The organism is Cryobacterium sp. TMT1-3, assembly GCF_004402315.1.
In the GTDB taxonomy this organism is placed as follows: Bacteria; Actinomycetota; Actinomycetes; order Actinomycetales; family Microbacteriaceae; genus Cryobacterium; species Cryobacterium luteum.
Window position 1 is genome coordinate 53,209 of record NZ_SOFW01000014.1, and the last position, 57,671, is coordinate 110,879.

49 protein-coding genes and 3 tRNA genes (2 of these 52 only partly in view) are annotated in these 57,671 nt (G+C 65.5%); 15 read left to right on the top strand and 37 right to left on the bottom strand.

Annotation, left to right across the window (positions count from 1 at the left end):
• Positions 1-219 carry the 3' end of a DNA repair protein RadA gene (gene radA, locus E3O25_RS04840; protein WP_134360591.1) on the top strand. Its footprint begins 1,146 nt before the window's first position, so 219 of the gene's 1,365 nt are visible here — the last part of the coding sequence; its start codon lies off the left edge, out of view; its stop codon occupies positions 217-219.
• Between the two features lie 107 nt (positions 220-326).
• Here radA and E3O25_RS04845 read toward each other — a convergent pair whose 3' ends face one another.
• The 21 genes from E3O25_RS04845 to tilS form a co-directional block, all read right to left on the bottom strand.
• Complete coding sequence (locus tag E3O25_RS04845) at positions 327-734, bottom strand: dehydrogenase (RefSeq protein ID WP_241988498.1); 408 nt, start codon at positions 732-734, stop codon at positions 327-329.
• A gap of 227 nt (positions 735-961) precedes the next feature.
• Positions 962-1,609: a hypothetical protein gene (locus E3O25_RS04850; RefSeq protein ID WP_092106980.1), complete on the bottom strand. Its 648-nt coding sequence runs from the start codon at positions 1,607-1,609 to the stop codon at positions 962-964.
• Between the two features lie 132 nt (positions 1,610-1,741).
• A complete protein-coding gene (locus tag E3O25_RS04855) occupies positions 1,742-6,472 on the bottom strand; it encodes an ExeM/NucH family extracellular endonuclease (protein WP_134360593.1) in 4,731 nt (1,576 codons plus the stop codon).
• Positions 6,473-6,669: 197 nt separating this feature from the next.
• On the bottom strand, positions 6,670-7,212 hold the full coding sequence (locus E3O25_RS04860; protein WP_241983919.1) for an amino-acid N-acetyltransferase: 543 nt from the start codon (positions 7,210-7,212) through the stop codon (positions 6,670-6,672).
• Positions 7,213-7,541: 329 nt separating this feature from the next.
• Entirely contained in the window at positions 7,542-10,067 is a 2,526-nt protein-coding gene (locus E3O25_RS04865; RefSeq protein ID WP_092106976.1) for an ATP-dependent Clp protease ATP-binding subunit, read from the bottom strand.
• A gap of 192 nt (positions 10,068-10,259) precedes the next feature.
• A complete protein-coding gene (gene cls / locus E3O25_RS04870) occupies positions 10,260-11,723 on the bottom strand; it encodes a cardiolipin synthase (RefSeq protein ID WP_092106974.1) in 1,464 nt (487 codons plus the stop codon).
• Positions 11,724-11,729: 6 nt separating this feature from the next.
• A complete protein-coding gene (locus E3O25_RS04875) occupies positions 11,730-11,909 on the bottom strand; it encodes a hypothetical protein (protein ID WP_092106972.1) in 180 nt (59 codons plus the stop codon).
• Positions 11,910-11,943: 34 nt separating this feature from the next.
• Positions 11,944-12,090: a hypothetical protein gene (locus tag E3O25_RS16895; RefSeq protein ID WP_166787735.1), complete on the bottom strand. Its 147-nt coding sequence runs from the start codon at positions 12,088-12,090 to the stop codon at positions 11,944-11,946.
• Positions 12,090-13,559, bottom strand: a complete 1,470-nt coding sequence (gene lysS, locus E3O25_RS04880) for a lysine--tRNA ligase (protein WP_370448726.1) — start codon at positions 13,557-13,559, stop codon at positions 12,090-12,092. The genes E3O25_RS16895 and lysS overlap by 1 nt, the downstream gene beginning before the upstream one ends.
• A gap of 109 nt (positions 13,560-13,668) precedes the next feature.
• Positions 13,669-14,541 carry a pantoate--beta-alanine ligase gene (gene panC, locus E3O25_RS04885; protein WP_092106968.1) on the bottom strand — a complete coding sequence of 291 codons (873 nt, stop codon included), beginning with the start codon at positions 14,539-14,541 and terminating at the stop codon, positions 13,669-13,671.
• Positions 14,538-15,299: a Rossmann-like and DUF2520 domain-containing protein gene (locus tag E3O25_RS04890; RefSeq protein ID WP_092107572.1), complete on the bottom strand. Its 762-nt coding sequence runs from the start codon at positions 15,297-15,299 to the stop codon at positions 14,538-14,540. Before E3O25_RS04890 ends, panC begins: the two co-directional genes overlap by 4 nt.
• Positions 15,296-16,942, bottom strand: coding sequence for a PH domain-containing protein (locus E3O25_RS04895; protein ID WP_134360594.1), 1,647 nt, complete (start codon positions 16,940-16,942; stop codon positions 15,296-15,298). The genes E3O25_RS04890 and E3O25_RS04895 overlap by 4 nt, the downstream gene beginning before the upstream one ends.
• Complete coding sequence (locus tag E3O25_RS04900) at positions 16,939-17,511, bottom strand: PH domain-containing protein (protein WP_370448724.1); 573 nt, start codon at positions 17,509-17,511, stop codon at positions 16,939-16,941. Before E3O25_RS04900 ends, E3O25_RS04895 begins: the two co-directional genes overlap by 4 nt.
• Positions 17,504-17,986: a DUF3180 domain-containing protein gene (locus E3O25_RS04905; protein WP_166787734.1), complete on the bottom strand. Its 483-nt coding sequence runs from the start codon at positions 17,984-17,986 to the stop codon at positions 17,504-17,506. Before E3O25_RS04905 ends, E3O25_RS04900 begins: the two co-directional genes overlap by 8 nt.
• Entirely contained in the window at positions 17,983-18,528 is a 546-nt protein-coding gene (gene folK / locus E3O25_RS04910) for a 2-amino-4-hydroxy-6-hydroxymethyldihydropteridine diphosphokinase (protein ID WP_134360595.1), read from the bottom strand. The genes E3O25_RS04905 and folK overlap by 4 nt, the downstream gene beginning before the upstream one ends.
• A complete protein-coding gene (gene folB, locus E3O25_RS04915; protein ID WP_092106958.1) occupies positions 18,525-18,887 on the bottom strand; it encodes a dihydroneopterin aldolase in 363 nt (120 codons plus the stop codon). Before folB ends, folK begins: the two co-directional genes overlap by 4 nt.
• Positions 18,880-19,737: a dihydropteroate synthase gene (gene folP, locus E3O25_RS04920; RefSeq protein ID WP_092106956.1), complete on the bottom strand. Its 858-nt coding sequence runs from the start codon at positions 19,735-19,737 to the stop codon at positions 18,880-18,882. The genes folB and folP overlap by 8 nt, the downstream gene beginning before the upstream one ends.
• Entirely contained in the window at positions 19,734-20,303 is a 570-nt protein-coding gene (gene folE, locus E3O25_RS04925) for a GTP cyclohydrolase I FolE (RefSeq protein ID WP_092106954.1), read from the bottom strand. The genes folP and folE overlap by 4 nt, the downstream gene beginning before the upstream one ends.
• 6 nt (positions 20,304-20,309) lie before the next feature.
• On the bottom strand, positions 20,310-22,319 hold the full coding sequence (gene ftsH, locus E3O25_RS04930) for an ATP-dependent zinc metalloprotease FtsH (RefSeq protein WP_092106952.1): 2,010 nt from the start codon (positions 22,317-22,319) through the stop codon (positions 20,310-20,312).
• Between the two features lie 82 nt (positions 22,320-22,401).
• Entirely contained in the window at positions 22,402-22,974 is a 573-nt protein-coding gene (gene hpt, locus E3O25_RS04935) for a hypoxanthine phosphoribosyltransferase (RefSeq protein ID WP_092106950.1), read from the bottom strand.
• Positions 22,975-22,996: 22 nt separating this feature from the next.
• The gene (gene tilS, locus E3O25_RS04940; RefSeq protein ID WP_092106948.1) at positions 22,997-23,977 is read right to left on the bottom strand and encodes a tRNA lysidine(34) synthetase TilS; all 981 of its coding nucleotides are present in this window, start codon (positions 23,975-23,977) and stop codon (positions 22,997-22,999) included.
• A 45-nt stretch (positions 23,978-24,022) separates the two neighbouring features.
• Here tilS and ppa point away from each other — a divergent pair, with 45 nt between their 5' ends.
• Positions 24,023-24,514 (top strand): inorganic diphosphatase, encoded by a 492-nt coding sequence (gene ppa, locus E3O25_RS04945; RefSeq protein WP_092106945.1) that lies wholly within the window; start codon positions 24,023-24,025, stop codon positions 24,512-24,514.
• Positions 24,515-24,709: 195 nt separating this feature from the next.
• Here the strand turns inward: ppa and E3O25_RS04950 are convergent, their stop codons facing one another.
• A complete protein-coding gene (locus tag E3O25_RS04950) occupies positions 24,710-26,146 on the bottom strand; it encodes an NlpC/P60 family protein (protein WP_241988499.1) in 1,437 nt (478 codons plus the stop codon).
• Entirely contained in the window at positions 26,139-27,485 is a 1,347-nt protein-coding gene (locus tag E3O25_RS04955; RefSeq protein ID WP_092106943.1) for a M23 family metallopeptidase, read from the bottom strand. The genes E3O25_RS04950 and E3O25_RS04955 overlap by 8 nt, the downstream gene beginning before the upstream one ends.
• A gap of 266 nt (positions 27,486-27,751) precedes the next feature.
• Between E3O25_RS04955 and E3O25_RS04960 the strand changes: the two genes are divergently transcribed.
• From E3O25_RS04960 to E3O25_RS04980, 5 genes are all read left to right on the top strand, one after another.
• Positions 27,752-27,824 (top strand) — tRNA-Glu (locus E3O25_RS04960).
• An 87-nt stretch (positions 27,825-27,911) separates the two neighbouring features.
• Positions 27,912-27,985 (top strand) — tRNA-Asp (locus E3O25_RS04965).
• A gap of 68 nt (positions 27,986-28,053) precedes the next feature.
• Positions 28,054-28,129: transfer RNA gene (locus tag E3O25_RS04970), tRNA-Phe, on the top strand.
• Positions 28,130-28,419: 290 nt separating this feature from the next.
• Positions 28,420-28,716 (top strand): WXG100 family type VII secretion target, encoded by a 297-nt coding sequence (locus tag E3O25_RS04975; RefSeq protein ID WP_134360596.1) that lies wholly within the window; start codon positions 28,420-28,422, stop codon positions 28,714-28,716.
• A 120-nt stretch (positions 28,717-28,836) separates the two neighbouring features.
• On the top strand, positions 28,837-29,328 hold the full coding sequence (locus tag E3O25_RS04980) for a hypothetical protein (RefSeq protein ID WP_134360597.1): 492 nt from the start codon (positions 28,837-28,839) through the stop codon (positions 29,326-29,328).
• Positions 29,329-29,383: 55 nt separating this feature from the next.
• Here the strand turns inward: E3O25_RS04980 and E3O25_RS04985 are convergent, their stop codons facing one another.
• From E3O25_RS04985 to E3O25_RS05000, 4 genes are all read right to left on the bottom strand, one after another.
• Positions 29,384-29,890, bottom strand: a complete 507-nt coding sequence (locus E3O25_RS04985; protein WP_134360598.1) for a hypothetical protein — start codon at positions 29,888-29,890, stop codon at positions 29,384-29,386.
• Positions 29,891-29,900: 10 nt separating this feature from the next.
• Complete coding sequence (locus E3O25_RS04990) at positions 29,901-31,574, bottom strand: hypothetical protein (RefSeq protein ID WP_134360599.1); 1,674 nt, start codon at positions 31,572-31,574, stop codon at positions 29,901-29,903.
• The gene (locus E3O25_RS04995) at positions 31,571-32,506 is read right to left on the bottom strand and encodes a hypothetical protein (RefSeq protein WP_134360600.1); all 936 of its coding nucleotides are present in this window, start codon (positions 32,504-32,506) and stop codon (positions 31,571-31,573) included. The genes E3O25_RS04990 and E3O25_RS04995 overlap by 4 nt, the downstream gene beginning before the upstream one ends.
• A 102-nt stretch (positions 32,507-32,608) precedes the next feature.
• On the bottom strand, positions 32,609-33,658 hold the full coding sequence (locus E3O25_RS05000; protein WP_134360601.1) for a dipeptidase: 1,050 nt from the start codon (positions 33,656-33,658) through the stop codon (positions 32,609-32,611).
• 475 nt (positions 33,659-34,133) lie between these two features.
• Here E3O25_RS05000 and E3O25_RS05005 point away from each other — a divergent pair, with 475 nt between their 5' ends.
• The 5 genes from E3O25_RS05005 to E3O25_RS05025 all read left to right on the top strand — a co-directional run bounded on the left by E3O25_RS05005 (position 34,134) and on the right by E3O25_RS05025 (position 40,293).
• The gene (locus E3O25_RS05005; RefSeq protein ID WP_241988500.1) at positions 34,134-35,681 is read left to right on the top strand and encodes a sugar transferase; all 1,548 of its coding nucleotides are present in this window, start codon (positions 34,134-34,136) and stop codon (positions 35,679-35,681) included.
• Between the two features lies 1 nt (position 35,682).
• Complete coding sequence (locus E3O25_RS05010) at positions 35,683-36,936, top strand: DUF1972 domain-containing protein (protein WP_198410953.1); 1,254 nt, start codon at positions 35,683-35,685, stop codon at positions 36,934-36,936.
• The gene (locus E3O25_RS05015) at positions 36,933-37,706 is read left to right on the top strand and encodes a CDP-alcohol phosphatidyltransferase family protein (RefSeq protein WP_092106929.1); all 774 of its coding nucleotides are present in this window, start codon (positions 36,933-36,935) and stop codon (positions 37,704-37,706) included. Before E3O25_RS05010 ends, E3O25_RS05015 begins: the two co-directional genes overlap by 4 nt.
• 128 nt (positions 37,707-37,834) lie before the next feature.
• Positions 37,835-39,301 (top strand): polysaccharide biosynthesis tyrosine autokinase, encoded by a 1,467-nt coding sequence (locus tag E3O25_RS05020; RefSeq protein ID WP_092106927.1) that lies wholly within the window; start codon positions 37,835-37,837, stop codon positions 39,299-39,301.
• Positions 39,301-40,293 (top strand): glycosyl transferase, encoded by a 993-nt coding sequence (locus tag E3O25_RS05025; RefSeq protein WP_134360602.1) that lies wholly within the window; start codon positions 39,301-39,303, stop codon positions 40,291-40,293. The genes E3O25_RS05020 and E3O25_RS05025 overlap by 1 nt, the downstream gene beginning before the upstream one ends.
• A gap of 39 nt (positions 40,294-40,332) precedes the next feature.
• On the opposite strand, the gene E3O25_RS05030 is transcribed toward E3O25_RS05025, so the two are convergent.
• The 4 genes from E3O25_RS05030 to E3O25_RS05045 form a co-directional block, all read right to left on the bottom strand.
• Positions 40,333-41,412, bottom strand: a complete 1,080-nt coding sequence (locus E3O25_RS05030; protein WP_241988501.1) for a glycosyltransferase — start codon at positions 41,410-41,412, stop codon at positions 40,333-40,335.
• Positions 41,405-42,373, bottom strand: coding sequence for a glycosyltransferase family 2 protein (locus E3O25_RS05035; protein ID WP_134360604.1), 969 nt, complete (start codon positions 42,371-42,373; stop codon positions 41,405-41,407). Before E3O25_RS05035 ends, E3O25_RS05030 begins: the two co-directional genes overlap by 8 nt.
• A gap of 77 nt (positions 42,374-42,450) precedes the next feature.
• Positions 42,451-46,038 carry a PKD domain-containing protein gene (locus tag E3O25_RS05040; protein ID WP_134360605.1) on the bottom strand — a complete coding sequence of 1,196 codons (3,588 nt, stop codon included), beginning with the start codon at positions 46,036-46,038 and terminating at the stop codon, positions 42,451-42,453.
• A gap of 135 nt (positions 46,039-46,173) precedes the next feature.
• Positions 46,174-46,902: a hypothetical protein gene (locus tag E3O25_RS05045; protein ID WP_092106917.1), complete on the bottom strand. Its 729-nt coding sequence runs from the start codon at positions 46,900-46,902 to the stop codon at positions 46,174-46,176.
• A 226-nt stretch (positions 46,903-47,128) separates the two neighbouring features.
• Here E3O25_RS05045 and E3O25_RS05050 point away from each other — a divergent pair, with 226 nt between their 5' ends.
• A complete protein-coding gene (locus E3O25_RS05050; RefSeq protein ID WP_092106915.1) occupies positions 47,129-48,202 on the top strand; it encodes a glycosyltransferase in 1,074 nt (357 codons plus the stop codon).
• A 97-nt stretch (positions 48,203-48,299) separates the two neighbouring features.
• Here the strand turns inward: E3O25_RS05050 and E3O25_RS05055 are convergent, their stop codons facing one another.
• On the bottom strand, positions 48,300-50,105 hold the full coding sequence (locus tag E3O25_RS05055; protein WP_134360606.1) for a hypothetical protein: 1,806 nt from the start codon (positions 50,103-50,105) through the stop codon (positions 48,300-48,302).
• A gap of 280 nt (positions 50,106-50,385) precedes the next feature.
• Here E3O25_RS05055 and E3O25_RS05060 point away from each other — a divergent pair, with 280 nt between their 5' ends.
• Positions 50,386-50,901 carry an adenylyltransferase/cytidyltransferase family protein gene (locus E3O25_RS05060; RefSeq protein WP_134360607.1) on the top strand — a complete coding sequence of 172 codons (516 nt, stop codon included), beginning with the start codon at positions 50,386-50,388 and terminating at the stop codon, positions 50,899-50,901.
• Positions 50,902-50,983: 82 nt separating this feature from the next.
• Here E3O25_RS05060 and E3O25_RS05065 read toward each other — a convergent pair whose 3' ends face one another.
• From E3O25_RS05065 to E3O25_RS05085, 5 genes are all read right to left on the bottom strand, one after another.
• Positions 50,984-52,222: a right-handed parallel beta-helix repeat-containing protein gene (locus E3O25_RS05065; RefSeq protein WP_134360608.1), complete on the bottom strand. Its 1,239-nt coding sequence runs from the start codon at positions 52,220-52,222 to the stop codon at positions 50,984-50,986.
• A gap of 230 nt (positions 52,223-52,452) precedes the next feature.
• The gene (locus tag E3O25_RS05070; protein ID WP_134360609.1) at positions 52,453-53,514 is read right to left on the bottom strand and encodes a hypothetical protein; all 1,062 of its coding nucleotides are present in this window, start codon (positions 53,512-53,514) and stop codon (positions 52,453-52,455) included.
• A gap of 102 nt (positions 53,515-53,616) precedes the next feature.
• Positions 53,617-54,669, bottom strand: coding sequence for an acyltransferase family protein (locus E3O25_RS05075; protein WP_134360610.1), 1,053 nt, complete (start codon positions 54,667-54,669; stop codon positions 53,617-53,619).
• Positions 54,666-55,736 (bottom strand): acyltransferase family protein, encoded by a 1,071-nt coding sequence (locus tag E3O25_RS05080; protein WP_092106903.1) that lies wholly within the window; start codon positions 55,734-55,736, stop codon positions 54,666-54,668. Before E3O25_RS05080 ends, E3O25_RS05075 begins: the two co-directional genes overlap by 4 nt.
• Positions 55,733-57,073 carry an O-antigen ligase family protein gene (locus tag E3O25_RS05085; RefSeq protein WP_134360611.1) on the bottom strand — a complete coding sequence of 447 codons (1,341 nt, stop codon included), beginning with the start codon at positions 57,071-57,073 and terminating at the stop codon, positions 55,733-55,735. The genes E3O25_RS05080 and E3O25_RS05085 overlap by 4 nt, the downstream gene beginning before the upstream one ends.
• Before the next feature lie 230 nt (positions 57,074-57,303).
• Here E3O25_RS05085 and E3O25_RS05090 point away from each other — a divergent pair, with 230 nt between their 5' ends.
• Positions 57,304-57,671 carry the 5' end (the start) of a hypothetical protein gene (locus E3O25_RS05090; RefSeq protein WP_092106899.1) on the top strand. The gene runs 568 nt beyond the window's last position, so the window shows 368 of its 936 coding nt (coding positions 1-368); the start codon lies at positions 57,304-57,306; its stop codon lies off the right edge, out of view.

Consider the following 57,671-nt stretch of genomic DNA (forward strand, 5'->3'; position numbering starts at 1 on the left):
CTCGCCGTAGCCCACAACGTTGTAGCGTTCGGCGAGATCAGCCTGGCCGGCGAGGTGCGAGGAGCGCTCATGTCGAAGCAACGCGTGAACGAAGCCGTGCGGCTGGGGTTCACCACCCAGATCGACGCCGCCTGCGGGTCCATCCACGCGGCAGTCGCACTGGCCCTCGGCACCAGCCGCTCTCCGCGCGACACCGAACTCGATCGGGCTTTCAAATAAGACACCGCCACTGAACTACGACAGCGCCACTGAGGGTCGGTCAGCCGCAACAGGTGCGACGCGCACGACAGAGTCGCGCGCTCACCATGCGGGATAGGCGCGGGCCGTTATTCAGCGTCGCCCTGGCCGAGTTCCGGGCTCAATGCCTTCAGCAGGTCGGCCGGAGCGGCTTGCATCACATTCGGTCCGGCGATGTCGAAAAAGACCATCTCCAGCGTCGAGGCGTGCACCGTGAGAAATTCCCGCAGCCACTGGCCGTCGCAGACCATGACCTGCGGGTTAATGTCGTCGGGCACCACACGCACATAGTTCTCCGCCGCAGAGAAGAGCAGCAGCATCCGCTTGTCGGAGCCTTCACGGCCGAACACGCGCACCTGCGCCGCCTCGCCGTTCACGACGAGCTGCGGCACGATCATGTAGTCGTTGCGCAGCGCATAGGCGACGGCGACCACGTCCTGCGCCGCCAGGGCGGAGGCCAGAGCCTCGGAACGGGTGTTGGCAGTCGTATCAGTCACCCCTACATTCAATCAGGCCATGCGGCTTGAGACCCAGCCGGCAGCGCATGCCACGAGCGAACGGATGCCGCGGCACGGCTCGCCCGGCGGGTGTGACCCGCCACCCCGGTGGCTGATTCAGGAGATTCGCCGCCTGGCGCAGCATCTGCCAGACTCGTCCGCCGGATCGACGCCGGCGGCGACCAGATTTCCTGAATCAGCCCCCGATCCGCGCGACAGCCAGGCCCCTAGTTCAGAATCATCAGGGCAGGGTCGGCCGCTTCGATGCCGTCCACCGTCACGTGAAGGTAATACGACGCTCCGCCGGCCGGAACCGCAGTGCGTGATTCGGCTTCACAGGTGTCAACGGCTGAGCGAGTGCGATCCCACGTGATCGGTGTCGCGAGCGGCATCACGACCCCGGGTTTGAGGGTCACCTGGGCGTCAATGGGGTTGGTCTGGCAGTCAGTCGAGGTCCAATAGACGTCCGACCCGCTCATCACGGTGAACACCTGCCGGGCGTTACCCGCGTTGATCACACAGTCGGTCGTTCCGATGTTGGTCAGGCTCAGCGACAGCTGCGGCAGCGCGTCGGCCGCGTAACTCGTGGCGTCGGTGATGGCCGCAACCTGCACCGCGGACGGATCGCAGGCGGCACCGTCGACGGCGGTGGCCGTCTCGGGAATCGTGGTGGCGGCATCCGTCGGTGCGGCGGACTCGGCGGAGTCGGCGGCCGGAGTCTTCGGGGCGTTTGCGTCGCCCTTACTGGCTCCCGGTTGCACGATGATGAGAAAGAGGATGACGAGCACGGCAAGCAGGCCGAGCCCCACTACGAAACGCCGGCGCCGGTACACCTTGCTGGACTGGCGGCCGACCGGTTGCTTGATCGTCGACATGCCCCAAGGTTATTGAAGTTCGGTGCCCGAAGCCGGTAATGGTGTGCGTGTCGGCAGCAATTGCTGTCGAAAATGGCGGGGGCCCGCCCGCGGCCGGGAAGCTGCGAGCGGGCCGGTGAGCTGAACTGCAGCCTAGCCGCGCCCTGGCTTCGGCGCCTTCTTGGCCTTGTCGACCTTGACGTCCGTCCAGCCGATCACATCACCGTCGACGTTCTGCACGGACACGCTGTACTTGCCGTGTGTGAGATTGTCCGGGAGCGTGACCGTCACGGTGCCCTCGGCGCTCACGAGCAACCAGCCGCCGAGGTTGGCAGCCTTCTTCTTGGAGTAAGCCCACACCGACACGTACTCCCCGGCGCGCTTTACCCCGACCTCGACCACCGCGGCGTCACCGGCCCGATATGAGTTTTCGTCCGTGTCGATCGCATTACGAAGCTTCTGGGTGAGCTCTTTCGAAGGGGCTGCCGTGGGCGCATTGCCCGGCTCGGCGCTCACGGCTACCGTGACGGCGACGCGCACGACCGTGCCCGATTCAACCGCGGTCATCTCGAGAATGCTGTTCTCCGCCGCGTCGGCTGGCACCGTCACGGTGACGGCAGCCGTACCCGTCGAATCAACGGATGCCGTCCCCACGTCGGTCCCCGACCAGCGGAGCGCGAGTTGCGTGTTTTTTGGCGCGCCGAGTGAGGTGAGGTTGAGGCTGCCGACCGTGAGGGTGACGGTGTCACCCGGATCGACTGCGGCTGTAGGAGCCCCGGTGATCGAGGCCTGGTTGGCTGCGAACGACGGCGTCAGCGGGCTGTTCGCCTCGATGTAGGAGATCCAGGCGTCGCGGTCGACGAGACCGGAGTCGCGGGTGTCCGTTCCATTCTTGAACTCACGAAAGTTGTCACCTCCGGTGAGCAGAAAGTTGAACGAACCGATGCGGTAGGCCTGGGCCGGGTCGATCGGGGCGCCGTCGATCCAGATGCCGGTCACGCGGTCCCCCGCAGCACGACTCGCATCGAACGTGTAATTCACGTTGTCGCTGAGGCCGAGCTGCAGGAACGGACGGCTCGGAATGGTGCCGTCGGCGTTGGTCTGCCACTGCTGTTCGAGCACCGTCTTGAACTGCGCGCCGGTCAGGCTCGTCGTCCACAGGTTGTTCAGGAACGGGAGCACCGCGTTCGCTTCGGCGTAGGTCACGACGCCGTCGGGAGCGTGCGACAGGTCGGCGCGCATCCCTCCCGGGTTGACGATGCCGATCTCGGCACCGCCGATGGTGGGGTCGGCCAGGGAGGCGCGCAGGGAGTTCGCGACGAGGGCGCCCATGGTCGAGGGAGCCATGCGATCTTCAGCGCACGGGGCGACTCCGCCGAGGCAGGCCCGGGTGATGTCAGCGATGACCGACCCCACCGGCACGTTGCCCTGGATCGCGGCCTCGGCCAGCGCAGCGTTGGTGATGGCCTGAACCTCGGCGACTCGCGGGTAGGCGGCCACAAGGTCGGCATCGGCTGCGGTGGAGCGGGCCACGTTGCGGTTGGTCACCGTGGTGGTGTCACCGGAGGCCACGTCGTAGCTCAGCACGACCTGGCCGACGTTCTCCCCGTAGTTGCCGGTCTGCAGCACGGGTCGGGTCACACCGTCGGCCGCGCCGGGAACCTGTGCATTCCATGCGTACTGCTTGTGCGTGTGCCCGGTGAAGATAGCGTCGACTGCGGCCGCGGTGTCATTCACGATGTTCGCGAAAGCTCCGCCGGCAGCAAGTTCCTGCTCGAGGGTTGCTCCATCGGGGATTCCCGCGCCGGCACCCTCGTGGTATTCGGCGATGAGCACATCCGCTTCGCCGTTGGTCGGGTCACCGTCGCTGAGCTGGGCGGCCACGCGGTTGACGGCCGCGACCGGGTCGCCGAAGCTCAGGGTCGCGATTCCGTTGGGCGAGACGAGCGCGGGGGTCTCTTCGGTGACCGCGCCGATCACCCCCACGGTGATTCCCGCCACGTCGAGCAGGGCGTATTCCTGCATCGCCGGGGTCTCGGTGCCGGCCTGATAGACATTCGCTCCCAGGTAGTCAAAATCGGCCGCGTCGGCCACCCGGCTCTCGAGGTCGCTGAAGCCCTGGTCGAATTCATGGTTGCCCACACCCGATGCTGCCAGGTCGAGGGCGTTGAGCACCTCAATGGTGGGTTGGTCATTCTGCGACGCTGAAGCGAACAATGAGGCGCCGATATTGTCGCCGTCCGAGAGGAACAGCGAATTCGCGTCACCGTACTCGGCTCGAAGTTGCTCAACGGTGGCGGCGAACTTGACGGTGTTCGCGTCGATGCGCCCGTGGAAATCGTTGATGTTGAGCAGGTTGAGTTCGATCGCGGTCGGCGCCGCGAGGTTCAGACCCAGCACGACCGGGTCGTGGTCAGAGGAACGGTAGGCGTCGGCGACGTAGAAGTCGGTCACATTGTTGTTGTACCGGCTGTACTCGAGGGCCACCGATTCCACCGAGTTGATGTTCCACACGTCGACGGCGTTCACCGTGGCATCCGCTTCGGGCGAAGCGAAGACGTGGTCGAGAGAGCCGACCGTGCCGCCGAAAGCGTAGGTGTACTCGCCACTCTTGCTGCCCTGGTTGATGTAGCCGGCCTCGAGCAACACCTGGATCGGATCCTCGAGGTCGTAAGCGTTGAAATCACCGGTGAGAAAGACCCGGTCGATTCCGGAGTCGGCCTTGACCTGATCGGCGAAGGCCACGAGAGCTGTGGCCTGCTCGACGCGGGTGGGGTTGGAGGCGCCCTGTCCGTCTCCCTGGTCGGCGTCGTCCCCGGTGCCGGAGCCTTTGGACTTAAAGTGGTTCACGATGACCAGAAAGCTGCTGGCGTCGTCGCCGACGAGTTGGAACGCCTGCGCGAGCGGCTCGCGCGCGCGACCGTTGAACGCGACTGATTCGGTGAGAATCACCGATTCGCCCACTGTTTCCACGGCGGTCGGCTTGTAGATGAACGCGGTGCGAATGACATCTTCACTGGCCGGAAGCGCCGCTGGAGAGGCCACGAAGGCCCACACGTCACTGCCCGCCGCTGCGTTGAGCGCGGCAGTCAGGTTGGCGAGGGCGTCATCGCGGTCTTTGCCGAATGCGGCGGAATTTTCAATCTCTTCGAGCGACACGACGTCGGCATCGAGGGCGTTGATCGCCGAGACGATCTTGGCCTGCTGGCGTTCGAAACTGAGCTGGGTGGCGGCGCCGCGGGCGTCGCATCCGCTGCTCACCGTGGTCGGTACCCCGGCGCGGTCAGAGTAATAGCGGCAGCCATCAAGCGAGTCACCGGTGGTGGAGAAGTAGTTCAGAACGTTGAAACTTGCCAAACGGATGTTTCCACCCACGTTCTCCGGTGCGCTCGTGCGGGTGTCGGCGAACGTCGCCGGCTGCACCGTCGCTGCGTTGCTCGCGACCAGTGCCGTGGTCGGCTGGAACTTCCAGGCGTCGTTGCGAAAGTCGAAGACGACAGGTGACGAGAACGACACCGCGGCACCGATCCGCACCGGTGCGGTAGTCGACAGGTACGGTACCGGGCTGCCCTGGTTGGCGGCGGCGAGGTAGTTGGTCGTGGCCCCGTCATCGAGGGTGACCGCGCGGCCGGCGTTGTCGGCGAGAGCAGTCTGGTATTCGGCGGAGCCGGGCAGGGCGGTGACGCTCGGGTTCACCAACGGCGTCGTTCCGGCGGCAAGGCCGATCTCGGCGTACTGGTTGGTCGTGTAATTGTTGGTGACGGTGAAGTCGCCCTGCGGAGCCAGCAGCATACCCTCGAGGGTTTCGCGCTGGTCTCTGCTGGTCGGCAGCGCCACCGCGACCGGAGTCGGGGCGACCACGTCGGCGGCGGAGAGCTGAGTGACGTCGGCGGCGGTTCCGAAGGCGACCTCGGTCATGCCGAAGAATTCCACGACGGTGCCGACGACCTGCACGTGGTCACCGATCTGCACGTCGGCGGTCGCCGTGCTCGAGTAGGCGAAGACACCGTGGGAGGCGGTGTGGCTGGCGAAGTCCAGATCGCCGCCGGTTGCGGCGGTCTGCAGGTAGAACCCCTCGAAACCGCCGGTCGGGTAGGCGGCCGTGACGATACCGGAGGTCTTGACGACGGTTCCGGCGAGGGGGCTGATGTCGCTCGTGCCCTGGATCGCGTTGATCGCGGTCAGGTCATCGGGCACCGGGGTCGGGTCGGGGTCGGGCTCAGGTTCAATCGGGGCGCCGGTATCCCCTGCTGTGTTCGTGGGCGTCGGGGCGGCGGTGCTGAAGTCGGCCGCGTTCACATCGGTGTCGAGCGAGCCGGTGCGATTGATCGAGCTGGTGACGGATGCCGGGGCGGCGGCTGTTCCCTCAAAGGTGTTCGAACTCCCGTAGCCGATGAGGTCGAGAATCTCGGCTCGCCCGGTAAGCGAGCCGGTGGCGGGAGCGGTGAGCGCCGTGGACTGGTTGGCGAAGAAGATCGTTCCGGAACCGGCGGCGAAGGAGGTGCCGAACGAGGCATCCGGTGTCGGCAGCGCAGCGCCGTTTGCCGCATTCGAACTGCCCTGCACGAGGTAGTACCCGCCAGGAGCGATCGTGCCGGTCAGGGCGACGACCCCGGTCGGGTTGGCGGTGCCCCCCGAGGAGCGGTACTGAATGGAGGTGCCGTCGAGCGTCACCTCAGCGTCGGTCGGGTTGTGGAGCTCGACGAACTTGTTCAGGTAGGTCGCGCCGGAGCTTCCACCATGGAGGTAGGCCTCGTTGATGACGACTCCGGTGCCGGCGATGTTGGCGCTGGCCGGTACGGCAATCAGCGGAGCGGCCGCAAGGCTCACCCCGAGAAGTGTGGCGAAAACAAGCTGGGAGCGGCGGCGAACAGCGGATGACATGGATCTCCTCATTCATAGAACGATGCGTGTCTCATTACCCCGGGGAGTCGTGCTGTCGAAAATTCCCCCGGCCCACCTGTGGCAGGTGCAATAGTTCGCAGCTTAGCGACGGCCCATGTCCGGGGGGTAAACTCCGTCTATTTTGCTCATATGAGCACGCCTCGAAGCAGTGATTCGGCCGATCCGCTCCAAATCGGTCAGCTCAGGCGCTTCACCATGCGGGTGTTGCCGAGTGTGTTCGGCTTGACGCGGGCCAGGTCGAGGAATTCGGCGACACCCTCATCGGGTGACCGCACGAGCTCCGCGTAGATGGCCGGATCGACGGTTTCGGTCCCCATATCACTGAACCCGTTCCGCGTGAAGAACCCCACCTCGAAGGTGAGGCAGAACAGTCGACTGAGGCCGAGGTCGCGGGCATCCGCTTCGAGGCGTTGCATCATGGTGTAGCCGACGCCGCGGCCGAGCCACTCGGCGTCGACGGCGAGAGTGCGAACCTCGCCGAGGTCTTCCCACATGACGTGCAGGGCGCCGCAGCCGATCAGCGTGCCGGATGCGTCAACGGCCACCCGAAATTCCTGCACCGCCTCGTAGAACACCACGCGGTCTTTGCCGAGCAGAATGCGCTGCTGCACGAGCGGCTCGACGAGCGCTTGAATGCCGGGCACGTCGCTCGTGCGCGCGCGGCGCACCGAATATTCCAGTTCGGGTTGTTCCGGTGCGGTCTGCTGCAGTTCAGTCACGCCAATCGGCCCCTTTCGCGCATAATTCAGGATCAAACCACCAGTCTAGGGATCGGTCCGCGTGATTCCGCAGCCGCAGACCCCCGCCCGCCCCGTTCCTCCTGAATTCGCCCCACATTTTCGACCCAGCCAGAGCGGATGCCGGCTCTCCCGACCTCTCCCCCCGCCTATAACTCCTGCAATTCGGGTCACCCCGATCGAACACCCCCCCGGAACGACGCGCAACTTGCCTGGACTCGTCAGAATCTGCAGGAGTCATGCGCACCCAACGCCGCCTTTGGGCACAGAAAAGGGCCCGGCAGACGAATCTGCCGGGCCCTGGAGAACTGCTAGTCGCTCGTGATCGCCAGGTCGGGAGTTGCCGGTCCGGTTCCGATAGCAGCAGCCGTGTTCACTCCGACGCCGACCGGGTCAACTCGGGTCGTGGTGGTGAAGACGTAGGCACCGTCGATGTAATCCACGTGCACGTGGTCACCGGCGTTCAGCTCGCCCTGCAGGATCTTCTCCGACAGGCGGTCTTCCACCTCGCGCTGGATGGCGCGGCGCAGCGGGCGAGCACCGAGCGTCGGGTCGAATCCGACCTCGATCAGGTGTTCCTTCGCCGGAAGGGTGACCTCGACGGTCATGTCCCGGTCGAGCAGGCGCACACCGAGACGCTTGATGAAGAGGTCGACGATCTGCAGCAACTCGGGCTTGGTCAGCTGCGGGAACACGATGATCTCGTCCACGCGGTTGAGGAACTCGGGCTTGAAGTGCTTCTTCAGCTCGTCCTTCACCTTGCCGGCCATGCGCTCGTACCCGGTGGTGCTGTCGCCTTCCAGCTGGAAGCCGACCGGTCCACCCGAGATGTCCTTGGTGCCGAGGTTGGTGGTCATGATGATGACGGTGTTCTTGAAGTCGACGACGCGACCCTGACCATCCGTCAACCGGCCCTCTTCCAGAATCTGGAGCAGGGAGTTGAAGATATCGGGGTGGGCCTTCTCGATCTCATCGAACAGCACCACGGAGAACGGCTTGCGCCGTACCTTCTCGGTGAGCTGGCCGCCCTCTTCGAAGCCGACGAATCCGGGAGGCGCACCGAACAGGCGCGATACGGTGTGCTTCTCGCCGTACTCACTCATGTCAAGCGAGATCATTGCAGCTTCGTCGTCGAACAGGAACTCGGCGAGCGCCTTGGCCAGCTCCGTCTTGCCGACGCCGGTGGGACCGGCGAAGACGAACGAACCGGAGGGACGCTTCGGGTCCTTCAGGCCGGCACGGGTGCGACGGATGGTCTTGGCGAGTGCCGAGATGGCCTCTTCCTGGCCGATGACGCGCTGGTGCAGTGCCTTCTCCATGAAGACGAGCCGCGAGGACTCTTCCTCGGTGAGCTTGAACACCGGGATGCCGGTGGCCTGGGCGAGGACTTCAGCAATCAGGCCCTCGTCGACGACCGCGGTGGTCTTGACGTCGCCCGACTTCCACTTCTTCTCGAGGCGCAGGCGCTCGCCGAGGAGGTTCTTCTCCTCGTCACGCAGGCCGGCGGCTTTCTCGAAGTCCTGTTCTTCGATGGCGAGTTCCTTGGCGGCACGCACCACGGCGATTTTCTCGTCGAATTCGCGCAGCTCGGGCGGGCTCGAGAGGATCGACAGGCGCAGGCGGGCGCCGGCCTCATCGATCAGGTCGATGGCCTTATCGGGCAGGAACCGGTCGGAGACGTACCGGTCGGCGAGGTTCGCCGCGGCCACGAGGGCACCGTCGGTGATCGACACCTTGTGGTGCGCTTCGTAACGGTCGCGCAGACCCTTGAGGATGTTGATGGTGTGCGGCAGCGACGGCTCGTTCACCTGGATCGGCTGGAAGCGGCGCTCGAGCGCGGCATCCTTCTCGAAGTGCTTGCGGTACTCGTCGAGGGTGGTCGCACCGATGGTCTGCAGCTCACCGCGGGCGAGCAGCGGCTTCAGAATGGATGCGGCGTCGATCGCGCCCTCGGCGGCTCCGGCACCCACCAGGGTGTGGATCTCGTCGATAAAGACGATGATGTCGCCGCGGGTGCGGATCTCCTTGGTGACCTTCTTCAGGCGCTCTTCGAAGTCACCGCGGTAGCGGCTACCGGCGATGAGCGAGCCGAGGTCGAGCGAGTAGAGCTGCTTGTCTTTCAGCGTCTCGGGCACATCGCCCTTGACGATGGCCTGGGCCAGGCCCTCCACGACGGCGGTCTTGCCGACGCCGGGCTCACCGATCAGCACCGGGTTGTTCTTGGTGCGACGCGAGAGGATCTGCATGACCCGCTCGATTTCTTTCTCGCGCCCGATCACCGGATCGAGTTTATTGTCGCGGGCCATCTGGGTGAGGTTACGACCGAACTGGTCGAGCACCTGGCTGCCAGCCGTGTTGGCTGCCTGCTCGTTGGCGCCGACCGCCACCTGCTCCTTGCCCTGGTAACCGGAGAGGAGCTGGATGACCTGCTGGCGCACACGGTTGAGGTCGGCGCCGAGCTTCACGAGAACCTGGGCGGCGACGCCCTCGCCCTCGCGGATGAGGCCGAGCAGAATGTGTTCGGTACCGATGTAGTTATGGCCGAGCTGCAGCGCTTCGCGCAGGCTCAACTCGAGGACCTTCTTTGCACGCGGCGTGAAGGGAATGTGGCCGGTGGGCTGCTGCTGCCCCTGGCCGATGATGTCCTGAACCTGCTCGCGCACGGCGTCGAGCGAGATGCCGAGGCTCTCCAGAGCCTTCGCGGCGACGCCTTCACCCTCGTGAATCAGTCCGAGCAGAATGTGCTCGGTCCCGATGTAGTTGTGGTTGAGCATCTTGGCCTCTTCCTGGGCCAAAACGACGACGCGACGAGCTCGGTCGGTAAATCTCTCAAACATATGATCGCTCCCTTGGCGCCAGGGCAGTTGGTGCCGTTACATCGAGAGTAACCAGCCTGAACGCCTCGCGGGTGTTTGTTCGCCGTAGGCGTGACGCAGGCTGCGTGCAGCCTGCGTCATGCCTTTGTTTTAGCAGGAGCAGCGTGACGGATGCTGCGCGCGGCCCGGCCGCGCCGCATCCGTTTCGCGCACCTACTGCACCGCGGAGGTGAGCCGGGCGAGGTTGTCGAGGATGGTGGAGCGCAGCGGCTGCTTGCGCCATTCCTCCAGGGTCAGTTCGCGACTATTGAGCCGGTTCTCGTCTTCCATGGCCCGCAGGTTGCGCACGAACGACCGGCCGTGCACCATGAGCGACACCTCCATGTTGAGGCTGAACGAACGCTGGTCCATATTGCTCGAGCCGACGACAGCCACCTCGTCGTCGATCGTGAAGTGCTTCGCGTGCAGAATGTAGGGCGCTTTGTACATGTAGATGTGTACGCCGGCCGTTAGGAGTTCCTCATAATACGAGCGCTGCGCGTGGTAGACCACGGCCTGATCGCCGATTTCGGACACGAACAGTTCCACGTGCAGCCCCCGCTGCACAGCGGTCGTGATGGCGTACATGATCGATTCGTCCGGCACGAAGTAGGGGCTCGTGATGATGATGCGATCCTGCGCGTAATAGAGCAGTGCGAGGAACAGCCGCAGGTTGTTTTCCCCCTTGAACCCCGGCCCGCTCGGCACCACCTGGCAGTCGAGGGCATCCGTCACTGGCCGCGGATGAACCGGCTCGATGTCGCGGGTGAGTAGTTCATTGGTTTCGCTGTACCAGTCGGTGATGAAGATCGCGTTGAGGCCCGACACAATCGGGCCTTCCAGCCGGGTCATGAAATCTTTCCACTGCAGGCCGCGACGAATGTTGCTCTTCATGTTGTAGGAGCGGTCGATGATGTTCTGTGACCCCATGAAGCCGACCATGCCGTCGACGATGAGCAGCTTGCGATGATTGCGCAGGTCGGGTCGTTGCCATTTGCCCTTGAACGGCTGCACCGGCAGCATCAGCTGCCACGCGATGCCGGCATCCGTGAGCCGTTTCTTGGTCTGGTGAAAGCCGGGCTTGCGCATGGACTGAATGTGGTCCATCAGCACCCGTACGCTGACACCGCGTCTGTGCGCATTCTCGAGGGCGTCAAAGAAGGGGGCGGTGGTGTGATCGAGCGAGAGGATGTAGAACTCGACGTGCACGTATTTCTGAGCCTGGTCGATGTCGGCGATCATGGTGTCGAACGCCACCTGGTATTCGCCGATCAGGCTCGCCGTGTTGTCGCCGACCAGCGGCATGGCACCCAGGTTGCGATTGAGTTCAACGACGGATTCGAGCCAGCCCGGCCACGGGTGGTCGCGTCGCACCAGTTCCATGCCCTCGGTGCTGTCGAGGATAAACTTGTTGATTTCATCCTGCATCAGGCGACGCTTCTTCGGCAGCGTACGGAAGCCGATCAACAGAAACAGCAGCACGCCGAGGTAGGGAATGAAGAAAATGGTCAGCAGCCAGGCCATGCCCGACATGGGCCGCCGATTGCGGGGCACCACGATGATGGCAATGACGCGAACCGAGAAGTCGACGATCAGGGCCAGCAGAACGGTGATGGTCAGGCCGTCGATGCCGAACATTGGTACTTAGGTGACCGGTTTGTCGAGACCGAGCCGGGCGCGTTCTTCGGCTTCGATTTGGGCGTACACCTTGCGTTCGGTGCGGTCAGCGCGCAGGATCGAGCGCATCATCAGCCAGAACATGAGGCCGAGCGCAATGGTGGGCACAATCGAAAAGAGCGCGTTACCCCAGAAGTTCTCAATCACGGACCCAGCCTACGCGTAAAGACTGGGAGCGCCGCTACTTGCTCAGCAGGCCGATCAGGCCGCTGCCCAGGTAGTACAGCCCGACGCCGCCGACGATCACCCAGAGGGCGATGCGGTTCATCGACGGCGGCTTACGGCCCCCCTGGTCGGGCCGCAGCTCGTCATCGGGCAGATAACTCATCACTTCACCAGAGGAAAAAGGATCGTTTCGCGAATACCAAGTCCGGTCAGCGCCATCAGCATGCGGTCGATGCCCATGCCCATGCCGCCAGTCGGCGGCATGCCGTATTCGAGGGCGCGCAGAAATTCTTCGTCAAGACGCATGGCCTCCGGGTCTCCCCCGGCGGCCAGGCTCGCCTGCTCGATGAAGCGTTCACGCTGCACGACCGGGTCGACGAGTTCGGAGTAGCCGGTGGCCAGTTCGAAGCCGCGCACGTAGAGATCCCACTTCTCGACCACGCCGGCCACCGAGCGGTGCCCGCGCACCAACGGGCTCGTATCGATGGGAAAGTCCATCACAAAAGTCGGTCGCACGAGCGAACCCTTCACGAAGTGCTCCCACAGCTCTTCGACGTACTTGCCGTGAATGGGGTGGTCGATCTCGATCCCCTCGCGGGCTGCGAGGGCGACCAGGTCGGCCAGTGGCGTCTCCGGGGTGATCACGATGCCGGCGGCCGCCGAGAGGCTGTCGTACATGCCGATGCGGTCCCAGTCGCCGCCGAGGTCGAACAGGGTGCCGTCGGCCCAGGTCACCACGTGCGATCCGGCGATCGCGAACGCGGCATCCTGAATCAGCTTCTGGGTGAGGTCGGCAATGGAGTTGTAGTCGCCATACGCCTCGTAGGCTTCGAGCATCGCGAACTCGGGCGAGTGGGTGGAGTCGGCGCCCTCGTTGCGAAAGTTGCGATTGATCTCATAGACCCGATCGATGCCGCCCACCACGGCCCGCTTCAGGAACAGCTCGGGTGCGATCCGCAGAAAAAGTTCCGTGTCGAAGGCGTTGCTGTGGGTCTGAAACGGTCGAGCGGATGCCCCGCCGTGCATCGTTTGCAGCATCGGCGTCTCAATTTCGATGAACTCGAGGTCTGTGAACGTTTTGCGCAGGCTCGCGACGGCCCTGGAACGGGACAGCACGTTGGTGCGGGCCTGCTCGCGGCTGATCAGGTCGAGGTAGCGGCTGCGTACCCGGGTCTCCTCGCTGAGCTCGGAGTGCAGGTTGGGCAGCGGCAGCAGCGCCTTCGCGGCGACCTGCCAGTCGGTGACCATGATCGACAGCTCGCCGCGACGGCTGGAGATGACCTCGCCGGTGACGAACAGGTGGTCGCCGAGGTCGACGAGGTCCTTCCAGGCGGCGAGGGACTCGTCGCCGACGGCGGCGAGCGAGACCATGGCCTGGATGCGGGTGCCGTCACCCGACTGCAGGCTCGCGAAGCACAGCTTGCCGGTGTTGCGCAGGTGCACGATGCGTCCGGCCAGTCCCACGGTGACGCCGGTGACGGCATCCGCTTGAAGGTCGCCAAATTCGGCGCGCACCGCCGGAATGGTGTGCGTGACGGGCACTGACACCGGGTAGGCGCCGCCGGCCGGGCTCGCGGCGGTCGCATTCAGGCGGTCACGCTTGCCGAGGCGTACGGCCTTCTGCTCGTTCATCTCCGCGTCGGAGAAGCCCTCGGCGTCATCGGTCGAGGTGGGCGGGGTGTTCTGGCTCATCTGGTTCTCCGTTGGTGCTGTCAGTTCACAATAAAGCGGATGCCACGCCTCACCCGAGACGGATCGACACGTTGTCGATCAGTCGGGTGGTGCCGACCCGCGCGGCCACGAGCATGCGCGCCGGCCCGCGATAGTCGTAGGGCACCGAGAGGAAAGTCTCCGGGTGCACGATCACGAGATAGTCCAGTTTAACCAGCGGCTGGGCGGCAATGCGCGCACGCGCTGCGGTGAGCGCTGCACCAGGGCCGGCCTGCGCCTCCGCTACGGCAGCGTTGAGCCCGGCGAACAGCGCCTGCGCTGCCGTGTGCTGCACGTCGTCGAGGTACCGGTTGCGGCTGGACAGGGCCAGTCCGCTGGGTTCGCGCACGGTATCGACAACCTCGATGGTGGTGCGCACATTGAGATCGGCGACCATGCGTTGCACCAGAAAAGCCTGCTGGCCGTCTTTTTGGCCGAACACCGCGGCATCCGGCGTCACGATGCCCAGCAGTTTCGCCACGACGGTGAGCATGCCGTCGAAGTGGCCGGGCCGCGCGGCTCCCTCATAGAGTGAGCCGACCGTTCCGGCGGTCACCCGGGTATCGTTCGTGCCGCCCGGATACATCTCGCGGGCGCTCGGCGCGAACACGAACGCCACGTTCTCGGCCTCGAGCGCGGCCAGGTCGGCCTTGAGGGTGCGCGGGTAGCTGTCGAGGTCTTCGCCGGCGCCGAATTGCAGGGGGTTGACGAAGATCGACACCACCACGATGTCGCCGAGGGTGTGCGCCCGTCGCACGAGCTCGAGGTGGCCGGCGTGCAGCGCCCCCATGGTCGGCACCAACACGATGCGCGTGTCACCGCCGGTCAGTGCCGCGCGGTCGCGCGCCTGGCCGAGACGGTCATGCAGCTCGGCGATGGAGCCGATCATTTCTGGCGTAGTCATTCGCGCGACCTGTCGTCGTCAAACGGATGCTGCCGCTGCTCGATTTCATCGAAGCCCGCCAGGTCGAGTCGTTCGGGGCTCGTGCGCCCGAGGGCGTTCTCCATCGCGGAGCGCAGCAGCGGACCAAGAATAGCCCCTGGATGTTCGAGACCGATTCCGGCGAGCAGCCGCGTGGCCTGCTCGACGATCGACGTGGAGAAGGCGGTGGCGATCTGGATCGCTTCGGCGTAGCTGGCACGGTCGGCCTCGGCGATGATGAGCGGTTCGCCGCCCATCTCCACGGCGAGCGCCTGCCCGATCGGCAACACCGGGCCGGGTGCGGTCACCGCGAAGTAGCTGTCGGCGAGACGGGCCAGGTCGAGGCTGGTTCCGGTGAAGGACATCGCCGGGTGAATGGCGAGCGGAATGGCGCCGGCCGCCTGCGCCGGCGCGAGCACGGCGGTGCCGAAGCGGGCCGAGGTGTGCAGCACGATCTGGCCGGGCTGCCAGGTGTTCGTCGCGGCGAGGCCCTGCACGAGGCGCGCCAGGTGGGCGTCCGGCACCGCGATGATGACCAGTTCGCTTCGTTCGACGACCTCGGGCACGGTGAGGATGGGCACGAGCGGCAGGATCGCTTCGGCGCGGTCGCGGCTGGCCTGCGAGATCGCGGAGATGCCGACGATCGCGTGGCCAGCGCCCGCGAGGGCCGCTCCAAGAATGGGGCCGACGTGACCGGCGCCGATGATGCCGACGCCGAGGCGTCCGGGCTTGTCGTTCATTCCGCTGCTTCCCGGGCTGGCGAGGGTTTGCCCGCGCGGCTCCACTGGTGGGTAGTGTCGGCGAGCGCCGACCGTACGGCTCCCGTGGACATCCACTCGAAGAGAACCAGTGCTTCATCGACGTCGATGACGGGCAGTGAGGCACTGACCGGCCCGGCAACCGTGTGCAGGTCTGCCGACGCGAGGCGTAGGCGCCTTCGCACGGGTCCCTGGCTGATGCGCACGCCCTGCATTCGCGCGAGGGGCACGAGAATGAGGTCGCGGGAAAGCACGCCGCGGCGAATCACGGCGACCTGATCCGAGACTGCCCAGCCGGTGCGCCACCACGAGAATGGGCGCAGCCAGGCGGCACGGGCGGGGGCATTACTGTAGAAATCGGCGAGCGCGGCGTCACGTTTGTGACCGCCGAGCAGTCCGTTCTCGACCAGGGCGCGTTGAGTGTCGGTGTCGAAGCCGGGCAGCGCCAGTTGGAGTACCTTCTCGACGTCGGCAAGGGTGCCGACCGGCAGGATGTTGGCGCTGGTCGCGGGGGCGCTGCTGCGGCCGGCGGCCTGGCCCGCCGTGTTGATGCTGACCTGCCACCAGCCGAACCGACGCCAGAGAATGGGCTGTGACACCTTGATGGCGTGGATGCGGCCGGGCGGCAAGGTCTGACTGCTCGTGGACAGCAGACCGAAGCCGACCCGCACACCGTCGGGGGTGCCCGCGATGCTGAACCGCAACGTCTTGGTGATGCGGGAGAAGTAGTAACCGACACTGCCGAGGAGCCCAGGCAGCACCGCCACGAGCACCCAGCCGCTGCTCCCGGCGACCACGCTGACGATGAGACCGACGCCGGCCAGAAGGAGAAAGACGGTGAAGCCGCTGAGCACAACCGATCCGATCAGGCGCCCCGGCGGAATGCGCACGACCGATTCGGGCGGGGCCGCATCGGGGTCGAGCTCCGGAGCCCGAAATTCGTTGTAGCGCGCGGTCGCGAAGTCACCGAGGGCCGTGTGCGCGGGCGGCGCGGTGGCCGGCACGATCGGGGTGGGTGCGGCTGCCGCCGGCACACCGGGCAGGTCGGCCGGCTGCCGTGCCTGCCACAGACCGGAGGCAAGGTGCAGGATGTCGCGGCGCAGGTCATCCGCTAGTTTCGAGCCGAGATAGGCGAGCTGTACGTTGCCGTCTTGTCCGGCGACCGTGATCTCCAGCCGGGCCGCACCGAACAGGCGGGCGATCAGCGGCCGGGCCAGATTGACACCCTGCACCCGGTCGAGACGGGCCTTGCGGTTGCTGCGAAAGACCACGCCGCTGCGCACTTCGACGATCTCTCCGGTCACCCGAAAGGTGTGCATGCGCCAGGACAGGTAGAACACCCCGATGATGACCAGAAGCACCCCGGCGACGATCAGCAGGGCCCAACCGGCGGCTCCGCGCTCGTAGATCGCGTCGATCGGATCGCCCCGATAGTTCTCCTCACCCAGGAACAGGTCGACGAGTCGTTCGCGCAGGTTGGCGATGATGAAGCCGATGATGGCCACCATAAAAATGCCACCCCGCAAAACCGGCGTCGAGGGGTGCAGGCGGTGCCATTCCCCGTCGGTGAGGTCGGTGCGCGGCGCCGCCAGGGGGGCCGGAATCGGAGCGGCTGGCTCGCTCACAGGCCGGCCCGGCGGCTCTCCGCGAGTTCCACCAGCCGGTCGCGCAGGCTCTCGGCGTCGGCTTCGGCCAGCCCGGGAATCGAGACCCCGGCGGTGGCCGCGGCCGTCACGAACTTGAGGTCGGCCAGCCCGAGCCACCGGGCGATCGGGCCACGGGTGATGTCGATGAGCTGCATCCGCCCGTACGGCACCGCGACGAAACGTTGAAAGAGGATGCCGCGGCGAAACAGCAGGTCATCGCCCCGCAGCAGATACCCGATGGAGCGCACCCGACGCGGCTCGAACACGAGATTGATGATCGACGCGACCAGCACGGCTATGCCGACCCACAGGGCCCAGGTCTGGTCGAGCAACAACCAGAGCAGGCTCGCTCCGCCGCACACGACAACGGCGTTCACGATGGTGCCGACGATCTCGACCAGTACATACTTCGGGGAGACGCGCATCCAGTCGCCCGTCTCGGGCAGTTCGAGCCGCGCCGACGGTTCGGGCCTATCGGCCGATTCGGCCACGTCGTGTGGAACGGGCGGCAGCGCACCAGGCTGGTTTACGTCGGGCAGGTCAGGCACGGGTACCTCCGGAGTCATCGGTATCGCCATTGGTGTCATCGTCGGGCGGCAGGGTACAGAAGTGTTCGGCCACAAGGCCGGCCGTGAGCATGAGCGCTGCGCCGATCGCCGTGCCGATCGCGAGCCACAACGATAGGACTGCCGGTACCACCGAACGGGTGAGAATGTACAGAACGAGGCCCAGAGCGGCTCCCAGCAGCAGCGACGCCGACAACGACGTGGCCTTCGACAGCACGGCCACCCGCATGGCCCAGAACGGGTCGATGCGGCGCAGCGCCCTGCGACGGGTACCCTGGCGCACCTGCCAGGCCAGGCTCACGACGACCGCGCCCAGCAAAATCAGCGTCAACGGCAGGGTCACCGGCGGAACGACGATCGGAGCGCCCGATGCCGCGAAGGCGATCTCGAGCAGAAAGCCGATCACGAGACCGATCAGCACCGCGGCGAGCAGTCCGGTCGCGTGTGAACGCTTCACCGCCCGGCTCCCGGTGCCGGCGCGGATTCAGCGGCTGAGGCATCCGCTACCCGGCGCACCGTGATGCCGGTGGCGGCGAGCAGATCCCGAACCAGCCCACGGCCGGGGATGACGGCCGCCGCGTCGAGGTCGAGCCACGGGGCCAATACGAAGTCACGTTCCGCCGCGCGCGGGTGCGGCAGGATGAGGCGATCATCGTCGATACGCAGCTCGCCGAACACGATGAGGTCGATGTCAAGCGTTCGGTCCCCCCACCGTTCGGCGCGCACCCGGCCGTGCCGGGCCTCGATGAGATTGACGGCGTCGAGCAGGGCGTACGGGTCGCCGCTATAGCCGATGGTCAGCACGGCGTTGAAGTATCGGGGCGCACTCTCGTCGACGCCGCCCGGTTTCACGGCCGCAGATTCATACACGGGCGAGACGGCAACGAGGGTGGCACCGGGGAGTTCGCTGATGTCCGCCGCGGCCCGGGTGAGCGTGGCCGCCCGGTCGCCGAGATTACTGCCGAGGGCCAGGACCACTCGCTCGATGCTCCCGATCATGACCGAGACCGGGTGATCTGCACGGCCACGTCGGTGAACGGCACCGAGATGGGAGCTTGCGGTTTGTGCACCGTGACCTGCACGCGCAACGCCGGCGGGTGCGCCAGCACGACGGCCGCGATGCGCTCGGCGACGGTTTCAATGAGGTCGACCGGGTTGTGCCGGGCCGCGTCGGTGACCTCTTCGGCGAGTTCGCCATAGTGGATGGTCTGGGTCACGTCATCGCTGGCCGCTGCGGCCAGCAAATCCAGCCAGACAGTCACGTCGATGACGAAGTCCTGACCGTTTTCTTTCTCAAAGTCGTAGACGCCGTGGTGGGCGTTCACCCGCAGGCCGGTGAGGGTGATCGAATCAGTCATGGGTCCATTGTGACGGACGCACAGCGCTGTGCGGCAATCCCTGCGCACGGTGCGGCGTCGACCGCTGCACGCTGGCCAGCACGTTCAGTGCGGTGCGGGTCGCCGCGACGTCGTGCACCCGCACCGCCCAGGCGCCGGCCTGAGCGGCGAGCACGCTGACCACGGCGGTGGGCAGGTCGCGGTCAGGCAGAGCAGCACCGTTTGGCAGCACCCCGGCGAGGAAGCGTTTGCGTGAAGCGCCGACCATGACCGGCAGGCCGAGTTCAGCGAAGGCGTCGAGCCGGGCCAGGAGCTGCCAGTTGTGTTCGGTCTTCTTCGAGAATCCGAGTCCGGGGTCGAGCACGATCCGTTCCCTGCCCACTCCGGCGCGGGTCAGCGCGTCGACGCGGGTGCGCAGTTCGGCGATGACGTCGGTGACAACGTCGCCGTAGTCGGCGAGGGTGTCCATCTGCTGCGCGTGTGCGCGCCAGTGCATGGCCACGTAGGTGAGGCCGGTCTCCGCCGCAACGGCCCCCATGCCGGGGTCGGCGAGACCACCGGACACGTCATTGATCACGCTCGCGCCCGCCGTCGCCGCGGCACGGGCGGTGGCAGAGTTGAAGGTGTCGATGCTCAGCCGCAGGCCCTGCCGGGCGAGCTCGGTGACCACCGGAATGATGCGTCGCTGCTCTTGTTCCGGTGAAACACGGGCGGCTCCGGGCCGGGTGGACTCGCCGCCCACGTCGATGAGGTCGGCACCCTGGGCGTGCAGCAGCAGACCGTGCTCGATGGCGGCATCCGTTGACGCCCACCGGCCGCCGTCACTGAAGGAGTCCGGGGTGACATTGAGCACGCCCATGATGAGCGTCATCCGCCGGCAGAAATCAGCGCGATGATCTCGGCGCGGGCCGTCGGATCGGTCAGCGCTCCACGCGTGGCCATGGTCACCGTCGAGCTCGCGGTCTGGCGCGGTCCGCGGGTGCCGACGCAGCCGTGCACGGCGTCGAGCACGACGAGCACGCCGAGCGGGTCGAGGCCTTCGTGCAGGGCATCGGCGATCTCCTCGGTGAGTCGCTCCTGCAGCTGCGGCCGAGCGGCGAGGGTCTCCACGACGGCGGGCAGTCGGCCGAGGCCGACGACCCGGCCCCTGGGCAGGTAGGCCACGTGGGCGATGCCGAGAAACGGCAGCAGGTGGTGTTCGCAGACCGAACGAAAGGCGATATCGCGCAGCAGCACGAGCTCGCCGGTACTGCCGTCGACCGGAACGAAGTCCTTCAGGTGGTCTTGTGGGTTCTGGTCGAGGCCGGCGAAGAACTCGGCGTAGGCATCCGCTACCCGCCGTGGGGTGCTCTCCAGGCCGGCCCGTGTCGGGTCCTCACCGATCGCAGCGAGAATCTCGGCGACGGCCGCCTGAATGCGCGCCCTATCCACTGCCACGGGCGCCTAGGCGGTCGCGGGGCGGGGGTTGCGGGCCGGCGCGCGCTTCGGTTTGGCAGGGACGGCGTCACCGCTGGAGATGCCACCGTCAACGGCGGCACCGTCGATGGGAGCCTTCGGCGCCGGCATGGCGATCGGCGGTACGTCCGAGACGGGGCGCTTGTCACTTGAAAGCCATTGCGGTCGTGGCGGGAGTTTCTCCACGCTGGCGAAGATCTCGGCGAGGGCGGTCTGGTCGAGCGTTTCGTGCTCGAGCAGGGCCGCCGCGAGGCTGTCGAGGATCGCACGGTTCTTGATCAGCACCTCGTAGGCCTCGTCGTGAGCGTCTTCGAGCAGCTGGCGCACCTCGCGGTCGACGCTTTCGGCGACGCGCTCCGAGTAGTCGCGCTGGTGTCCCATGTCACGACCGAGGAAGACTTCGCCCGATCCCTGGCCCAGCTTGAGCGGGCCGACGACCGCGCTCATGCCGAACTCGGTGACCATCTTGCGGGCAGTCGCCGTTGCTTTCTCGATGTCGTTGGACGCGCCGCTGGTCGGGTCGTGAAAGATGATCTCTTCAGCGACGCGGCCGCCCATGGCGTAGGCGAGCTGGTCGAGCAGTTCGTTGCGGGTGACCGAGTAGCGGTCTTCGAGCGGCATGACCATCGTGTAGCCGAGGGCGCGGCCGCGCGGCAGGATGGTGATCTTGGTCACCGGGTCGGTGAAATTCATCGCGGTGGCGACCAGGGCGTGGCCACCCTCGTGGTACGCGGTGATGAGCTTTTCCTTGTCACGCATGACGCGGGTGCGGCGCTGCGGTCCGGCCATGACCCGGTCGACGGCCTCGTCGAGGGCGCGGTTGTCGATGAGCTGGGCGTTGGACCGCGCGGTCAGCAACGCCGCCTCGTTGAGCACGTTCGCCAGATCAGCACCGGTGAAGCCGGGCGTCTTACGCGCGAGCACCTCGAGGTCCACACCGTCGGCCATCGGCTTGCCCTTGGAGTGCACCTCGAGGATGCGTTTGCGACCGAGCATGTCGGGTGCGTCGACGCCGATCTGCCGGTCGAACCGGCCAGGGCGGAGCAGGGCGGGGTCGAGGATGTCCGGGCGGTTGGTGGCGGCGATGAGGATGACGTTGGCCTTGACGTCGAAGCCGTCCATCTCGACCAGCAGCTGGTTGAGGGTCTGCTCACGTTCGTCGTGGCCGCCGCCCATGCCGGCACCACGGTGACGGCCGACGGCATCGATCTCGTCGATGAAGATGATGGCCGGAGCATTTTCCTTGGCCTGGCTGAACAGGTCTCGCACTCGGCTGGCACCGACACCGACAAACATCTCGACGAAGTCGGAGCCGCTGATGGCGTAGAACGGCACGTTGGCCTCGCCGGCGACCGCGCGAGCGAGGAGGGTTTTACCGGTTCCGGGCGGGCCGTACAGCAGTACGCCCTTGGGAATGCGGGCACCGACCGCCTGAAATTTAGCCGGCTCCTTGAGGAAGTCCTTGATCTCTTCGAGCTCTTCGATGGCTTCGTCGGCACCGGCGACGTCGGCAAAGGTGACCTGCGGGCTTTCCTTGGAGACCAGTTTGGCTTTGGACTTGCCGAACTTCATGACCTTGCTGCCGCCGCCCTGCATCGAGATCATGAGCCAGAAGAAGGCACCGATCAGCAGTACGGGCAGCAGAAAACTAAGCACGCCCAGCACCCAGTTGGCCTGTGGCACCTCGTCGGTGAAGCCGTCCTTCGGGTTGGCGGCGGTGACGGCGGTAATGATCTCCTCGCCGCGCGGTGCGACGTAGTAGAACTGCACCTGGGTTCCGAGGTCCCCGCTGGCCTTGGTCAGCGTGAGGTCGACCCGCTGTTCGCCGTCGACGATAGTGGCCTCGGCGACATTGCCGGATTTCAGGTAGCCGAGACCCTCCTGCGTGCTGACCTCGCGAAATCCGCTCATGGTAATGAGGCTTGACCCCACCCAAACGGCGATGACGGCGAGCACAATATAGAGAATCGGGCCGCGGAGTAGCTTCTTGACGTTCATGGTGACCTCAGGCTAGCGCTCGATTACAAAGGAATGCCGTGTGTTCGCCCAAAGGAGAACTCAGGCGCGGGTCGCGGTACGCCTAGAGAGCGGCTGCGGCGACCGTGGAGTAGACGTGCGGGGCCAGAATGCCCACCGAGCGCAGGTTGCGGTACTTCTCGTCGTAGTCGAGGCCGTAGCCCACCACGAATTGGTTCGGAATGTTGAAGCCCACATATTTCACATCGATGTCGACGCGCGCGGCGTCGGGCTTGCGTAGCAGCGCGCAGATTTCAATGGATGCCGGACCACGCGTTTTCAGGTTCGCCAGCAGCCACGACAGGGTCAGGCCGGAGTCGATGATGTCCTCCACGATGAGCACGTTGCGGCCGGACAGGTCGGTGTCGAGGTCCTTGAGAATGCGCACAACGCCGCTCGACTGGGTTCCGGAACCGTAGGAACTGACGGCCATCCAGTCCATGGTGACCGGGTGGTGCAGTTCGCGCGCCAGATCGGCCATGACCATGACCGCGCCCTTGAGCACGCCGACCAGCAACAGATCGGTACCCGCGTAGTCGACCTCGATCTGGCGGGACATTTCGGCCAGGCGAGCTCGAATCTGCTCTTCGCTGATCAGGATCTCGGTGAGGTCGCCGTCAATGTCGCGAGGTTCCATGTGGAGAGAGCAGTCCTTTGTGTCAGGTGGGTCCAGGAACGGAAAAAATCAAACTTCCACCCTGCCGTATAACTCTAATGCCTGGCAGGCTGAGCGCCCCCTGTCCATGCCAATTCGTCACGAGCGCCGCCACGGCGAGGGCCTGCCCCCGATCCAGCCACACCCCGCACACTTCCTCGACGGCGAAGCGAATCACCCGCTGCCGTATTGCGGCAGGGTGCGCTGCGAGCACGGCCGCCGCTATTCGCCGATCAGCCCAGTGCGCGCGCAGCACAGTGCGCGCAAGCTCGTCGAGCGCGTCGGAATCCTCCCGCAGGGCTTCGGAGGTGCGGGCGAGCGCCAGACCGACGCCGGGGCCGAGCTCACTCTCGAGCATCGGCAGTACCGTTTGCCGTACCCGCACGCGGGAATAGCGCGGGTCGAAATTCTGCGGGTCGCTCCAGGGTTCGAGGCCGGCGTCGGCGCAGAATTGCCGGGTTGCCGCGCGACGGATGCCCAGCAAGGGTCGCAGGATCAGCCCGGTTCGCGCCGCCATCCCCCGCAAACTGGTCGGTCCGGAGCCGCGAGCAAGGCCGAGCAGCACGGTTTCGGCTTGGTCATCGAGGGTATGGCCGAGCAGCACCCCGCTCGCCCCGGTCTGTGTGAGCGCGACATCGAACGCCGCGTAGCGGCTCGTTCGTGCCGCAGCTTCCGGCCCGGTTCCGTCGTCGACGACGCTCACTCCCAGAACGAGCACCGGGTCGAGGCCGAGCTGGCGGGCGGTGTGTGCAGCCCGCGCCGCAACATCCGCTGAACCGGGTTGCAGGTTGTGGTCGACGATCACCGCTCCGGCACGGATGCCCGCCCGCCCCGCTTCGAAGGCTGTCGCGGCGGCGAGGGCGAGCGAATCAGCGCCACCGCTCAGGCCCACCAACACGAGCCCTTGGGCCGGCAGGAGTGCGCGCACGGCCCGACGAATATCGGCGATGGCCGGGGTGAGGCGCGGGCGGCGGGAGGATTCCATCCAGTAACGTTATCCGCAGACTTAGATCAAGGGAGAAACACAGCCATGGCCGAATACGACGCAGTCATCGAAATCCCTCGCGGGAGCCGCAACAAGTATGAGGTAGACCACGAAACCGGTCGGGTGTATCTCGACCGAGTGCTCTACACGAGCTTCATGTACCCCACCGACTACGGCTACTTCGAGAACACGCTCGGCCTCGACGGCGACCCCGTCGACGTTCTCGTACTGCTCGACTATCCGCTCTTTCCGGGCGTCGGAGTCTCCGTGCGTCCCGTCGGAGTGTTCAACATGACCGATGACGGCGGCTCCGACGCCAAGGTCATCGCTGTTCCGGCCGGCGACCCGCGCTGGGACCACATCCAGGATGTCCTCGACATTCCGGAGTACACCCGCAAGGAAATCGAGCACTTCTTCGAGCACTACAAGGACCTCGAACCGAACAAGTGGGTCAAGACGGAGGGCTGGGGCGACGCCGCTGAAGCCAACCAGATCGTCGTCGACGGCATTGCCAAGCTCGCCGAAGAGGGTCACTAACCCTCACATCGACGAAGGCCCCCTGGTCGACCAGAGGGCCTTCGTTCTGCCTGCGGGCCCCTTGCGGGGGCTAATTCAGGAAATCTGCCGGGATGTTCGATGTTGATCGCACTGGTCTGCGGGGCCGCACCTAATCCTGGAACGATCTCCTGAATTAGCCACCAAGTAGCGACGTCAGGGTATGAGCGGCGGGCGTCAGGCGGCCGGACGGCCGACGTAGGGCGCGACGGCCCAGGACGACCAGATGCTGTGCACTCGCACGCGGGAAGACGGGTTCGGGGCTTCGAGGACCTGGCCGTTGCCCACGTAGATCGCCACGTGGTAATAGTTACCCGGGCTGCCCCAGAACACCAGGTCGCCGACCTGCACCTGGGCGAAGGAGACGAGCTTGCCCTGCTTGGCCATGGTGTTGTACTGGTTTGTGGCCGAGTGGGTACCGATGTAGACGCCGGCCGCCGCGTACGCGGCTTTGGTCAGACCGGAGCAGTCCCACGCGTCGGGGCCGGAGCCGCCGAAGACGTAGCGGTCGCCGAGCTGGTTGCGGGCGAACGCGAGTGCCGTGTCGACGATGCTCGCGTTGGGAGCGGCAACCGGAGCGGAGGGCGCTGGCTGCGCAGCGGGCGTGACGGGCGCAGCGGGCGTGACGGGCGCGGCGGGGGTGACCGACCCGGAACCCGATCCCGAACCCGACCCCGAACCGGAACCGGACCCGGACCCGGCGGCGGCATCCCGCACGGCCTGCGCTGCCGCAGCAGCCGCTACCGCTGCAGCGGATGCCTGCGCCTGCGCGAACGCGGAAGCGGCAGCAGCAGCGTCTTCGCCCGCGTGAAAGCTGCGTTCGGCCTCGGCCGTGGTGTCTTTGAGCAGGGCGAGCTGCTCGAACAGCTCGCTCGACTTGCGTTGCTGGGTCTCGTACGCGGCCTCGGCTGCCGTCGAGCTCGCCGTCGCGGCGTCGAAGGTGGTCTTGGACTCTTCGGAGAGGCGTTCGCGTTCCTCGGTGGCCGATACGGCCTGCGCGCCCAGGGACTCGGCCGCGTTCTTGTCCTCCACGGCCTCGGTGTAGATCTGCTCCGACTGCTCGCTGAGCTTGCTGGCCGTGCCGAGCTGGCTGAGCAGGTCATCAGCGCTGTTGCCGTTCAAGAACAAATTGAGTGACAGGCCGCTGGCACCGGACTTGGCGAGGTGAGCGGCGATCAGGCCCGCGCGCATTTTCGACGTCGCGGCGGTGGCCTCAGCCGTTTCAGCCTGGTCCTTGAGGCTGGTTTCTCGCGCGGTGGCGGCATCCAGGGCGTCCTGTGTCACGCGGTAGGCCTCGGCCGCAATCTGGGCGGTCGTAACGGCCTTCGCTGCTTGGGCTGCCAGCCCGTCGAGCAGCGCGCCGAGGGTCGCAATTTCGGCCTGCTTGGTCGACTCGTTTTGCTTGGCCTTCTCGACGTCGTTCCAGCTCGGGTAGTCGGGCGCGGCGAAGGCAGCCCCGCCGGCGGCGGCAACGGATGCTGTCACCGCCGACACCGCCCCGATTGCCACGGCGGAAAGCAACCGTTTTGACGTCGTGCGCACTCGTGCGCGCGCGGTTTTGGTGGTGCTCGGTACGTTAGTGGTGCTCGGTACGGTTGTGGTGCGCTTAGCCAAGTGATGCTCCCCGATCGGCCATGAATGGAACGGGATTGATGCGGTTTCCGCCAATCCAGACTTCGAAGTGCAGGTGGCAGCCGTTGGCGGCCCCAGTATCGCCGGAACTGGCGATCAGCTGGCCGGCGGAGACCGATTGGCCGACGCGCACGTTGTAGCCGCCGTTTCGGATGTGCGCGTACCCCGTTGACACGTTGTCGCCGTGGCTGATCTTCACAAAGTTGCCGTAGGTACCGAGCACTCCCGCCCAAGTCACGACGCCGGCGTGGGCGGCATAGATGGGTGCGCCACAACCGGTGCCGAGGTCGGTGGCGTAGTGGAAGCTTCCGCTGCACTGGCCGCCGCTACCGCAAATTGTCGAGCGAGGGCCGTAGCCGCCGGTGATGCGTCCGCTGGCCGGAACGCCCCAACCGGACATGCTCACCGACCCGCCGGAGCCACCGCCGCCGCTCGCAGCGGCCGCCGCGGCAGCTGCCCGAGCCGCCGCAGCCTCAGCGGCGACGCGGATCGCTTCGAGCCGGGCACGTTCCGCAACGCCGGCTTCATACCCGGCCGACGTCGTCGCTTGGGCGTCGCGCATGAACTGCAGCTGCTGCTCCAGCTCGATGCCCTTGGCTTCGGACTCGGCGAGGGCGTTCGCCGCTGCCTCGGCGGCGGCCTGGGCGGCGGCGAGCGCAGCCTCGGCGGCGACCCGCAGGGTTTCGCGCTCGGTCTGAGCGATCTTGGCCTGGTCCCCGAGCGACTGGGCGTTGTTGGTGGCGGACTGCGCCGATTCGTAGACGTCGGAGCTGCGCTCGACCAGCTTGCTCATGTTGCCCAGTTTCGCGAGCAGCAGGTCGGCGTCGGCGCCGTCACCCTCCCCCTCGAGGAACAGGTTCACGCTCAGGTCGGTGCCGCCGGTGCGGTAGAGCTGGGCGGCGAGCTGCCCGGCCTGCTTGGTGGCGGCATCCGCTGTGGCCTTGCTGGTATCGGCCTGGGTCTGGATGTCTTCGGCGCGGCGGGTGGCGTCATCGAACTCTTGCTGCGCGACCTCGAGTTCGCTCGCGCTTTTCTCCGCGGCGGCCTGGGTCTGCTGCACCTGCACCTGCAGGCCGGCGATGAGGCTCTCGATTGCGGTCACCTGCGCGGCGGCTGAGGCGGTGTTCGCCTTGGCGTTTTGCAGGTCCTGCCAGGACGGGTAGTCGACGGCGCTGGCCGGGGCTGCGGGGCTCACGAGGGTGACCAGCAAGGTTAGCGCCGCCAGGATGCTGGTCAGCGCCAGGGTGTGCCGGGGCCACCGATTGGTCACACGCAAACGGCGGGCGGCCTCGTCAGTTCCGCGGCCGGTCACAGTTCTCATACGAATCATTGTTTCCCAACAGGCTTATAGCAGTCGCCACGTGCGCCGAGGCAGACTCTTCAGAGTAACAAGGCGGGCACGATTCGCCCAGTCTTACCGGCGAATCTAACCCGCGAAATAGCCGCTGGCCCGCCCATTTGCGGGCGCGGTGCGAACTGGGTCGGCAAAATGTTCACCGTTTGAGCGGATGCCGCGCGCGCCGATTTGGCCACAGCCGCACAAGACCGTATGCTTACTCTTCGGCAGCCATGAACTTTGTGGCTCACGGCCCCATCGTTTAGCGGCCTAGGACGGCGCCCTTTCACGGCGTTAACACGGGTTCGAATCCCGTTGGGGCTACGCAAACTGCACGTGCATGAAAAAGTAGCAAAGAAATAGAATAGTCTTATCAAGTGCCTCGCACACAGATTCATATCTTTACATCGAGGCCCTGTAGCGCAGTTGGTTAGCGCGCCGCCCTGTCACGGCGGAGGTCGCCGGTTCAAGTCCGGTCAGGGTCGCAAAGGTAATAGCCCTTTCGAAAGGAAGGGCTTTTTCCTTAGAAGAGGCGTTTTTGACGCAGCTTTGGGGCCCTGTAGCTCAGTTGGTAGAGCGTTCGACTGAAAATCGAAAGGTCACCGGATCGACGCCGGTCGGGGCCACCACCGCCACTCCCTAGAAACTCACTCGTGAGGAACTCGGGGAGTGGCCTTTTTTATGCCCATTTTCGGGCTCCGCGCCGGCCTGCTCTCTCGCGGTGGCCACACTCTGGACACACGTGAAATCAACGTGCGCTGCTTGACGCCTGACGGTGCGGCACATGTGTCGTGTCGCGGGCGCTATTCCGGCTGTTCGAAACGGTGGGTCATACACCTGGTATTCATTGGCCGAGCAGGACTTCCGGCTGGTAGCGTTGGGTTGCCTGCGCAATGCAGCTCTTATGGGGGAGTGTCACATGGCCAACATCAACGTCTCGTACCAGGAACTTAATTCGTCTGCCGACCGCCTTGTTGTCGGTCGCGACGACATCAACTCCAAGCTTGCTGAGTTGCAGAGCCTGATCGCTTCTCTCGTGAGCTCTGGTTTCGTCACCGACAAGTCCTCAGGCGCCTTCAACTCTTCCTACGAGCAGTTCACCAGCGGCGCCCGCGCCACCATCAACGGCCTCGACGGGCTGTCCAATTATCTGCGCACCACGGCGACCACACTGTCCGAGGTCGACGCACAGCTCGCCGCTCGACTCTCCCGCTAACCCCTCGCTGCCTGGCACTCGACGTTTAGCGGCGGCTGCCACTGTTTGGAGGTAACTATGTATGGAGACATGTCTGTCGTCAGGCTTGACTCGACGCGCCTGCGCACCCAAGGTGATGAAATGCGGGCCCGCGCACTGGCTATCAAGGCGCGTGCCGAGTCGATGAACTGGAACTCGGTCGCTGCGACCGCGTTCCGCACTGAAATCGGCGTCGCGGCCGATGCGCTCGGTCGATCTGCTGCCGCACTCGACACGGCAGCGGATGCCCTGACGAACCACGCTAGATCCGTCGACGAGGTCAAGGCGCTCATCCAGCAAGCCCAGGTGTGGGCGGGTGAGCGCCTGAATGAAGCACGCTCGATCGTCGGCAACGCCGTCAAGGTCGTTCACGATGTCGCGGAAAACGCGGTCACCGGCTTCATGACCGTGCTCGCCTCCGTCCCCGATCAAGTCAACAACGTCAAGGTCTCCGTTTTCCAGGTGTTCGGCGTTGACGTCGCACCCGAGACCGTTTCCCGCGCCGAGGACATCGTGCGGGCTGTTCCAAACCAGCCAGTTGACGGTGCCCGGGAGTGGCTCGACGTGCAGCGTTCCCTGGGCGCTTGCCGCTAAACCAGTCGCCGGGTTTCAACTCCCGCCCCGTCAGATGCCGGCGCCCTGCCCGGACTTAACCTGCCGACAGGGTGGGAACCGCACCCGGCCAGGCACCCAAGTATTCCGGACCATTGAAATAGACGCTGTATACCCCGGCAGTGGGCGGGTACGCGAACCCGGCGAGCAGATTCGCCTGCGTTTGCAGGTCGAGGGTTTGGCCGTTGCTGCGCACGGTCAACGTCAGTTCTGCAGGCTGGCGGCCGAAGGACGTCGCCCAGCCAACGCGCAGCACATAGTCAAGGACCCCTTCGGCAGTCATCGCGGCCTCGTCATCGACGTAAACCTCGATGATCGTTGCTGTTGACAAGCCGGAGATTGAGCTTCGAACAGTGGCGTCACTCAGCCCGGGAACAGCGTTCAAGAGCACGACGGCGGCATCGCTGCTGATCCCGGCGGCCGCGTCGGTCGGGGTCGGCGCGACGGTGGACATGCCGGGTTTCAGGATCGAACAGCCGCTCAGCACGCCCACCATAACCAGGACCGCCATCGTGGCGCAGGTCCAACGCTTTCGGATACTCATAGTTGGATCCTTATCGAGTTGCTGCATAGTCATGAACGGTTGCTTCGCCACCAGTGAAAAAGCCCCGCGCGGAAGCGGTGAACGCGTCGGCATTCGGATCGCCCGAACCCTGGAACTCTCCCGCCGTCACCGCGTACTTCACCGCGTTGTGGGGTTCCGTGTTGTCGCCCATCCCCGGGGGATCCGCGTGCACGGTGGCCTGGTTGGTCGTTGCGGGGTTGTCTGACCCGTCCCCTGCCGGGACCAGGTCCCCCGTGTGTTCGAAGGAGAGCACGTTGACGTCGGAGGGAATGTCGAAGTTGCCGATCGACGCACCGGCGGTGACGACATTGGTGATGTTGTAGTGCTGGTTCATCCAGGGGTCGGAGCTCATCAGGCCCGCGGTGATTCCGCCGAGGCTGAAACCGGCGAGCATGACCGGATCGTGGGGTTTCACACCCGCCTGCTCCATGGCTTCCTTGACGGCCGCCATGAGCACGGTCTGATGTTGCGCCATCGACGCCAGGTCGCTCGGCAGGTCGTTCGTGGCGGTGCCGGGTGCCAGAGCCCAGTTCTGGGTGCTGGGGATCTGGACAATCCAGTGCTTCACTCCGTCGACTCCGACTCGCTCCACCAGGCGAATGTCGGAGAAGTCATCCGGAGTACCTTCGGGAGAGCCAGCGGGGGCGTCCCCGTTCGTGTCGATCTCGTTGGCTCCGCGGAACAAGGTATCGAGGTCGGTCGGTACAAGCTGTGGTATCGGGTCCCCCTTGGAATCGGTGAAAGTAACGAAAGCCACGGTCGGCTGGCCGGTAGCGTCGTCGAGGGCGCCGAAGCGGCCGCCGCCGACAATGATGCCTTCCAAAAGCTGGTCATAGTCCAGCGGTGGCCAGGGTGCGCCGGTCAGGGAGGTCGTTCCGACGATGCCCAGCGGGCCGACGGCGAAGGTCGCTCCGGCGAGCAGCCCGGGAGCGAATTTAATGATCGTCTGCACGAAATCGGTGTGCTCGGCCGCCCAAGCCTGGATCGATGGCAAATCGGGGGCGCTGGCGAGCAGGGCCGCGAACTCGTCCGCGAGCTGCTGGTTGGCAGCGGTGGCAGCATCCGCTGGTGAATAGGCTGAGGCAAATGCGCTCGCTCCGGGTGCGAGGAGCGCGCCCGCACCGCCCGTCACCAGCACGGTGGCCAGCAGCCACGGGTTCTGCTGCACCTGATCGCCGATCGCATTCACGGCGGTCCCCGCCGAATCAGCCACCTCGGCGAGCTGATAGCTCACTTCGACGCCGGCCGCGTAGAGCGTTGCCCCACCGGCCACGACGGTCGCCCCGGCAACAACGACAACGCCAACCGCGAACCCGCCCACGAAGTACAGACCATCTGCGGCCGTGGCCAGCGCGGAATCCACCGTCTCATAGGTGACGACGGCGCCGTCGATGAACAGGTGCAGCACCGCAACCCGGGCACTCTGCACGAGATACCCGGCTGCGGCCTGCAGAATCTTCGTCTCGGCATCGGCAAAAGTGGCGGGTGAGAGGATCGCCGATTCAAGCAGGTCACCGCCGACCGCACAGGCCGCGGTGTGGAGGCTCTCCGTCGCGAGGTACTCCTGCACCAGACCGAGTTCGGTTGAGAATGTGCGCATATCCTCGAAGGTCGCAACAAGGGGGGAGGTATTGGTGCCGCCGCTGACCGTGAAGTCACTCATGAGCCATCTCCTCGAGGGTGATTTCGGCACAGAGGGAGGCGACTTCCGCCCGAATAGCGGCGTGCGTCACAGCGGCAATCGTGATGGTTGCAGAATCGACCACCTGCTCTGCCGTCGGCAATCCATCGTCTCCGGCCGGGAGCCGCACGTCCACACTGCGCCAACCGGCGGCGCCACGCACATAATTCAGCATCCGAACGGGAAGGCCGTCCTGCCGCGAGCCGCAGCTCGAACCCCGCGTCAAGATCACCGACGAGGCCCGAAAGCGCCCGCACAGCATCGGGGCCGCCGATTCGGCGAGACAGTTCCTCCAGCAGCAGCGGGTCGTGGGCGCGGAGAACCTCGATGCCGCCTCGGCTGTCCGTGAGCGACATCGTCACGAGCGGCCCGTTGCCGCCGGCTTCTCCACCGGACGGGATGGCCAGGGACAGTTTGTCGGCCAGGCGCGAAAACGGCACGACCGCGAACTCGACGCCAGCCAGGTCACCGGTCGATCCGCGCCCGTCATTGATCTCAACCCTCTGCGCCCGCGCGAGCGTAGACCCGAACCCGCCGCGCGCCGAAGCGACGAGCAGCAGCGTCGACTCTCGGGTCCACGCTGACACCTCGACCACCCAAGCCGGAACCATGTGCAGCGACAAAAAAACCATGAACGACTCAAGAAGCCAGTCGCTCAGATTCGCCGGGATCGGTGCGCGCGGGACATCCGCTGCAACAAGGCCCTTAGCGACCAGTCCGGAAAGCGCCGCCTGCGCCCGATCCGCAGCCTCAGCCAGGCCCAAATCACCGGTCCAGTCCTGACGAAACCGCAGCGGCAACCGCAGGGACGGCACATGATCCTGCACGAGGTGCAACTCGTCAGCGGTCAACAGAATACGCGGCACCGACGTGCCCGCCCCCAACGACTCACTCGTCACCACGCGCTCCCCCATGTGCTCACGCCCAGCCTACCGAGAATGCGTCCCCGAGAGTTTTTATCGCATCGAGGAGCGTGTTCACCCGATAACAACGCCCGCCGGGATTCCCCTCGCGGCTTAAGCGACGAAGGCGCGGTAAGCCGGGTCGTTGGCGCGGAGTACCCGGAGCAGGTTCCGGGAGCCAAGCTTGGCGAGGTCGGTGTCGCTCCAGCCTCGGCCCTGAAGCTCAGCGAACAGGTTCGGGTAGTCCGACGCGTCGGCGAGGCCGATCGGCATGTCGGGGCAGCCGTCGAAGTCACCGCCGAGACCGATGTGATCGATGCCGGCCACGTTTCGGGCGTGTTCCACATGGTCGGCAACCTGCGCAACAGTCACGACCGGCTTGTCACCGACCGAACCGTTTTCTTCCCAGCGCCGATAGTCGGCCGAGATGAACGCCGGAACGAAGGCGATCATCTGCACACCGTCGTTGGCGGCGAGCTGCCGAAGAATCGCATCCGGCACGTTGCGCGGGTGCGGATTGAGGGCGAAGCACGAGGAATGACTGAACAGCAGCGGAAGCGTTGTGGCGTCGAGGGCGTCCTGCATCGTGGCAGCGGAGACATGCGAGAGGTCGACCATCATGCCGATGCGGTTCATCTCTGCGATGACGGCGCGGCCCCGCTCGTTGAGGCCGTTGTGGGTCGCGTCGTCGACGGCCGCGTCAGCCCATTCCGTCGTCGAGTTCCAGGTCAGGGTCATGTAGCGCACACCGAGCCGCGCATACTCGCGGAGCACCGCGAGCGAGTTGTTCATCTGGTTGCCGCCCTCGACTCCCAGGAGCGACGCAATCTTTGCGCCTTGCTGGGCGCGTTCCACGTCGTCGGCGGTCATGGCACGCTCGAAATCGTCGGGGTAGGCCGCTATCAACCGGTGAACGAAGTCGATCTGCTCGAGCGTGGCCTGCACCGAGTCGGTGCCCTCGAGGTCAGTGTGCACCCACACCGACCAGAACTGGCCCTGCACGCCTCCGCGACGCAATTTCGGGACATCGGTTTGCAGCTGGCCGCGCCTCGACTCGTGTTCGTCGTCCAGCCCGGCAACCGAGTAGTTGCGATGCTCGCGGCACGCCCAGGCGAGGTCGTTATGGCCGTCAATAACGGCGAATTTCGGAATTCTTACGGTCATGTGAACTCTTCCCGGCAATCGATGCGCTCAGACCAGCCTAGGACCCCCACCATCGGGCGTTTTGGTTACCCCATCCGCCCAGCCCTGCGGCACCGATTGCCAAATTCCTGCCCGTAAAACCGGGGTTGATCTGCGGCCCGGCCGCGCCGGCGCAGCGCACGCCGTTACAACCTCCCCAATACAAGGGATTTTGACCCCTATTGAGGTTACAGCGCCGCCGACTTGAATCGGGGTAGTCTCTGCCAGTAAGTTGCTGAGAAAGAATCATGTTCCCCCGCCACGCTCCATCAAACGACAAGTGCCAGCATCGTCACTTTGTCACTATGACCGCCTGTTCCTGTAAACCCGACTGCAGGGAATGAAGAAGTGACATTGAATCCAATTTGCCCGACCGCCCCGGCAAGCTCGCGTTCCACCTCACTGCACCGGCCGCACCTGGCACCGCTTTCCCGCTCGACCGCAGGAGGAACGACGCATGAGTGAATCAGATTCGCCCGCATCCTTTGCCCGGTCCACGCCGCTTGGGCGTACCCCGAAACTGCGGCTCGTCGACGAGGCCGTGTCGGCGCGTCCCGACATGGCCGTCGACACCCCCTCCTCCGGCCTGATCTGGGCCCGACGGTACCGCACAAAGCTGCGACTGACCGATGTCGCCGTCATCGTTCTCGCTGTCGGCGTGGCGCTGGTCTTTCGGTTCGGCGTTGCCGGCATTCCAGCCGTGCCGGGATCGTTCAGCGCCAACTACTGGCTCGTTTCCTTGCTCATCGTGGCGACCTGGCTCATAACCCTCGAACTTTTTCACACCAGGGATTCCCGCGTCATTGGCGTCGGAGCGAGTGAATACAAGCAGGTCATCAACGCGAGCGCTGTGACCTTCGGCATACTCGCCATCATTTTTCTGATCTTCAACATCGACATCGCCCGGTTGTACTTCGTTCTGGCGCTCCCCCTCGGCATCGTCGCGCTGGTTCTGGAACGGTGGCTGTGGCGCAAGTGGCTGCTGCACCAGCGCCGATTCGGCCACTACCTCTCTCGGGTAATCGTCGTCGGAAACCGCGACGATGTGGAATATGTCGTCAGCCAAATCGACAACAAGTCCGGCGCTGCCTATTACATCGTCGGCGCAGCCTTGGAAGACGGCATCGGTGACGAGATCTCGGCGGGCGATCGAAGGGTGCCGATCGTGTCCGATTTCGAACACGTCGCCGCTGCGGCGGCGGCTATGGGTGTTGACACGGTCATCGTGGCCGGACAGCCCAGCGGCGGCAGCTCCTACATCCGCAACCTCGGCTGGGACCTCGAAGGAACGTCAGCAGAACTGGTTCTCTCCAGCCGGCTGACGGATGTCGCCGGTCCCCGCATCCACTTTCGCCCGGTTGACGGCCTGCCGCTGATCCACGTTGAAATTCCCCGGTTCGAAGGAGGGCGCCATGCTCTCAAGCGCACCCTCGACATCGTCACTACGGCCTGCGCCCTGCTGCTCCTGCTGCCCGTGCTCGCGGTGATCGCCGTTCTCATCAAGCTGGACAGCCCCGGCCCCGTACTCTTTCGACAAGAACGCTGCGGCCGCAACGGACAAACCTTTCGCATAATCAAATTCCGCTCCATGGTGCAGACCGCGGAAGACGACCTGGCCGGGCTGCTCGACCAGAACGAAGCCTCCGGGGTGCTGTTCAAGATTCGCAACGACCCTCGGATCACCAAGATCGGCCGCGTGCTGCGCAAGTACTCGCTCGACGAGCTGCCCCAGCTGTGGAACATTTTTGTCGGCGAAATGAGCCTGGTGGGACCGCGCCCGCCCCTGCCAGAAGAGGTCCAGGTTTACGAAACGCACGTGCACCGCCGCCTGTACATCAAGCCCGGGCTGACCGGAATGTGGCAGGTCAACGGACGGTCGAATCTCAGCTGGGAAGACAGCGTACGCCTCGACCTGTATTACGTCGAGAACTGGTCGCTCGCCGGCGACCTGATGATCATTTGGCGCACCTTCAAGACCGTCATTCAACCAGTTGGGGCATATTGACATGACCGCGGGGACCGAACACAGTGCGCCCACCAGCCGCCGGCGTCTGAGCATCGCAATGATCGGTACCCGCGGAGTGCCCGCAGCCTACGGCGGCTTCGAAACCGCCGTCGAGGAGATCGGGCGCCGCCTCGTCGACCGGGGCCACGACGTGACCGTCTACTGTCGCCGCACGATTCAGCCGGTGCCGAAGGAATATCTCGGCATGAAGCTCGTCGAGCTGCCGGCACTGCGCCACAAGATACTGGAGACCCTGAGCCACACCGGGCTCTCGGTGCTGCACGCAACCCTGCACCGACCGGCCGATGTCGCTTTCGTGTTCAACGCCGCCAATGCCCCTTTTGTGCCGTGGCTGCGGCTGCGCGGAATTCCCAGCGTCGTGCACGTCGACGGACTCGAATGGAAGCGCGACAAATGGGGCGGCGCCGGTCGCCGCTACTACCGCTGGGCCGAAGAAGTGTCCGTGCGTGAAGCGGATGCCCTCATCGCCGACGCGCAGGGCATCGTCGACTATTACCGGGACGAATTTGCCATTCCGACCGAGCTGATCTCCTACGGCACCCGAATTCTGCACGACACTCCGACCGATCGGCTCTCCGAACTCGGACTCCGACCCGGCGGCTACCATCTGGTCGTCGCCCGATTCGAACCGGAAAACCACGTCGATGTCATCGTGGAGGGATACCGCGCGAGCGGGGCCCGTTTGCCGCTTGTCGTCGTCGGCTCTGCGCCGTACGCGGCCGAACACATCACCCGCATCAGCGACCTGGCGGCATCTGATTCCCGCATTCGCATGGTCGGCAGCGTCTGGGACCAGGACCAGCTCGATCAGCTCTACACGCACGCCAGCACCTACCTGCACGGTCATTCGGTCGGCGGAACGAATCCATCACTCTTGCGGGCCATGGGCGCCGGTACCAAGGTCATCGCCTGGGACGTCGTCTTCAATCGTGAGGTCCTCGGTACCGACGGTGCCTACTTCTCGCGGGCCGAGTCCCTGGGAGCCCTGCTCGAAGACGCCGAGCTCAGCCCCGACCGCGTCGCCGAGGTTGCCGCGGCCCTGCAACGACGTGCCGCTGAGCTCTACAACTGGGACGACGTCACGGCCAGTTACGAACATCTTGCCCGGCGCGTGGCCGTCGGTTACAGCACCCATCGCCAAAGCAGCGGGCGAGCGGGAGAGTCGACCTGGAGCCTTCCCGACAGCATCAACCGGCAACCATCCACTTCACCGTCCAGGGGGATCACACTATGACCAGCACCTCAGCCCAGGCAATCCGGTCGACCGAAACATACTCTGACACCGTGCGCCGTTTGTCGTTGGCGCAGAAGACGGCGGCGCGTGGGGCGCCGCCGTACTCCGTCTACGTCAACCGCCGGGTTGGCCGTTATCTCGCGGCCGGCGCCTATCGGCTGGGCCTCACCCCCAACAACGTCACCGCGATCAGCGCCGGCTTCACGTTCTGCGCCATCGGCCTGCTCGCGATCGGTGAGCCAAGCTGGTGGCTTGGAATCGTCGTCTGGCTGCTCCTGGCCACCGGGTACGCCTTCGACTCGGCCGACGGCCAGGTCGCTCGTTTGCGCGGTGGCGGCTCGCCGTCGGGCGAATGGCTCGACCACGTCGTGGACTCCATCAAGATCTCGACCCTGCACCTGGCGGTGCTCATCACCATGTTCACGCACTTTCCGCTCACGAATTCGGCCTGGTTGCTCGTGCCGATCGGGTTCACGGCCGTAGCCGCTGTGTCGTTCTTCGCGATGATTCTCAACGATCTGCTCAAGGCCAAACATGCTGAGGCCGCCCCGCTCTCCACCGCTCCGCGCACCGTAGTGCGGTCCCTGCTCGGCCTGCCCACCGATTATGGGGTGCTCTGCCTGGCCTTCGTGCTGCTCGGCGCCCCGCTGGCCTTTCTCGGCCTGTACAGCCTGCTCTTCGTCGCCAACACGGTCTATCTCGCACTCGCCCTCGCCAAATGGTTTCGGGACATGAGCTCGCTGGGTCGTGTCAGAGTCGCCCGATCCTGATTCGCGCATCCGCTCGGCTCAAGCCGGGTCCTGCCGTGTGCCCCCTACTGGGGATGCTACCTCAGGAGTTCGGAGGTGAGTTTTGATCAGCTTGATTGTAGTGTGGGCGCAACCGGACGGAGAATGCTGTGGAACCAATCGACTATTTGAGGACCATCACGAGACGGTGGCTGCTCATCATCATCGTGGGCCTCCTCGGCGGCGCTGTGGCCTGGGGCTACGCGGCCACCCTCCCGGCCCAATACCAGGCCACCAACAGCGTTTTCGTCACGAGCGACCGCGGGGAAACCACCAGTGAGCTGCTGCAAACATCGACGTTCACGCAGAACCTGGTTGAGTCCTATGCCCAACTCGCCACGACGCCGACGGTGCTGGGCCCGGTGATTAGCCGGCTCGGACTGGACATCTCCACTCCGGCCCTCGCTTCCCGAGTGTCCGCAGTCACTCCTCTCAATACGGTGTTCATCGAGATCACCGTCACCAGCCGATCGGCGGTGCAGGCCGTGGAACTCGCCGACGCCGTCTCCGATTCGCTCGCGACAGCGGTGGAAAACCTGGCGCCCAAGGGGCCGGACAACCTGCCATCGATCACCGTCAAGACCGTATCGCCAGCCCAACTTCCCGGCAGCCCCTTTGCACCGAACACGCAGCTCATCGTGCTCACCGGGTTGCTGGTGGGGCTCGTGCTCGGTGTGCTGTACGCCCTGGCCCGCGAGATGTTCGACACCCGGGTGAGTTCCGAGAAGGATCTCGATCGTGTGTCCTCTGATCCCCTGCTCGGCAAGGTCGGTCGCAAGAAACGCACCGATCCGGCCGGCCTGGTCATGCGGGTCATGCCGCACAGCGCTATGGCCGAGTCGTACCGCCGAGTGCGGGCCAACCTGGAATTCATCGACGTTGACAGCCCACCGCGCAGCGCCGTGGTCACGTCGGCGGTCACGCGCGACGGCAAATCGACGACCGCGATCAACCTGGCCCTAGCCATGGCGGAACGGTCCTCCCGAGTACTCCTGATCGACGCCGACCTGCGACGCCCATCGATCGCCGAACTGTGCGACCTCGAAGGTGACGTGGGCCTCACCACGGTGCTGCTCGGCGACGTCGGTCCCGACGATGCCATCGTGCGCTGGTCAGACGGGCTCGACGTGCTGCCGTCCGGTGCCGTGCCGCCCAACCCCGGACAACTGCTCGGTTCGGACGCGATGAAGACTCTTATGCACCGCCTGCTGCAAGATTACGACTTCATCGTGGTCGATTCCCCGCCGCTGCTGCCGGCCACCGACGCCCTCGGCCTGTCGCACCTCACCGACGGTGCCATCGTCGTCGCCCGTTACAAGTCGACCACCCGCCAGCAGCTCGCCACCACCCTGGAGTCGCTCGAAGCGGTCAACGCCCGCATCCTGGGCATCGTGCTTAACCAGGTGCGCGAACGGCGAGCCGAGGTGTACTACGGTCCTCTCGCTCCGGTGACCGGCACCGCGCCGCGCCCACCGGGAACCACCAACCGCGTCACGGCAACCCGGGTGCCGCGCACCACCTTCGATGAGACCGGTCGACGCAGTTCCCGCACGTCGGAACCTACGCGGTCGTCGTAGTGCGGGTCCTCCAGTCGTTTCCGGAGGGTCGTGCCACGACGAATCCCTACCTGCTGCAGTTGAGCCGGGCCCTCGCCCCGAGCGTCGAGGTGTTCGGCTTCACCTGGCGCCGGGCGCTCACCGGCCGGTACGACGTCTTTCACGTGCACTGGCCCGAGATCCTGTTGCAGGGGCGCACACCGGGGCGGGCACTCGCCAAACGGATGCTGTTCCGCCTGCTCCTGGCGCGGCTGCGGCTGCGCCGTACCGCGGTGGTGCGCACCCTGCACAACGTGCGCAGCCACGAAGCCGCGCCGCGGCGTGACCGACGGTTGCTGCACGCATTCGACCACCGCACGACGTTGTGGATTCGGCTCAACCCGTTCACCCCGGTGCCGGAGGGCGCGCTGGAGCGCACCATCCCGCACGGCGATTACCGGGACTGGTACTCGAACCGAACGTCCGCGGCGCCGATTTCAGGCCGCCTGCTGTACTTCGGCCTTATCCGTGCCTATAAGGGGGTCGACGGCCTCGTCGAGACCTTCCGCCAGTTCCCCGGCGAAGTCGAATCGTCGCTGCGGATCGTGGGTGCTCCCCAATCAAACGAACGGGCCCAACGACTGCTGCGAGCGGCGGCCGGTGACCGCCGCATCGAATTACTGCTGCGCCACGCGAGCGATGCCGAGCTCGCCGACGCCATCGGCGCCGCCGAACTGGTCGTGCTGCCCTACGCCGAGATGCACAATTCGGGTGCCGCCCTGCTGGCCCTCTCGCTCGACCGTCCGGTGCTGGTACCGACGAACGCGGTGACCGCAGCGTTGGCCGGCGAGGTCGGTCCCGACTGGGTACTCACCTACGACGGGCCGCTGTCGGCCAAGGTTTTGGCTGACGCACTCGATCGGGTTCGGCGGCCGCGCAGCGCCCCCGATCTCACGCACCGCCGCTGGAGTGTCAGCGCCTCCGACCATGTTGAAGCGTATGGCCGGGCCGTGCAGGCCGTGCGAGCGCGCTGACCGCAGAGCCAGCCCGGCGGCCGTTGAGCTGCATCGAGCTCAGGCGCCCGCGAACAGCCAGGCGTCGGCGGCGAGCCGCCCGTCGACGGGCGGGAGATCGCTGGCGGGCGGGCGTGGCGCCAGCAGGGCGTGCGCCACGGCATCCGCTAGCTGCTGTTCGGTACAGCCGGGCGCGACCACGTTGTGACCGTGTTCATCGAGCCAGGTTGCGAGCCCGGTTTCGGTCGTGGTCACGATGGTGCAGCCGTGCGCGAGGCCCTCAACGATCGGCAAGCCGACCTGTTCGCGCCAGGTGGGGGCCGGCTGGCTGGGCAGGGCCAGTACCCGGGCCCGGCGCAACTGCCGGTGAATTTCGCTGCGTGGCGGGTCAAGGACCAGTTCAATGGTCGGGTCGAGGGCGGCGGCCTGCCGCACCTGGTTCTCCAGCGCCCCCTTGCCGATGAGTGTGAGGCGGGCCTGGGGCAGCACCGCGGTCACGAGCGGCCACGCCGCCAGAATGTTCGGCAGCCCCTTGCGCGGCACGAACGCTCCGAGAAAAACCACCCGGTGAGCATCGAAAGCGTCCGAGCCGGTGCACGTGCACGGGGCTGGCAGGGCCGGGATGACGGCTGAGACCAGATTCCGAGCGGGTTCGGGCAGCGCTTTGCGGTAGGTGACCCGGGCGGCATCCGTTCCGAAGGCGATACGGTCGGTCTGCTGCCAGACAAACCGAGCCGCGAGACCGTTGAGACCGCGGCGTAGTCGTGGGCGAGCGCTGAGCGGGCGGTCAAACGGGTCGGCGTTCTCCAGTGCGTAGCTCACGATGGTCGATCGGCGACCACCGAGCAGCGTTCGCAGGCGCAGGGCACCGATCGCCAGCGCACTGGCCCACACACTGGACAGCATGAGCGGTTCGCCGATCTCGAGGGTCGTGACCGGGGAACGGGCCAGCAACCAGGCAGCGTGCAGGGGGTGAGCCTGCACCACCACGAGCCCCTTGGTGAGTTCTTCGTGAAAGTCATACCTTTTGACGCGGAACAAAATGGCTGCCGGTGGCAGCTCGTGCGCTCGTTCGAGGTGGGCGCTGCGCAGGGTGCGGTAGAGCCGTGCCCGGTCGGTGGCAATTCGGCGGCTAGCCACGCTTGTACTCGTGGTACACCGACCCAACCGAACCGGCCAGCATCCCCGCTCCGCGGGCGGCGGTGCGCAGTCCGCGGGCACGCAACGGCACTTGCCCCACGAGCGATCCGGCGAGGTAGCGCATAATTCCGCCGCAGACCCGGGCGGCCCCACGCGCCTGCAGCTTCATCCGCACCAGAACGCGTTGTCCGTTTTCGGTCTCGTCGAGGTTGATCCGACTCCAGGTGTTGCCCATGCGAAATGCACGTTGCAACACCCATTCCCTGGTGAGGCGGTCCGCCGGCACGATGTCGATGACGATGGCTTCATCGCACCAGATCATCTGCCCGCCGCGCTGGTGCAGCTGCCGCGTGAACAGCGAGTCCGAGCCGCCGGAGAGCCCGAAGCGTTCATCAAAGCTGAGCCCCAGACGGCGAACCTGAGCGAGATCGAGCAGCAGATTGTTCGTGGCCGCGAGAGACACGGGTGTGCCGGTGGTGAACCGGCGACGCTCGAAGAAGCCGCCGGCCCGAATCCACTGATCGGGTTCAATGTCGTACTGCGAGAGCACCGGACCGACGACGGCTGCGGGTCGGTAGGTCGAATAGGTGTCGAGCAGTTGCACCAGCCAGTGGCTGCTGGGCCGTTCGTCATCGTCGATGAAGATGAGCAGGTCGGCGCCCTGTCCTTCCTGCAGCGCGCGATTTCGCGCCGAAGCGATTCCCGGGGTCGGTTCGTGCACGTAGCGAACGGGTGCGTGTCGCTGCGATGCCGATGGCCGCGCCTCCAACCAGCTGGTTTCGGTCACCAGAGCACGCGCGCCGGCCTCGGGATCGTTGTCGACGACGACAATCTCAACCGGCGCGTGCACCATGTCTGCCTGGTCGAGCAGCTCCGGCAGGAGCTCCTCGAGGTCGGCCGGTCGGCGAAAGGTCAGCACGGCAATCACGACGCGCGGGTCACTCGTGGCTCGGTTGAACATGACCAGCCCCTCTCTTGTGGTGCGAAAATTGCAGCTGCTGCGGGAACGAAGGGATGGGCTCGTGGAGGCGGCCAGGATCAACCGGCTCGCTTCACGATGAGGTCGTCAAAGGTGGCGGTGACGGGCGTCACCGTGGCCGTCGACCCCAGATAGAAGGCCAGGCCGACGGCACCGGCCGTCTGCAGGGCGGCGGTGGAGTCCGTCGCCGTGGTCTGCCACGCCGCCGGTTCCACAGACCCGAGGGCCCAGATCTTGGCGCGAATGGTGGTCGGTGCCGACCCGGTTACCTGCAGGCGGAGTTGCATCGCGCTGCCGGTTGTGTAGGTCAGGCCGGCGACGTTCTGCGCTTTCAGGCTCGTGGCGCCGCGCATGAGCTGCAGCTGCAGCACCCCGGTCGATAGATTCTTTATGCGTACCCGGTAGTCGTCGGTGCCGACCCGGCGACCGATCAGCGAGGTGTATGCACCGGATCCGGTCGCATCCTGCTGAAGGGTCGTGGTGACGAGCAGGTCGGTGTCGAGCAGGGAGACGCCGGAGAGATAGGCGTTGACGGTGGCGCCGGCCGAGGCCTTGAGTCGGCCGACACCGCCGCTCACCGAGTAGTTCGCTGCGGTACCGGTGGTGGTCCAGGTTCCCCCGGTATCGGCGGCGCCCAGCCCGGTCGCCACGGTGCGGGTGAACGCGTCAGTAGCGAGTGGGGTGTTCGGATCCACGTTCGGCACCACGACCGTCTGCACGATCTGCCCGGTCGCGGTCGAGTTGTCGGTGACCGTGAGAGTCACGTCGTAGCTGCCAGCGGCCGCGTAGGAGTGAGTCGCGCTTGCGCCGGTACCGGTGCTCCCATCGCCGAAGTCCCAGCTGTACCCGGTGACGGTCCCGTCGCTGTCAACGGAGGCGGAGGCATCCGTCGTCACTGTCAACGGTGATGCCTGGTAGCTGAACGCGGCGGTCGGCGCTACGTTGGCTGCCGGGTCTGAAGCCTGCACCGTACGGGTCGTGACCGTGCTGGCTCCCGAGTTGTCGGTGACCGTGAGGGTGACCGGGTAACTGCCGGCGGTCGCGTAGGAGTGTGTTGCGGTGACGCCGGTCGCGGTGCTGTCATCGCCGAAATTCCAGGCGTAACTCGTGATGGTGCCGTCGGAATCGGTGGATCCGGTGGCGTCGACGCTCAGGTCACGATTGGCGATGGCGCTGCTGAACGAAGCCGTCGGTGCCACGTTGGCGGGGGGGCCGGATCGGCCGACCGAATTGTGCCTGGCGATGGCGCCGGCGCTGAGGGCTGTGTTGTAGACGGCGACCTCGTCGATGTCGGCGGCGATGTAGTCACTGGCCGGCCGGCTGGTCCACCCGCTGAGATTGTCGCCCCCGATGCGCCAGTAGCCCTGGATCGGGGCTGCCGAAGTCGTGTCGGCACGTTGTGCCACGAGAGCGCCATCGACGTACAGGGACATGCCGGCGGCCCCGACCGATGCCACAACGTGATGCCACTGGCCGTCGTTGTAGGACGCGGTCGTGTTGACGGTGCGGAGCACTCCGGGCTTCACCCCGAACCAGAGGCGGCCGGCGTTGTCCATGTAGACCTGGCGGTCGTAGGCGGTGGATGCTCCGCTCGCCGCACTCCCGAGTCCGATGATCTTTCCGCCACGGGTCGTGGTGGTCTTCACCCAGGCTTCCACGGCAAAGGCGCCCCGCGGGGTTTCGAACGCTGATGAGGCGGCGGTTCCGGCGGAAGTGCCACTGAATCGCGAGGCCGTTCCCGAGTCGGCGGCGAGCGCGCCCTCGACGTTTCGAGTGACTCCGGTTCCTGTTGTCGCGTTGGAGCCGGCAGCCCAGTCATAGGCGGTCGTGCCGGTTGGTTCGCCGAGCGGCCAGTACGACGAGGGCGAGTCGCTCTGCACGGTCTGGGCATAGGCGTTGTACTCGCCGGAGCCAGAAACGGTCACGCTCGCGGGATTGCCGGTTTTCACATTGCCGAAGGAATCCTGCACCCGCACGCGGTAGTCGTAGGTCTGGCCCGGCGTCAGCCCACTGTCGGTGAATCCCATGGCCGGTCGAGACCAATCGGTCGAGAGGCCCTTCACCGTGCCCACGGCGACACCATCACGCAGTACCTCGTAGGTGAGCTGTTCGTTGTCCCGGTCGAAAGCGGCTTTCCAGCCGATGCGGGCGGTGCCGGCCGACAGCGAGTCGGCGGTGGGTACGAAAGCGGATGCGGCGAAGGCCGCGTTCGCCACGCGCGGACCTTCCTTGTTCGGGGCAATAGCCTTGTTCGCGAAGCGCACGAGGCCCTGTTGTCCCTTGTTGTTGACGTTGGTGAACTCGCCACCATAGAGCAGGTATTGACTGTTGGCGGTGACGTTCCACGGCCCCTGGCCCTGGCCGGTGAACTTTCCGGAATTGATCTCGGGGTAGAAGGTCAACAGGCTCGGGCTCGGCTGGCCGGTGAAGCTGACGTAGCTGCCAACCGCGTTGGGGGTGAGCGTGCTCGTGGCCGCCATCGAAAAAGTCAGGGTGCGGTGGTAGGAACGCGGGCTGGTCTCGACCGGGCCGCCGAGGTTGCCGAGATTGCCGCAGTAGTGCGGGTGACCCGTCGTGTAAACGGCACCCGCGACCGGAACGGCGGAATAGGTATCTCCGTGGCAGTCTTCCAGCCAGATGATCGAACCGTCGCTCCAGTTTGCCCGAAAGGTGCCCTCGAAGTTCGCCCCGCTGCCATAGTCGTAACCGGTGCCGAAGGCGCCCTCGGCCGAGGAGCTGAGGCTGGTGATGCCCCCGTTGACGCCACCGTTGCGAACCACGGTGTTCACGGCCCAGGGCAGCGACGCACCGGTGATCGAATCTGTCGCGGCCATTCCGTAGCCGGGAGCGTTACCGCCATTGTAGGAGGTGAAGGAGCCACCGATGAGGACCTTCGCACCGTCGGGCGAAACCGCCAAGGCGTTGACCGATCCGCCGGCCGGGGTGCCGGTCCAATCGCGAATGGCCCCGTTGGAGGCGGCGAACGCGGCCATTTGATTGCGGGAGGCCCCACTCGCCGAGGTGAACACGCCCCCCACATAGACGGTGTCAGCGAAAGTGGCCAGCGATTTCACCGAGGCGTTGACGGTCGGCGCCCAGGACGAAATGAGCGACCCGCTAGCAGTGTCGAAGGCGGCGAGGCGGTACCGGGCCACCCCGCCGACGGTGGTGAAAGCCCCGCCGGCATAGAGCCGGGAGCCGTCGGGGGAAGCCACGAGCGACCGAACGGCGCCGTTGAGGTCAGGATTGAAGCTCGCGACCAGCACACCGGTGCTGAGGTTGTAGGCGAGCAGGTTGTTGCGCACGACCTCGTTGACTCCGGCGGCCGAGCCGGCCGGCCGCGCCCTGGTGAACTCGCCGCCGGCGTACACGGTGTTACCCACGATGACCTGAGACCAGACGACGCCGTTGATCTGGGCCGTGGGGAGCGCGTCGGCCGCGAAGGTCACGGGAGTGCCGGCATCCACTGGGGCCGTGTCAGCCTGCGCGGCGAACGGTACCGTCAGAACCCCGGCGATGACGGCCAGGATGGTCAGCAGGCTGAGCCAGCCTGCACGCAGCGACCGAGCAGCCCGCGATCGGGTCGGCTCTCGAAATGACGCCGTGGGCGGGGTGATGTGCAGGCGGAACACGGGGAGAAGTCGCACGGAGATTCCTTACTCGGGACGAGGCGGAAGGGCGTCGGGTAGCCACCGCATTCTTCGGAGTATAGTGAGAATCTTTCACTGATGGATGCCCCCTGTCCGGGGTACACCGTCGTGGCGGTTTTCGGCTGGCCCGCGTCACCGCGGTGCAGCACCCTCGAACAGCACGATTGGCACACCGACCGAGTAATCCACGGCGATGCGCACCCGGTCGCGCTGGTCAGTGGGAACAGCGAAAACGAACATCCCTTGCTGGGTTGCGCCCGGCGCGACGGCCTCCGGGAAGGGCGCGCCGCCCGAAGCGGTCAATTCAGTCGCCGGGCTCTGGTCGGCACCGAAGAACAGGTTGACGACGGTTGCGGTGAGGTTGACGGTATCGGCCGTGTCGTTGCGCACCGTCACGGTGAAACGCAGCGAGGGCCCGCCCACCTCTCCCGGTCCGCGGGCCACCCCGTTGACCGCTTCCACCGCACCGACACCGAAGACCACGCCCGGCACAGCCGCGGCGGGTTCGGTGAGCGGCACTGGAGCCTGTGCGGCAGGCGGGGCCAGCTCGCCCGCGGCGGATTCGGGCGGCGCCGGCGGAGCGACCGGCGCGGGCGTGGTGGCCGTCGGAGGAGCCGAGGGTTCCGCGCCTGGCGTGGCGGGCGTTGCTCCGGTTGACCGTGGGCTCGACGTGGAAGTCTCGCTGGTTCCTGCCGCGTCCGGGGATGTGCCGTTGGAGGCCGCGACCCCCGCGACGACGAGAACGACCACGACCACGGCGAGGGCAGCGGATGCGAGGATCCCCCAGAAGCGCCGCCGACTGGGAACTCCCTGACCCGCGGTTGGGCCGGTGGCGTCCGGGGCGGGGTGGCGCACTGACATGGTAAAACTCCAGGTTGCTTGGCTGGTCGGGATCGGGAAAGAATCGTGCTTCGGAAAAAATTGGTGCGCTATAAATACCGTGCAGCCATTAATACACGGGGTTCACCCTCATTCCTAGGGGGCAGGCGAACCCCGTACGGGGCATCCGCTCACGCTGTACAGTGTGCAAAACCGACACCGACACCGAGCGGCATTCAATCACGATGCGATCAACGAGGCGAGACAGATGAAGATTGCCATCCTGCACGGCAGCAACGATGCCTACGGTGCCTCCAAGGTGCTCTGTCAGGAAGTGGAATGCCTGGTCGGCCTGGGGCACGAAGTACTGGTCGTGGTTCCGCACACCGGCCCGTTAGCCACCGACCTGGCCCAATTCGGGAGAGCAGTGTCGGTGGTCGTCGACCCGACATTGGTGGTATTGCGCCGGAGCAAATTGACCGATCTGCTGCACCCGCTCACCCTGCGCCACGACGTGGCCCGTGCTGACGTCGTCGTGTTGTGGACCCTGGCCCTGAGCGCGTACATTCCCCTGCTGCGGTTGCGACGCCGCCGGTTCTACGTCTCCGTACACGAACTACTGCTCGGTCGCGTCGGCGGGCTGCTGGTTCGAACCTTGCTGGCATCCGGCGACTTCCCGGTGTGTGCGTGCAGTGAAGCCACCGCCGCCTGGTTGCGCGACCATGGCGTTGGTCGGGATCGACTGACGGTCACGTCTCCGGTGTTCGCTGCCGTCGAGGCGGTGCCTGATCGTTTTGTGCATGACCCGCTGACGTTGGCCGTCGTCGGGCGGGTCAATGGAAACAAGGGGCACCTGGAAGTCGCCACGGCCTTGCAATCGCCGGCCCTGTCCGGTGCGGGGTGGCGGCTCCTGCTGTTCGGCGCACCCTACCCCGGCCAGGACGAAGCTTTGCGGGCCGTGCAGGCGCTGGTGCACAGCGATCCCCGCATCGAATACCGCGGGGAAGCCGCTTCGGTGGCGGCCATTGCCGAGGAGATCGATGCCGTGGCTTGTTTTCCGTCGACACCGGAACCGTTCGGGCTGGTGCCGATCGAGGCCTGGCGGGTCGGCGTGCGTTCGGTCGGCTTCGCGGACGGGGGCGCGGGGGAAGTTCTTCCCGTCGTCGGGGGTCTCGGAGTGCGCCGCACCGACCGCCCCGACCGCGACATCACCGCCGCGCTCCTCGGCCTCGCTGTGGCACTGAAGGCACGCTCCCCCCTGCCGAAGCCGGCAGAGGTCAACCCGCTGTTCTCCCAGGGTCGCCGCCGCAACCTCATCACGCAGGTCATCGCTCGCAGCTGACCCAGCCACCAACGCGAATCTGAGGCAACTACCCGGGTGTCGGATGGTTGCCTCAGATTTGAGCCTGCGCGGGCGATCGCCGCGAGTGCTGACCGCCCTAGTCGGCCGGCACCTCGGGGATCGGCGCCGGGGCGTCATCCGGCAGCGGCTTGAGGCCCGGGTCCGGATTCACCTCCGGCACCGGTGGTGCCTCCGGGGCTGGCGCGATATCCGGCGTCAACGGCGTCTCGGGGGCCTCCGCCGGGGCGTTCGGGGTGACATTTTCGGTGGGAGCCTCCTTGGCCACCGCACCGGTCGCTCTAATGCTGGCCGATGACCCGGTCACGGCATTGCCAAAGGGATCAGTGGCCCGCACCTGGTAGGTGTAGGTTGTGCCGCCGGATCGCCCGGTGTCGGTCCAGCTGATGGTGGGCCTCTTCCAGTCCGTCGACAGCCCGGTTTGCGTGCGCACCACGACACCGTTGCGCAGCACCTGATAGGTGAGCTGCTCGTTGTCGCGGTCGTAGTTCGACTTCCAGGTGACTTTAACGGCGTTCGCACTCGGGGTGCTGAGTGTGGGCTGAAAGCCGGTGCCCGTTGCCTTGGGCCCCTCCTTGTCGGGAGCGATAGACGACACGGCGAACCTGGTGAGTCCCTGCTGCCGTTTGTTGTTCACGATCGTGAACTCACCCCCGTAGAGCACATACTGCGAGTTGGCTGCCACATTCCACGGCCCTTGGCCCTGACCGGTGTACGTGCCGGTGTTAATGTCGGGATAGAAGGCCAATAGCGTGGGGCAGGGCCGGCCTGCAAAGTTGAAGTAGCTGCCGCCCGTGACGTTTCGCGTGATGGTGCAGGTGGCGGCCTTGCTGAAGGTCAGCGTTCGGTGATAGCTGCGCGGGTTCGTCTCCGGGAATCCGCCGATGTTGCCGCAGAAGTGAGCATGAGCGGTGGTATACACGACGTCACCGACCGGAACTGCTGAGTAGGTGTCGCCGTGACAGTCTTCGATCCAGACGGTGTTGCCGCTGCTCCAACTGGCCCGGAAGGTGCCTTCGAACATGGCGCCCGAGCCAAAGTCATAGCCGGTGCCGTACACACCGTCGGCGTCGGAGGTGAGCGAAAGAATGGCCCCGTTGGGGCCGGCGTTCTTGATCAGTTTGCCGATATTCCAGGTCACTGCGCCGCCGGTGCTCGAGTTGGTGGCGGCCATACCGTAGCCGGGGGTGGTGGCCCCGTTGTAGGAGGTGAACGAACCGCCGATGACGACCCGGTCGCCGTTCGGTGAGATCGTCAGCGCATTGACGGCGCCGTCAGGAATGGTGCCCTTCCACGCTCCCACGGTGCCGGTGGAAGCACTAAACGACGCTGCCTTCTGACGGCTCTGCCCGCTTGTCGACGTGAAGCTTCCGCCGGCGTACACCGTACTTCCGTACGCCCCCAAGGCGCGGACCGTGCCGTTCGCGGTCGGCGTCCAGTCGGTTAGCAGAGCCCCGGTCGACGTGCTGAACGCAGCGAGTCGGGTGCGGGTAACTCCGCCGACGCTGCTGAAGCCACCCCCGACATATATGCGCGATCCGTCCGGAGATGCTGTTATTGCTCGTACGACCCCGTTCAGGCTGGGGTTGAACGATGTCATCACCCCGGTTGACAGGTTGTAGGCCATGAGGTTGTTGCGTGACACCTCGCTGGTTCCCGCAGACGCCCCCGCTGGCCGAGCCCTGGTGAATTCGCCACCGACGTAGACGGTGTCTCCGACGATCAGCTGCGACCACACGACGCCGTTGATTTGAGCCGTGGGCAAGGCATCCGCTGCAACGGTGGTGGGAGTGGATGAGCTGGGAGGCGACGTGTCAGCCTGGGCCGCTCCCGTCCCGATGAATAAAGCACCGGCAAGTGCAGCCGCGGCGACAATGGCTGTCACGGGAGAACGGAAACGCCACAACATAGAAGGGCCCTATCTCTGGGGCGGTGACCTCGGACAGCCCACGCAGTTGTGGAATTATACTCAGTTTACCGTTTGCCCCAACCCTCGGCAGCGAAGTCGCCGCGATGCGATTGACGGCGGTCGAACGTCGTTCGCTGCACTCCTAGCCACCGTGCCGAATAAACGTTAGGATTCCTCACTACCTCCCCCACCCTCTCCCACCCGAATTCTGCCGTGCTCGCGTGGCAGCCTGAGAGAAAAGAAAATTGAGCACCCGATGGCCACAGAGCAGCCCGTCCCCCCTTTTGGCACCGACGGAGCCAGCCCCCTGCGCATCGGCTACGCCGCCGGCGGGTTCGATCTCTTTCACGTGGGGCACCTGAATATTCTCAAGCACGCCAAAAGCCAGTGTGATTACCTGATCGCCGGCGTCGTCTCCGATGAGATGCTCGAATTGACCAAGGGTGTCACGCCGGTGGTCCCGCTGTTCGAACGCCTCGAGATCGTGCGGCACATCTCCTTCGTGGATGAGGCCGTCGCCGAAGTCGTCGAAGACAAGATGGAGACCTGGCGCCAGCTGCGGTTCGACGTGTTTTTCAAGGGCGACGACTGGCGCGGAACACCCCGAGGCACCCGTCTGGAGCGTGAGTTTGCCGGAGTCGGGGTGGACGTCGTCTATTTTCCGTACACCGTCAACACCTCCAGCACGATGCTGCGCCGCGCGCTTGACGCGCTGACGCGACCGGATGCCGCCTCACGCTGGCAGTCCCAGGCGATCGAGGGCACGTCGTAGCCTGCCCTGTGTCGTTTCAGCACAATTAGGGGCGGATTCTCGTGCACGAGAATCCGCCCCTCTGCCGTTAGGTCCGAGTCTGCTACCCGGGGTGCACCTCCACGAGGGTGTCGTCGGGCGTGTAATAGTTGTGCGACATCTTCACCTTGGTTGACGAGGGGGCAATCACCGCGCAATCGTCGACCCGAGTATTGCGGCCAAAGGTGTTGTCACTGATGACCACACCCTGCAGGGGACCGTATGCTTTCTCGGCGAGGTTGATCGAGCATCCGCCGCCGTCGGCGATGTTGTTCGTAATGGTGAGATTGGACACGTCACCGCGGTCCTGGGTGACCTGCACGGAGGCATTCCACGCATCGGTCAGACGGTTGCCGTCGATGCGAATGTTCGACCCTTCCTGAATCTGAATGGAATCGTCGTGGCTCGGCGTTCCGCCCTGATTCGGGTCCCGGTCGTAGTGGAGGTTGTCGTGCACCCACGAGTCCAGGATCGTAACATTTCCACCGGTCAGATGGATGCCGTCGATCACACCGTGAATATTCAGGCGGGTGGCCTCGAAGTTGTAGCCGTAGATTCCCTGGACGTCTGGTGACGACTTCGAGGGAGACAACTCCGTGTCAATGATGCGCAAATTGTCGTAGCCGCCGAGATTGCCGATGAGGGCCATCGGACCGCTGAGGTCCCGGCCGCGCACAATCGAGTTCTTGATGGTGACGTTGTCGGCCTCGATCTTGACCATGCCGCGAATGTCGAGGCCGTCGATGACGGTTCCGGCCCGGGTGATCGTCAGGTCGCCGTTGTGCACCGTCAATGCCGTGCCTGCCGGTACTCCTGTGTTGCTGGCGTTCGGCGTGCCTCCCGTCGAGGGCGGCGTGGGAACGGGTGCCGGTGCGGGTGCCGGCTTCGGGGCTGGTGCCGGCGCGGGAGCCGGAGCCGGGGCGGGTGCCGGAGCCGGCGCCGGCGCCGGGACGGGGGCGGGGACCGGCACTGGAGCCGGCTGCGGTGCGGGTACCACAATCGGTTCCGGGGCGGGAGTCACCGGCGGAAATAGTTGCGCCAGGAGCCAACGTAGTTGGGCCGAGGTCAGGCCCGTTCCCGGGGTGGTTTCTGACGCGGGGGGCCCGGCGGGCTCGGCACCCCACGGAGTGATCGTGGAGTTCTCCGCTGCTTGTTGTGCGGCCTCGGCGGGGGCGATTCCGATGAATGCGCCGGTCAGTCCGAGCGCTACAGCGGCAACGGCCGTCGTGCGTCCGCGACGGAATGTGGACCGAGCTTTGTGGGGGGCGGGTAAGCCGGTCGTCTGAATCGGGTTGAGTTTCATGTATGTAATTTCGTGTCCTGCACACGTTTCGGGACGTGTTGGGCGGGGCAGCTGAAGGGAGCCGCCGGTCGTGGGTAAAGCATTCCGTATCGCCAGGAGCGGGTCAAACGGAAGGTTATGAATACCTTGAAGAACGCGCTGACGCGCGAGGCGCCAACTCGAATCAGGGGCACCGAGGGCCCCTCGCGCAGGCGCCAACGAGATGCACTGCGCGAAGGACTGGGGGCTGCCTAACCGGTGCGAACGGCGACGGTCTTGCTGTCCGGCGTGTAATAGTTACGTGCCGTGGAGATCTTCGTGGTGGTCGGCGAAATCACGGCGCAATTGAGCAGTCGGGTGTTACGGCCGAATTTGTTGTCCTGGATGACCGTACCGTGGATGGGGCCGTAAGATTTCTGGGCCACATTGATGGTGCAGGCGCCGCCGTCGGCGAAGTTGTTGGTGAAGGAGAAGTTCGAAACATCGCCGGTGTCCTGCGTGATCTGCACCCCGGCGTTGTGGGAACCGCTCAGCGTGCTGCCGTACACCTTGATGTTGCTGCCCTTCTGAATCTGAATGGAGTCATCATGGCTGGGTTTTCCGCCCTGGTTCGGGTCGCTCACGTAGTGCAGGTTGCCGTGCAGCCAGGAGTTCGCAATCGTGACATTGCTGCCGGTAATGTGAGCAGCATCAATGACGCCGTGGATATCGACCCGGGTCAGCGTGAAGTTATAGCCGTTGATCCCGTTGATGTCGGGAGACGGCTTCGACGGATACAACTCCGAGTCGATGACCTTCAGGTCGGAACGTCCGCCGAGGTTGTTGATCAGCGCAGCGGGTGCGCTGACGCTTCGTCCGCGGATGATCGAGTTCTTGATGGTCACGTTGATCGCGTTGATCTTGACCAGACCGCGAATATCCAGGCCGCTGATGACGGTTCCGGCCCGGGTGATATTGAGATCGCCGTTGTGGACCTTCAGGGTCGTACCGGCGGGGACTCCGGTCGTGCCGGCGCCCGCGGTCGCAGCGCGAGCGATGCCAGCGATTGCGGCCTGGGCTGGAGCGGCCAGACCCGCCAGTGGAATGAGAACGGCGAGGGTAGCAGCGGCCACCAACGCTGGGGTTCGTGTGGTCGCGGTGAATCGGGCCCGCTTGCGCCCCAGACGCACGGCACCGGGCAGATCGGGGCGGTTAAGGTCGGGACGAGGCGGTTCGAGGCGATGCGCGGCAGGGCCGCGCTGGGAAGCGCCATTGTGATGCGTCGGGGTGAGAGTCAGGGGTCGGCGATAGGAACGTGAGATATGGTCGGTCATGAATTCTTTTCGGGTGGTGCACGTTCGGGTATGCGGCTGAGGCAACCGCAGGGAGTCACCGATAGTTATTCGAGTGTTACCCAAAAATGAAATTACGTCAAATTAACTTTCTGAGTCGACGAGATCACGGTCACGCTTCGGACTGCCGACCCAGGATTTGACCGGCACGGTGAAGACCCCCGGAATGGCGTGAAATTGCCGGTGCAGTGCCAGAGCGAGCATGATGGCACCGGCGCAGAGCAGTGGCGGCAAGAGGGTGGCCACTGCGGGCCCAATTTGCACGTCGAAAGCGACCAGGACGGCCGCGAGCGCTGTCATCGGAAGGGTATGCACGAGGTAGATCGGTAGGGTGCGTGATCCAAGCGCACGCACGAAGTCGAAGGCTGGCAGGCGGGCGAGTACCACGGCGACGGTGATGCCGACGACGACGGCGAGCGTGCTCAGTACCAGCAGGACGAACGGAACCCTCGTGAGAGCCAACTTTGTGGTGACGACCACCAAGCCGGCATATCCAACGCAGAAGAACACAACGTGCCACCACCGCACGAAGGGAACGAGGCGACGAACCATGGGCCCCAGATAGATCGCGGCGATGAAGAACACCAGGTACTTGCCCATCTTGTCCCACGGCGAGCCGGTGTGCAGCAGCTGACTTCCAAACAATACCGCGACGGCCGCGGTGAGCCCGATTTGCAGCAGCGGAGGCCACCGACGCATCAGCCAGGCCAGGGTGAAGAACAACGGCAGCGCGTAGATGAACCACAGGTTGGAGCTGGGTCGCACGAACAGTGTGACGAGGCTCGCCCAGGTGGCGTTGGGCGTGCCGGTCGGGCTGATCGGCGGCAGAGCGAGTATAAACAGCGTCTGCAGGGTGACCCACGCGATATAGAGATACAGGAGCAGCGATATCCGCTTACGAAACAACTGCCGGTACGCCAAGCGGATGGCCGACGCCGCCAGGATTCCCGACATGAAGAAGAACAGGGGCATGCGAAACGTGTCGAACAGCGGGTTGAGTGGGGCGAGCGCGCCCGCCAGACCGACCTCGTCGAGGTACATGATGGCGTGATAGAGCACCACCAGGGTGATCGCGATGCCCTTGGCGACGTCGATCCAGGCCTCACGGGGCGCTGTCGACGCTGCTGCCGCTGTCATGTCGGTTCCTCGCCCGGTCGGACCGGGCGAATCGAGCGCTTCCGGCGGTGATCGAACGCGGTGACGAACGGCGGCGGCTCATAGGCGTAGCGCAGAACGCTGCGTGAGGCGAACCGGTGGAGCGCGAGGGCCAGCAGCACGGCCGTGAGCGCGAGTAGGGGTGGCAGGACGGGCGCGATGACGGCGACCGGGGCGAAGAGAATCGGCAGAGAGAGTGCGAAGGAAATCAGGATGACGATGGGGGTGTGTGCCAGGTAGATCGGCAGGGTGTTCCGCCCGACCGCACCGAACCAGTGCGCACCGCGCAGGGTTCGGCTGAACGCTATGCCGCCGACGACACCGACCAGGCAGTTGAGAAAATACACGCCGAAGACGTCGCGCAGGCCCAGCAGCGTGACGGCGGCGGTGACGGCCATCCACATCAGCATGGCGGTACCGATGAGCAGCCGGTTGTCCACCGCACCGATGCGAATGATCCAGGTGCGCAGGTAGATGCCGGCCAGAAAGAAGAAGTAGTACTTGAGGGAACCCGACCAGCCAACGTTGGCCGTCTCGAGTCCGCTCAGCGCCACGATCGATACTGCACCGGACATGACGAGTTGCAGACCGGGGTTCAGCCGCCGGCTGAGTTTGGCCACCACGAAGAAGATCGACAACGCCCAGATGAACCAGAGTTCAAACCGCGGCAGGATCGGGGAGACGACGAGGCCCAGAATGGCCTGGCGCAGGCCAAAACCCTCGCCCTTCATGGTCTGCCCAAGAAGAAAGACGACTGACCCGATGACCTCCCAGAGCAGAAAAACCCAGAGGTAGAGGCGCACCTTGACCGTCCACAGGTCGCGCCACGGCTTGAGCAGCCATTTAGGGGCGAACAGCCCGGACAAAACGAAGAACAGGGGCATACGCATCGACGACAGGGCGTCGTTGATTTCTCGCCAGTAGGGAATGTCGAAACCGGCCCCGAGCAGCCAATTCGCCGAGTGGAACATGGCCACGAGCAGGATGGCGATTCCCCGACCGGTGTCTACCCAACCGATTCGTTCGATCGCCGGCCTGGTGGCGCTCATGGCCGGAACCGAGCCGGTGGGGCGCCGGGGAGCGTGGGCCGTAGCAGCGCAGCATCCGTTTCGGTCGGCACCCTGCGGGTGATGAGCAGTCCGAGAACGAGCACCAGCAGCACCGAGGAGCTGAAGAACGGGCCGAAGAACATAAACCAAACGGCCTTGACCCCGAGGTAGAGCAGCACAGCACTCGCCGTGTTGGCTGACACGTGCACGCCGACGCTGCGCACGATGAGCACGAGAATGATCACGGCGAGCAGCAGTCCGGGAATGCCGAAACTCGCCCAGAAATCGCCGATGATGGAGTGCAACTCGACGTGCCCGCCGAACATGTAATTCTCAACGTAGCCATTGTTCGGGTCGTAGTTGATCGCGGCCATTCCCGTCTTGGCCGCGAGGATGTCCTCGGGATTGGGCGCGGTACCCACGCCGAAACCCCACGGCTGATGCTGCATCAGGGCAATGGTCGCGGCGACTTCGGGACGGCCACCGAGGATGAGGGACCCGGCCTCCTCGAGCTGGGCGAGGGTGCGCTTCTGGGTTGCCTCGCCGAGGGCCCCGTCGAGGATGAGTGCCTGGATCACGTTGAAGACGATCAGGGCGAGGGCGCCGAGTCCCAACAGGGCGCGCAGCGCGGACTTGCCACGCGTGGGCCGGGTGGGGCGCATCTGCCAGACGACCAGCAGAACCGTGAGAAGCATGAACGCGAAGGTGGAGCGGGCGTCCGTGAGGGTAGCGACGACCGTCAGCAGCAACGCGACGGCCAGTTCCAGCCAGCGGCGGCGAAGCTGCAGGGTGATTCCGAGCAGCAAAATGGTCAAGGCTACGGAGTAGCCGAATCGCCACGGGTTCGCCGCGTACAATTCGCTGCTCGGCGACACGCCGAGCAGGATTCCGGCACCGTACCAGATGGCGATCTGGGAGTCAGGCAGAACCGTGCGCGCCCAGAGCACGAAGCCGACGCCGGAGAGCAGCCCGACCAGGCCGGCGATCGCGCCGAAGGCCTGGCCGAGGCTCGTGTCGTGCGTGGGTGCCGACAGCGCGGTGAGCCACAGCCCGGAGCCGATCGCGATCACTCCGGCGAGCACGAACAGTCGGGCGCCCCAATACTGGCGCAGCACCGGGAACCACACCGGAAACAGCGCGACACAGGCCAGCACTCCCACGGTCACGCCCTGATCGATCTCGAGGCGCATGGCTACGATGACCAGAACGATCACGGCGATGAATTTGTTGACGACGGGTGGAGCCTGCGCAATAAAATGGCCGGCGCGGGTGCGCGGGGGCGGCATCGGGGCGCGGCGCGCCGCGGTGCCGTCGGTGGAGCGCACCTGAAAGGACAATAGCCACCACCAACCGGGCCGCACAGGAACGATTCGGGCACCGATTCCTGTTGCGCAGCCGCATCGTGCCTAACAATAGACGGCCCTGACCAGAAGCGACAAGGGCAACACTGCTCAAAGTGAGTGATTTTCATCCCCCCAAGAAGGGGGCGCGGGCATGGGTGGTGCGGCCTGTATAGTGGCGATTTCGTGAGAGATATTCATCGTGCGACCGGAAGCAGCCTGTGGTCATGTATAGATTCGATCGGCTCGTCGCCGACCTGCGCCACGACCCGGCCGCCCTCGTGCAGCGCGCAGTGGTCCGGCTGCGGCTTGCCGCCCTGCGGTTGAGCAACCGGCTCAGCCGACGATCGGTAACCGGGTCGGGCGCCGTCGTGGTGAATTTGACCTCGTACGGCCATCGGATCGACCTGGTGTTTTATGCCCTCGAGACAATCGCCGCCGGACGAATTCGCCCCCGACGGCTTATCCTGTGGCTCGACGACGCCGCGACACTCGCGAACCCGCCGGCCACCCTCCGTCGCTTGCAGCGACGGGGTTTGGAAATTCGATCCTGCCCCAACTTCGGTCCGCACAAAAAACAGTATCCCTACGCGCT

Excerpts from the sequence above, each read along its gene's own strand:
- E3O25_RS04980 (WP_134360597.1), top strand. The coding sequence starts at position 28,837 with ATGCGGGCCCGCGCACTGGCTATCAAGGCGCGTGCCGAGTCGATGAAC.
- cls (WP_092106974.1), bottom strand. The coding sequence starts at position 11,723 with ATGTTCGGCATCGACGGCCTGACCATCACCGTTCTGCTGGCCCTGATC.
- E3O25_RS05000 (WP_134360601.1), bottom strand. The coding sequence starts at position 33,658 with ATGACCGTAAGAATTCCGAAATTCGCCGTTATTGACGGCCATAACGAC.
- tilS (WP_092106948.1), bottom strand. The coding sequence starts at position 23,977 with ATGGAATCCTCCCGCCGCCCGCGCCTCACCCCGGCCATCGCCGATATT.
- E3O25_RS04975 (WP_134360596.1), top strand. The coding sequence starts at position 28,420 with ATGGCCAACATCAACGTCTCGTACCAGGAACTTAATTCGTCTGCCGAC.
- E3O25_RS05005 (WP_241988500.1), top strand. The coding sequence starts at position 34,134 with ATGAGTGAATCAGATTCGCCCGCATCCTTTGCCCGGTCCACGCCGCTT.
- folP (WP_092106956.1), bottom strand. The coding sequence starts at position 19,737 with ATGACGCTCATCATGGGCGTGCTCAATGTCACCCCGGACTCCTTCAGT.
- E3O25_RS04955 (WP_092106943.1), bottom strand. The coding sequence starts at position 27,485 with ATGAGAACTGTGACCGGCCGCGGAACTGACGAGGCCGCCCGCCGTTTG.
- E3O25_RS05045 (WP_092106917.1), bottom strand. The coding sequence starts at position 46,902 with ATGTCAGTGCGCCACCCCGCCCCGGACGCCACCGGCCCAACCGCGGGT.
- E3O25_RS05035 (WP_134360604.1), bottom strand. The coding sequence starts at position 42,373 with ATGTTCAACCGAGCCACGAGTGACCCGCGCGTCGTGATTGCCGTGCTG.
- E3O25_RS05060 (WP_134360607.1), top strand. The coding sequence starts at position 50,386 with ATGGCCACAGAGCAGCCCGTCCCCCCTTTTGGCACCGACGGAGCCAGC.
- E3O25_RS05075 (WP_134360610.1), bottom strand. The coding sequence starts at position 54,669 with ATGACAGCGGCAGCAGCGTCGACAGCGCCCCGTGAGGCCTGGATCGAC.
- E3O25_RS04865 (WP_092106976.1), bottom strand. The coding sequence starts at position 10,067 with ATGTTTGAGAGATTTACCGACCGAGCTCGTCGCGTCGTCGTTTTGGCC.
- E3O25_RS05010 (WP_198410953.1), top strand. The coding sequence starts at position 35,683 with ATGACCGCGGGGACCGAACACAGTGCGCCCACCAGCCGCCGGCGTCTG.
- E3O25_RS04850 (WP_092106980.1), bottom strand. The coding sequence starts at position 1,609 with ATGTCGACGATCAAGCAACCGGTCGGCCGCCAGTCCAGCAAGGTGTAC.
- E3O25_RS05065 (WP_134360608.1), bottom strand. The coding sequence starts at position 52,222 with ATGAAACTCAACCCGATTCAGACGACCGGCTTACCCGCCCCCCACAAA.
- E3O25_RS05050 (WP_092106915.1), top strand. The coding sequence starts at position 47,129 with ATGAAGATTGCCATCCTGCACGGCAGCAACGATGCCTACGGTGCCTCC.
- E3O25_RS04995 (WP_134360600.1), bottom strand. The coding sequence starts at position 32,506 with ATGGGGGAGCGCGTGGTGACGAGTGAGTCGTTGGGGGCGGGCACGTCG.
- E3O25_RS05070 (WP_134360609.1), bottom strand. The coding sequence starts at position 53,514 with ATGACCGACCATATCTCACGTTCCTATCGCCGACCCCTGACTCTCACC.
- E3O25_RS04855 (WP_134360593.1), bottom strand. The coding sequence starts at position 6,472 with ATGTCATCCGCTGTTCGCCGCCGCTCCCAGCTTGTTTTCGCCACACTT.
- E3O25_RS05080 (WP_092106903.1), bottom strand. The coding sequence starts at position 55,736 with ATGAGCGCCACCAGGCCGGCGATCGAACGAATCGGTTGGGTAGACACC.
- lysS (WP_370448726.1), bottom strand. The coding sequence starts at position 13,559 with ATGAACGAGCAGAAGGCCGTACGCCTCGGCAAGCGTGACCGCCTGAAT.
- E3O25_RS16895 (WP_166787735.1), bottom strand. The coding sequence starts at position 12,090 with ATGAGTTATCTGCCCGATGACGAGCTGCGGCCCGACCAGGGGGGCCGT.
- folB (WP_092106958.1), bottom strand. The coding sequence starts at position 18,887 with ATGACTGATTCGATCACCCTCACCGGCCTGCGGGTGAACGCCCACCAC.
- ftsH (WP_092106952.1), bottom strand. The coding sequence starts at position 22,319 with ATGAACGTCAAGAAGCTACTCCGCGGCCCGATTCTCTATATTGTGCTC.
- panC (WP_092106968.1), bottom strand. The coding sequence starts at position 14,541 with ATGACTACGCCAGAAATGATCGGCTCCATCGCCGAGCTGCATGACCGT.
- ppa (WP_092106945.1), top strand. The coding sequence starts at position 24,023 with ATGGCCGAATACGACGCAGTCATCGAAATCCCTCGCGGGAGCCGCAAC.
- E3O25_RS04985 (WP_134360598.1), bottom strand. The coding sequence starts at position 29,890 with ATGAGTATCCGAAAGCGTTGGACCTGCGCCACGATGGCGGTCCTGGTT.
- E3O25_RS04890 (WP_092107572.1), bottom strand. The coding sequence starts at position 15,299 with ATGAACGACAAGCCCGGACGCCTCGGCGTCGGCATCATCGGCGCCGGT.
- E3O25_RS05015 (WP_092106929.1), top strand. The coding sequence starts at position 36,933 with ATGACCAGCACCTCAGCCCAGGCAATCCGGTCGACCGAAACATACTCT.
- folK (WP_134360595.1), bottom strand. The coding sequence starts at position 18,528 with ATGATCGGGAGCATCGAGCGAGTGGTCCTGGCCCTCGGCAGTAATCTC.
- E3O25_RS04990 (WP_134360599.1), bottom strand. The coding sequence starts at position 31,574 with ATGAGTGACTTCACGGTCAGCGGCGGCACCAATACCTCCCCCCTTGTT.
- hpt (WP_092106950.1), bottom strand. The coding sequence starts at position 22,974 with ATGGAACCTCGCGACATTGACGGCGACCTCACCGAGATCCTGATCAGC.